This is a genomic window from Serratia sp. ME47 (assembly GCF_903970925.1).
GTDB classification, from domain to species: Bacteria; Pseudomonadota; Gammaproteobacteria; order Enterobacterales; family Enterobacteriaceae; genus Serratia; species Serratia ureilytica.
The window spans coordinates 1-57225 of record NZ_CAJCKE010000027.1; the positions used below are offsets into that span (position 1 = coordinate 1).

Annotated in this window: 54 protein-coding genes and 3 tRNA genes; 31 read left to right on the plus strand and 26 right to left on the minus strand. The window is 58.2% G+C overall.

Annotated elements, in window-relative coordinates; genetic code table 11:
- Positions 1–669: 669 nt before the first annotated feature.
- The gene (locus H7A77_RS20945) at positions 670–1050 is read right to left on the minus strand and encodes a nuclear transport factor 2 family protein (protein WP_182074599.1); all 381 of its coding nucleotides are present in this window, start codon (positions 1048–1050) and stop codon (positions 670–672) included.
- A gap of 276 nt (positions 1051–1326) precedes the next feature.
- On the opposite strand from H7A77_RS20945, the gene H7A77_RS20950 reads away from it, so the two are divergent.
- Positions 1327–1596: a hypothetical protein gene (locus H7A77_RS20950; protein WP_072627680.1), complete on the plus strand. Its 270-nt coding sequence runs from the start codon at positions 1327–1329 to the stop codon at positions 1594–1596.
- Here the strand turns inward: H7A77_RS20950 and H7A77_RS20955 are convergent.
- Positions 1593–1985, minus strand: coding sequence for a nuclear transport factor 2 family protein (locus H7A77_RS20955; protein WP_072627681.1), 393 nt, complete (start codon positions 1983–1985; stop codon positions 1593–1595). The two genes, H7A77_RS20950 and H7A77_RS20955, sit on opposite strands and share 4 nt — an antisense overlap.
- A gap of 200 nt (positions 1986–2185) precedes the next feature.
- On the opposite strand from H7A77_RS20955, the gene H7A77_RS20960 reads away from it, so the two are divergent.
- The 4 genes from H7A77_RS20960 (at position 2186) to gstA (ending at position 5185) form a co-directional block, all read left to right on the plus strand.
- Positions 2186–2881 carry an HD domain-containing protein gene (locus H7A77_RS20960; RefSeq protein WP_080376477.1) on the plus strand — a complete coding sequence of 232 codons (696 nt, stop codon included), beginning with the start codon at positions 2186–2188 and terminating at the stop codon, positions 2879–2881.
- Between the two features lie 95 nt (positions 2882–2976).
- Positions 2977–3240 (plus strand): DUF3811 domain-containing protein, encoded by a 264-nt coding sequence (locus H7A77_RS20965; protein WP_033642935.1) that lies wholly within the window; start codon positions 2977–2979, stop codon positions 3238–3240.
- 362 nt (positions 3241–3602) lie between these two features.
- The gene (gene dapA, locus H7A77_RS20970; RefSeq protein ID WP_042784387.1) at positions 3603–4487 is read left to right on the plus strand and encodes a 4-hydroxy-tetrahydrodipicolinate synthase; all 885 of its coding nucleotides are present in this window, start codon (positions 3603–3605) and stop codon (positions 4485–4487) included.
- A 92-nt stretch (positions 4488–4579) separates the two neighbouring features.
- The gene (gene gstA / locus H7A77_RS20975; protein ID WP_164106353.1) at positions 4580–5185 is read left to right on the plus strand and encodes a glutathione transferase GstA; all 606 of its coding nucleotides are present in this window, start codon (positions 4580–4582) and stop codon (positions 5183–5185) included.
- 39 nt (positions 5186–5224) lie between these two features.
- Here the strand turns inward: gstA and pdxY are convergent, their stop codons facing one another.
- Complete coding sequence (gene pdxY / locus H7A77_RS20980; RefSeq protein WP_072627682.1) at positions 5225–6085, minus strand: pyridoxal kinase PdxY; 861 nt, start codon at positions 6083–6085, stop codon at positions 5225–5227.
- 298 nt (positions 6086–6383) lie between these two features.
- Here pdxY and H7A77_RS20985 point away from each other — a divergent pair, with 298 nt between their 5' ends.
- Positions 6384–9506, plus strand: a complete 3123-nt coding sequence (locus H7A77_RS20985) for a hypothetical protein (RefSeq protein ID WP_164106357.1) — start codon at positions 6384–6386, stop codon at positions 9504–9506.
- A gap of 148 nt (positions 9507–9654) precedes the next feature.
- Positions 9655–12729 carry a DUF4214 domain-containing protein gene (locus H7A77_RS20990; protein ID WP_182074600.1) on the plus strand — a complete coding sequence of 1025 codons (3075 nt, stop codon included), beginning with the start codon at positions 9655–9657 and terminating at the stop codon, positions 12727–12729.
- A gap of 71 nt (positions 12730–12800) precedes the next feature.
- On the opposite strand, the gene tyrS is transcribed toward H7A77_RS20990, so the two are convergent.
- The 4 genes from tyrS to anmK form a co-directional block, all read right to left on the minus strand.
- Complete coding sequence (gene tyrS, locus H7A77_RS20995; protein ID WP_033642931.1) at positions 12801–14075, minus strand: tyrosine--tRNA ligase; 1275 nt, start codon at positions 14073–14075, stop codon at positions 12801–12803.
- A gap of 139 nt (positions 14076–14214) precedes the next feature.
- Positions 14215–14868 carry a pyridoxamine 5'-phosphate oxidase gene (gene pdxH / locus H7A77_RS21000; RefSeq protein ID WP_033642930.1) on the minus strand — a complete coding sequence of 218 codons (654 nt, stop codon included), beginning with the start codon at positions 14866–14868 and terminating at the stop codon, positions 14215–14217.
- An 88-nt stretch (positions 14869–14956) separates the two neighbouring features.
- Positions 14957–15259 carry an MliC family protein gene (locus H7A77_RS21005; protein ID WP_042784380.1) on the minus strand — a complete coding sequence of 101 codons (303 nt, stop codon included), beginning with the start codon at positions 15257–15259 and terminating at the stop codon, positions 14957–14959.
- 45 nt (positions 15260–15304) lie between these two features.
- Positions 15305–16426, minus strand: a complete 1122-nt coding sequence (gene anmK / locus H7A77_RS21010; protein WP_182074601.1) for an anhydro-N-acetylmuramic acid kinase — start codon at positions 16424–16426, stop codon at positions 15305–15307.
- A gap of 351 nt (positions 16427–16777) precedes the next feature.
- Between anmK and H7A77_RS21015 the strand changes: the two genes are divergently transcribed.
- Positions 16778–17242: a glycine zipper 2TM domain-containing protein gene (locus H7A77_RS21015; protein ID WP_025159710.1), complete on the plus strand. Its 465-nt coding sequence runs from the start codon at positions 16778–16780 to the stop codon at positions 17240–17242.
- A gap of 92 nt (positions 17243–17334) precedes the next feature.
- On the opposite strand, the gene slyA is transcribed toward H7A77_RS21015, so the two are convergent.
- The gene (slyA, locus tag H7A77_RS21020; protein ID WP_004931301.1) at positions 17335–17766 is read right to left on the minus strand and encodes a transcriptional regulator SlyA; all 432 of its coding nucleotides are present in this window, start codon (positions 17764–17766) and stop codon (positions 17335–17337) included.
- A 180-nt stretch (positions 17767–17946) separates the two neighbouring features.
- On the opposite strand from slyA, the gene H7A77_RS21025 reads away from it, so the two are divergent.
- The 3 genes from H7A77_RS21025 to H7A77_RS21035 are packed head-to-tail and all read left to right on the plus strand — an operon-like array spanning position 17947 to position 21084.
- A complete protein-coding gene (locus H7A77_RS21025; RefSeq protein WP_025159708.1) occupies positions 17947–18183 on the plus strand; it encodes a DUF1656 domain-containing protein in 237 nt (78 codons plus the stop codon).
- Positions 18184–18186: 3 nt separating this feature from the next.
- Positions 18187–19050 carry an HlyD family secretion protein gene (locus H7A77_RS21030; RefSeq protein ID WP_015377735.1) on the plus strand — a complete coding sequence of 288 codons (864 nt, stop codon included), beginning with the start codon at positions 18187–18189 and terminating at the stop codon, positions 19048–19050.
- A gap of 3 nt (positions 19051–19053) precedes the next feature.
- The gene (locus H7A77_RS21035; protein WP_033642928.1) at positions 19054–21084 is read left to right on the plus strand and encodes an FUSC family protein; all 2031 of its coding nucleotides are present in this window, start codon (positions 19054–19056) and stop codon (positions 21082–21084) included.
- Here the strand turns inward: H7A77_RS21035 and sodC are convergent, their stop codons facing one another.
- Entirely contained in the window at positions 21085–21606 is a 522-nt protein-coding gene (gene sodC / locus H7A77_RS21040; protein WP_033642927.1) for a superoxide dismutase family protein, read from the minus strand.
- 241 nt (positions 21607–21847) lie between these two features.
- Here sodC and H7A77_RS21045 point away from each other — a divergent pair, with 241 nt between their 5' ends.
- Positions 21848–23692, plus strand: coding sequence for a polyurethanase (locus H7A77_RS21045; RefSeq protein ID WP_033652595.1), 1845 nt, complete (start codon positions 21848–21850; stop codon positions 23690–23692).
- A gap of 60 nt (positions 23693–23752) precedes the next feature.
- Here H7A77_RS21045 and H7A77_RS21050 read toward each other — a convergent pair whose 3' ends face one another.
- The 3 genes from H7A77_RS21050 to H7A77_RS21060 form a co-directional block, all read right to left on the minus strand.
- Complete coding sequence (locus tag H7A77_RS21050) at positions 23753–24649, minus strand: aldo/keto reductase family oxidoreductase (RefSeq protein ID WP_033652596.1); 897 nt, start codon at positions 24647–24649, stop codon at positions 23753–23755.
- A gap of 100 nt (positions 24650–24749) precedes the next feature.
- A complete protein-coding gene (locus tag H7A77_RS21055) occupies positions 24750–24989 on the minus strand; it encodes a DUF1289 domain-containing protein (RefSeq protein ID WP_019455980.1) in 240 nt (79 codons plus the stop codon).
- A gap of 21 nt (positions 24990–25010) precedes the next feature.
- Entirely contained in the window at positions 25011–25940 is a 930-nt protein-coding gene (locus H7A77_RS21060; protein ID WP_220457354.1) for a LysR substrate-binding domain-containing protein, read from the minus strand.
- A 138-nt stretch (positions 25941–26078) separates the two neighbouring features.
- On the opposite strand from H7A77_RS21060, the gene H7A77_RS21065 reads away from it, so the two are divergent.
- The 6 genes from H7A77_RS21065 (at position 26079) to rnt (ending at position 31910) form a co-directional block, all read left to right on the plus strand.
- A complete protein-coding gene (locus tag H7A77_RS21065) occupies positions 26079–26720 on the plus strand; it encodes an NAD(P)-dependent oxidoreductase (protein WP_046686966.1) in 642 nt (213 codons plus the stop codon).
- A gap of 136 nt (positions 26721–26856) precedes the next feature.
- On the plus strand, positions 26857–28494 hold the full coding sequence (gene eptA, locus H7A77_RS21070; RefSeq protein WP_182074602.1) for a phosphoethanolamine transferase EptA: 1638 nt from the start codon (positions 26857–26859) through the stop codon (positions 28492–28494).
- A 102-nt stretch (positions 28495–28596) separates the two neighbouring features.
- Complete coding sequence (locus H7A77_RS21075; RefSeq protein WP_033642921.1) at positions 28597–29217, plus strand: TetR/AcrR family transcriptional regulator; 621 nt, start codon at positions 28597–28599, stop codon at positions 29215–29217.
- 87 nt (positions 29218–29304) lie between these two features.
- Positions 29305–30408, plus strand: a complete 1104-nt coding sequence (locus H7A77_RS21080) for an alkene reductase (protein ID WP_182074603.1) — start codon at positions 29305–29307, stop codon at positions 30406–30408.
- Positions 30409–30741: 333 nt separating this feature from the next.
- Entirely contained in the window at positions 30742–31149 is a 408-nt protein-coding gene (gene gloA, locus H7A77_RS21085; protein WP_072627687.1) for a lactoylglutathione lyase, read from the plus strand.
- Between the two features lie 77 nt (positions 31150–31226).
- Positions 31227–31910: a ribonuclease T gene (rnt, locus tag H7A77_RS21090; RefSeq protein WP_016927925.1), complete on the plus strand. Its 684-nt coding sequence runs from the start codon at positions 31227–31229 to the stop codon at positions 31908–31910.
- Between the two features lie 68 nt (positions 31911–31978).
- On the opposite strand, the gene H7A77_RS21095 is transcribed toward rnt, so the two are convergent.
- Positions 31979–32326, minus strand: a complete 348-nt coding sequence (locus H7A77_RS21095) for a Grx4 family monothiol glutaredoxin (protein ID WP_004931329.1) — start codon at positions 32324–32326, stop codon at positions 31979–31981.
- Between the two features lie 416 nt (positions 32327–32742).
- On the opposite strand from H7A77_RS21095, the gene H7A77_RS21100 reads away from it, so the two are divergent.
- Positions 32743–33561: a C40 family peptidase gene (locus tag H7A77_RS21100; RefSeq protein WP_042784370.1), complete on the plus strand. Its 819-nt coding sequence runs from the start codon at positions 32743–32745 to the stop codon at positions 33559–33561.
- Between the two features lie 200 nt (positions 33562–33761).
- Entirely contained in the window at positions 33762–34340 is a 579-nt protein-coding gene (gene sodB / locus H7A77_RS21105) for a superoxide dismutase [Fe] (protein WP_004931333.1), read from the plus strand.
- Between the two features lie 64 nt (positions 34341–34404).
- Here sodB and H7A77_RS21110 read toward each other — a convergent pair whose 3' ends face one another.
- The gene (locus H7A77_RS21110) at positions 34405–34494 is read right to left on the minus strand and encodes a YnhF family membrane protein (RefSeq protein WP_094143265.1); all 90 of its coding nucleotides are present in this window, start codon (positions 34492–34494) and stop codon (positions 34405–34407) included.
- A gap of 322 nt (positions 34495–34816) precedes the next feature.
- On the opposite strand from H7A77_RS21110, the gene purR reads away from it, so the two are divergent.
- On the plus strand, positions 34817–35842 hold the full coding sequence (gene purR / locus H7A77_RS21115) for an HTH-type transcriptional repressor PurR (RefSeq protein ID WP_004931336.1): 1026 nt from the start codon (positions 34817–34819) through the stop codon (positions 35840–35842).
- Here the strand turns inward: purR and punR are convergent.
- Positions 35830–36786: a DNA-binding transcriptional activator PunR gene (gene punR / locus H7A77_RS21120; RefSeq protein WP_033642916.1), complete on the minus strand. Its 957-nt coding sequence runs from the start codon at positions 36784–36786 to the stop codon at positions 35830–35832. The genes purR and punR overlap by 13 nt on opposite strands.
- 123 nt (positions 36787–36909) lie before the next feature.
- Here punR and punC point away from each other — a divergent pair, with 123 nt between their 5' ends.
- Positions 36910–38121: a purine nucleoside transporter PunC gene (gene punC, locus H7A77_RS21125; RefSeq protein ID WP_182074604.1), complete on the plus strand. Its 1212-nt coding sequence runs from the start codon at positions 36910–36912 to the stop codon at positions 38119–38121.
- A 344-nt stretch (positions 38122–38465) separates the two neighbouring features.
- Positions 38466–39617, plus strand: a complete 1152-nt coding sequence (gene cfa / locus H7A77_RS21130) for a cyclopropane fatty acyl phospholipid synthase (RefSeq protein WP_033642914.1) — start codon at positions 38466–38468, stop codon at positions 39615–39617.
- A gap of 72 nt (positions 39618–39689) precedes the next feature.
- Here cfa and H7A77_RS21135 read toward each other — a convergent pair whose 3' ends face one another.
- Positions 39690–39983, minus strand: a complete 294-nt coding sequence (locus tag H7A77_RS21135) for an I78 family peptidase inhibitor (RefSeq protein WP_033642913.1) — start codon at positions 39981–39983, stop codon at positions 39690–39692.
- A 54-nt stretch (positions 39984–40037) separates the two neighbouring features.
- Complete coding sequence (locus H7A77_RS21140) at positions 40038–40688, minus strand: riboflavin synthase (protein ID WP_033642912.1); 651 nt, start codon at positions 40686–40688, stop codon at positions 40038–40040.
- Between the two features lie 239 nt (positions 40689–40927).
- On the opposite strand from H7A77_RS21140, the gene H7A77_RS21145 reads away from it, so the two are divergent.
- The 7 genes from H7A77_RS21145 (at position 40928) to H7A77_RS21175 (ending at position 45534) form a co-directional block, all read left to right on the plus strand.
- Positions 40928–42304: an MATE family efflux transporter gene (locus H7A77_RS21145; RefSeq protein ID WP_033652604.1), complete on the plus strand. Its 1377-nt coding sequence runs from the start codon at positions 40928–40930 to the stop codon at positions 42302–42304.
- A gap of 181 nt (positions 42305–42485) precedes the next feature.
- Positions 42486–42562 (plus strand) — tRNA-Val (locus tag H7A77_RS21150).
- 20 nt (positions 42563–42582) lie between these two features.
- Positions 42583–42659 (plus strand) — tRNA-Val (locus tag H7A77_RS21155).
- A gap of 20 nt (positions 42660–42679) precedes the next feature.
- A tRNA-Val gene (locus tag H7A77_RS21160) sits at positions 42680–42756 on the plus strand.
- 121 nt (positions 42757–42877) lie between these two features.
- Positions 42878–43183, plus strand: a complete 306-nt coding sequence (locus tag H7A77_RS21165; RefSeq protein WP_033652725.1) for a cupin — start codon at positions 42878–42880, stop codon at positions 43181–43183.
- 393 nt (positions 43184–43576) lie between these two features.
- Positions 43577–44989: a pyruvate kinase PykF gene (gene pykF, locus H7A77_RS21170; protein ID WP_033642909.1), complete on the plus strand. Its 1413-nt coding sequence runs from the start codon at positions 43577–43579 to the stop codon at positions 44987–44989.
- A 308-nt stretch (positions 44990–45297) separates the two neighbouring features.
- The gene (locus tag H7A77_RS21175) at positions 45298–45534 is read left to right on the plus strand and encodes a major outer membrane lipoprotein (protein ID WP_004931354.1); all 237 of its coding nucleotides are present in this window, start codon (positions 45298–45300) and stop codon (positions 45532–45534) included.
- Positions 45535–45674: 140 nt separating this feature from the next.
- Here H7A77_RS21175 and H7A77_RS21180 read toward each other — a convergent pair whose 3' ends face one another.
- The 7 genes from H7A77_RS21180 to sufA all read right to left on the minus strand — a co-directional run bounded on the left by H7A77_RS21180 (position 45675) and on the right by sufA (position 52595).
- Entirely contained in the window at positions 45675–46688 is a 1014-nt protein-coding gene (locus tag H7A77_RS21180) for a L,D-transpeptidase family protein (protein ID WP_033652724.1), read from the minus strand.
- Between the two features lie 298 nt (positions 46689–46986).
- Positions 46987–47403, minus strand: coding sequence for a cysteine desulfuration protein SufE (gene sufE, locus H7A77_RS21185; RefSeq protein WP_047026200.1), 417 nt, complete (start codon positions 47401–47403; stop codon positions 46987–46989).
- 35 nt (positions 47404–47438) lie between these two features.
- Entirely contained in the window at positions 47439–48665 is a 1227-nt protein-coding gene (sufS, locus tag H7A77_RS21190; protein WP_182074605.1) for a cysteine desulfurase SufS, read from the minus strand.
- Complete coding sequence (gene sufD, locus H7A77_RS21195) at positions 48662–49948, minus strand: Fe-S cluster assembly protein SufD (RefSeq protein ID WP_149543273.1); 1287 nt, start codon at positions 49946–49948, stop codon at positions 48662–48664. The genes sufS and sufD overlap by 4 nt, the downstream gene beginning before the upstream one ends.
- The gene (gene sufC, locus H7A77_RS21200) at positions 49923–50669 is read right to left on the minus strand and encodes a Fe-S cluster assembly ATPase SufC (protein WP_016927936.1); all 747 of its coding nucleotides are present in this window, start codon (positions 50667–50669) and stop codon (positions 49923–49925) included. Before sufC ends, sufD begins: the two co-directional genes overlap by 26 nt.
- 43 nt (positions 50670–50712) lie before the next feature.
- On the minus strand, positions 50713–52209 hold the full coding sequence (sufB, locus tag H7A77_RS21205; protein WP_182074606.1) for a Fe-S cluster assembly protein SufB: 1497 nt from the start codon (positions 52207–52209) through the stop codon (positions 50713–50715).
- A gap of 14 nt (positions 52210–52223) precedes the next feature.
- Positions 52224–52595, minus strand: coding sequence for a Fe-S cluster assembly scaffold SufA (gene sufA, locus H7A77_RS21210; RefSeq protein WP_004931368.1), 372 nt, complete (start codon positions 52593–52595; stop codon positions 52224–52226).
- A gap of 525 nt (positions 52596–53120) precedes the next feature.
- Between sufA and H7A77_RS21215 the strand changes: the two genes are divergently transcribed.
- The gene (locus H7A77_RS21215) at positions 53121–53525 is read left to right on the plus strand and encodes a hypothetical protein (protein WP_004931369.1); all 405 of its coding nucleotides are present in this window, start codon (positions 53121–53123) and stop codon (positions 53523–53525) included.
- A 45-nt stretch (positions 53526–53570) separates the two neighbouring features.
- On the opposite strand, the gene H7A77_RS21220 is transcribed toward H7A77_RS21215, so the two are convergent.
- Entirely contained in the window at positions 53571–53987 is a 417-nt protein-coding gene (locus H7A77_RS21220) for a hotdog fold thioesterase (RefSeq protein WP_182074607.1), read from the minus strand.
- Positions 53984–57040 (minus strand): FAD-binding and (Fe-S)-binding domain-containing protein, encoded by a 3057-nt coding sequence (locus tag H7A77_RS21225; RefSeq protein ID WP_182074608.1) that lies wholly within the window; start codon positions 57038–57040, stop codon positions 53984–53986. The genes H7A77_RS21220 and H7A77_RS21225 overlap by 4 nt, the downstream gene beginning before the upstream one ends.
- Between the last annotated feature and the right edge of the window lie 185 nt (positions 57041–57225).

Here is a 57225-nt window from a genome sequence, read left to right on the forward strand (position 1 = left end):
AAGGCGCGGCCCCTGGCAACCCGCGCCTTTGCCCTATCAGACGGTTGGCTTTGCCAACGTTACTCAGCCCATCCCTGGGCCTCGCCCCTTCGGGGCCGCTGCAAGCAGCGTTCAAATCTGCTCCAGGCAGATTTGTCCTCCCTCCGCCATACCGCATTGAGGCCGGTTGCGACAGGCGTCCCTGCCTGTCTCACCTGAAACCGCCGTCCATGGCGGTTTCGCCTAATGCGCTATGCCTGCGTTCGGCGTCTTCAAGGGCGTCCAATACCGTGCTCATCTCCGATTTCTCTTCTCTGTCATAACCTCATAAGGGACAGGTTGCCCGGTAGCTGCCAGCTCGGGTGTTGACCTTAGGCGCGCATCACCGGCTGCCGAGCAAGACGGCATTGTCAGGGGCAACCGGCCAGGGAAGGCCGGTTGAGGCGAGACTAACAGGGACGTTTGTCGCAGCCGACCCGCCCGACAATGCAGACGCGGCGAGGGCATCCGCAAAGCGGACAGACGGTGTTAAGCAAGGGCGCGGGTGGAGGGGCCGCGCCTTCGGCCCCTCCAATTGCCGTTCATGTTGGCCACAAAGAAATGCGGAACATTGGCGGCAATTCCCCTGCACAGAACGCCCGGAGGCTGGATAGAAAAATGCCACTCAGGCTTAAGTGAGTGGCATTGCGGCTAGAGCGCGCCTTCGTCCGGCACGCAGGGGCCGATCTTGAACCAGGCTTTGGCGATCCGCCCCTGTTCCACTTCGTAAATGGCGATGACATCCATTTTGCCGCGCCCCTGCGGGAAGTTGCGCGTCACCACCTCCTGATCGACCACCATATTCCCCACCGCCATGCGTTTTATTCGTTCGCCGTACAGGCTCGGCTCGCGAAAGCGCGCCAGATGCCGTTCGCGGATCGCCGCCTTGCCGCTGGCCAGCAGCGTGTCGGGGTGTTCGTAATACTGCGCGTCATCCGCCCAACAGGCCATAAAGGCCTCGATATCGCGGGCGTTATAGGCGTCAAGCTGTTGTTGAACCACATCCTGCGGGCGTGCCGCCTTATCGTTCATCATGTTCTCCTGCCGAAGTTAACCGCCGCATGCGTCGAACCCATCACGTTAACCGCCCAGTGCTACGGCTTGATGACACAGCGACGATTGAATAAAAACCCATAAATAGCGAATAAATAACCTATCACACCCGATAAACAATACCAGCGTCTGCGCATAAATTTTCAGCGTACTCCGGGGAACGCTGAAAACCGCCTGACGGCGTGCGTTAATCTTTGCGGCAATTGGGAGGATTCTGCTAATTTAGCGTGAACAGCCTGATGATAACGAAACGCTATGCAGCAAAAACCGGTGTTGGACGAAGCCAGACAGTTAAAACGACTCAACGCCGCCACGCGGCGCCAATCCCATATGTACAAATGGATCGCGCTGATTGCTGCGCTGGATGCGCTGTTGGTGTTTTGGTATGACCGGGATATGCGCAACGTCACCTTCTCGGGAGCGGTTGCGCTGGTGTGCGGCTATTTGTGGATCCGCGATCGCAACAAGGCTCGGGGTTACCGGCGCGAGTTTGATCGCAAATTCGGCAAGCACAGCGGCAATTAAGGCTGCATCGCTTCCAGCACTTTAGCGCTGTCGACAATCTGCACGAACTTCACGATCTTGCCGGCGCGCACCGTATAAATATGCGCAAAAGAGGCGCTGAAGGATTTGCCGGTGGCCCGGTAAGTGCCGTGATAAAAACCCTGAGCAATCACGTTGTCGCCGGCGTCGTAAAAGTGATCGACATCGGCGCGGTAACCTTGCCATTCGCTGCCCAAACGCTGATGCACGTTCTTGATGATATTCTCCGGGCCGATATAAGTACCGGCGTAAGGGAAACCGGCGGCTTCGGTCCACTCGGCATCGGGGGCCAGCGCCGCCAGCAGATTACGGCCGTTTTCTTCGGAACTGCCTTCGTAAGTCGCGCGCACTATCTCAAGAGGGGTTGGCATGTCTCTTCTCCCATGGCTGATAAGGATATTCCGACCATCTCCGCGGACACAGGCTCTCACCAGGCGGAGACGGCGGAATGCGGCTATTCTAGGTTGCTTGTTTCGCTGCAAAAACCGCAGTTGTGACAATAGTAGGTTGCACTTTAGTAAACAATAGTCGTCTTCTGTCATTCTCTCGACCTCCGACGCGGCTATGCTGATTGCCCGATTTCCCCCAACAGGAGCTGAACGTGTCTTTACCCTCGCTGACGCAAGAGCTGTTACAGCCTTTTTCCCCCTACCAGACGCTGGCGCAAACGCTGCTGCCGCTCACCCTAGAATCGGACGATGGCTCGCACGATGTGGCGCACCTGCACCGAGTCTGGAAGAACTGCCGGCGCATCAGCAAGCTGGAAGGCGGCGACCGGCGCATTCTCTGCGCGGCGGTGCTGCTACATGACGCCGTGGCGGTGGAAAAGAATTCGCCGCAGCGTCACCTGGCTTCGCGCATGGCGGCGCAGCAAGCCACGCTGACGCTGACCCGGCTCGAATGGTCGCCGGCGGACATCGCGGCGGTGGCCCACGCTATCGAAGCACACAGTTTTTCCGCCGGCATCCCTCCGCAAACGCTGGAAGCGAAGATCCTGCAGGACGCCGATCGTCTCGACGCCATTGGCCTGATTGGCGTAGCCCGCTGCTTCTATATCGGCGGCCGCATGCGCAGCGCGCTGTATGACGCTGCGGATCCGCGGGCCGAACATCGTCAATACGATGACAAGCGTTTCAGCCTGGATCACTTCGAAACCAAGCTCTTCAAGCTGCAAGACGGCTTCCAGACCGCCGCCGGGCGACAGATGGCCGAGCAGCGCACCGAACGCATGCGGCGCTTTGTCGACGATCTGCTGGAAGAGGTGTAACCTGGGCTTACGGGGCATTTTCGTTATGCCCATAACATTTTCGGTCACATAACGCCGTTAAACTGAAAGCCAACTTCACCGAACGGGCGGCAAAGATGAAAAAGTTGACGTTGAAAGAGATGACGGAAAGCGAGCAACGGGAAGTCAAAACCGAGCTGGACAAAGCGCGTAAAAGCCACGGCCGGCCGCTGACCAACGCCGAACAGCACAAGGTCAAAGATGAAGTGGTGGCGCGCATCATGGCCGCCAGAGCGAAGCTGGCCAAGGCAGAGCGCGCGGAACGCAAGGCCAACCGCTACCGACCAAGCGGCGACACCTTCAGCTGGTCCGCCACCATCGGTACCCGCCCGCCGCGCTGAATCAGCCAAACAATCCCCGCCGCCGCGGGGATTGTCGTTTATTAGCCAAACTCATCTGCCCTCACCCATCATGAATAACAATGTTATCAATCTGTTGTAAATTGACAGCCTGATGAAGAATATTCATTATCACCTCCACATCCTCTTTTCACGAGACTGCCATGGCCTATCCGCGCAACGTTAATACACCGATTCTCCCGGCGTTGCCCGTTGGCGGTTTGGCGGCGGTTACATCGAAGAAACAGACGCTCATTTGACCGGGGCGAGCTGTCCCGTCAGATGAGCTGACTGGATGGCCTGCAACGCCCCGCCTTCAATTTTCTCATCTGGCTTCTCTGTCGGTCACACAGAAGGAATATTTTATGGCCTCATTTTCGGGTATTTGGGTGGCGATGGTTACCCCTTTCAATCAAGATGCCGTCGATCTGCCGGCGGTTAAACGCCTGGCGCGGCACCTGCTCGACGCCGGCATCGACGGCCTGGTGGTCTGCGGCTCTACCGGTGAAGCCGCCGCGCTAAGCAAGGAAGAACAGCTGGCGGTGCTCGACGCCGTGCTGGAGGTGGCGCCCGCCCATCAGGTGGTGATGGGCCTTTCCGGCAATAACATGGCCGCCACGTTGCAGATGCAGCAGGCCATTCAGCTGCGCGACATCGCCGGCGTGCTGATCCCGGCGCCTTACTACATCCGCCCTTCGCAATGCGGCCTGATAGACTATTTCACCCAGTTGGCCGACGCCTCCACCGTGCCGGTGATCCTGTACAACATTCCGCAGCGCACCGGCATCGCCATGGAGCTGGCCACGCTGCGCCGGCTCGCACGTCACCCGCGCATCACCGCCATCAAGGATTGCGGCGGCAACCCTGACGCCACCATGGCGCTGATCGCCGACGGCGAAATCGATGTGATGACCGGGGAAGACAATCTGATCCTCACCACGCTGTGCCTCGGCGGCACCGGCGCCATCTCCGCCGCCGCGCATGTTCACCCGGAACGTTTCGTCCAGCTGGTGCAGCAAGTCGCCGCCGGCGATCTGGCCGCGGCGCGCAGCAACTTCTATGAGCTGTTGCCGATGATCCACCAGATGTTCAGCTTCCCGAATCCGGCGCCGGTCAAGACCGTGCTGGCCCAACAGGGGCTGATCGCCAACGAACTGCGCTCGCCGATGCAGGTGGCGCCGCAGGCGCTGCAGCAGCAGATCGCCGCGACGCTGGCGCAGCTGCAGCCCGCCGAGGCGATCGTCGGTTAAATTTGTTAGCTAAGCCGCTGTAATTTTGGCGCTATGGGACTACGATGAGAGGTTAAGCATGCCCGTCATTCGTCATCAACAAGGAGCTTCCGATGAAACTGTTCTATAAAGCCGGCGCCTGTTCGCTGTCCCCGCATATCGTGCTGCGTGAGGCAGGGCTGGATTTTACGGCGGAGAAGGTCGATCTGGCGCAGAAGAAAACCGAGAGCGGCGCCGATTACCTCGCCATCAACCCCAAGGGACAGGTACCGGCGCTGCTGCTGGATGACGGCAGCCTGCTGACTGAAGGCGTGGCGATCGTGCAATACCTGGCGGACCGCGTGCCGGACCGCAACCTGATCCCGGCGGCGGGCACCCTGTCGCGCTACCACGCGATCGAATGGCTGAACTACATCGCCACCGAGCTGCACAAAGGGTTCAGCCCGCTGTTCAACCCGAAGACGCCCGAGGAATATAAAACCATCGCGCGCGCCAGGCTGGAGCAGCAGTTCAGCTATCTGGATTCGGTACTGGCGAAGCAGCACTTCCTGTTGGGAAGCCGTTTCAGCGTGGCCGACGCCTACCTGTTCACCGTGCTGCGCTGGGCATTCTCCCTGCAGTTCGATGTGCGCAAGCACGCCCATCTGGCGGCCTGGTTCGATCGCGTTGCGGCGCGCCCGGCGGTAGATGCGGCGCTGAACGCCGAAGGATTGAAGTAAGGTTCAGCCCCGGCGGCTCTCGCCGGGGCCCGATGCCGCTTACAGTTTTACCGCACTGAACTCGCTGCGCGGCTGCACGATCCGATCCTGTGCCGCCACCACCTGCAATTCATACTCGCCCATCGCCTGCGTGGTCAGCATCACCTCATACACGGCGGCGGTCACGTGCTCCAGCGCTTTATCCAGCGCCTCGCCCTTCAGCAGATCCACCAGCAGCAGACCACTGGTCAAATCGCCGACGCCGACCGGCTGACGCGCCCCGAAGTCCACCAGCGGCCGGCTGATGTGCCAGGCTTCGTCCGCCGTCACCAGCAGCATTTCGAAACAGTCGGTGTGATAGCCGGCACGGGCCAGGTGCTTGACCAGCACCAATCGCGGCCCCTTGGCGATCAGCGATCGAGCGGCCTGCACCGCGTCGTCCACGTTGGCGACGGCCATCTGGCTCAGCATTTCCAGCTCCAGCAGGTTCGGCGCCACCATGTCGCTGCACGGCAACGCCTGACGGCAGTGAAACTCGGCCACCCCCGGCGCCACGATGCAGCCCTTTTCCGGATGTCCCATCACCGGATCGCAGAAATACCAGGCATTCGGATTCGCCTGCTTAACCTGACGCACGATCGCCAGAATATGGTCGCCCTGCTCCGGCGAACCGATATAACCGCTCAGCACCGCATCACAGCGCTTCAGTTGATCGATATTGGCGATGCCCTGCGCGATATCGCTCAGGTGGCTGGCCGGCATGACGCAGCCGGTCCACTGACCGTATTGCGTATGGTTGGAGAACTGCACCGTGTTCAGCGGCCAGACGTTGACGCCCATGCGGCGCATCGGAAACTCCGCCGCACTGTTGCCGGCGTGACCAAACACCACGTGCGACTGGATAGAAAGAATGTTTTTCATCGGAACAACTGACCTCGCCATGCCGTGTGCATCAGCCCGCGGCGAAATGAAAATGGGTGCATAACGCGAAAACGTCATGCCGGCGCTGTTAAAAACAAGAAATGAGAGGAATTTTTATGCTTTCGACGGCGGCGTATTGTAGCGAAAAGTCCGATTCAAAAAAAGCCGAGAACCGCCATGCAAGGCCTCTGCGACCTGAAAATCCGGGATCTTCCCACGGCCGCTGAATTGCATTTCGACGACGATAGACTTTACTTACTTGCCAATGTTGTTTTTTCACGACGCCATGGAGAATGCCATGAGTTTATTAAAACTACAGCAAGACGTTGCCATTCTATTCTACGCCACGCTGGGCAAAAAAGCCGACGATAACGCCCTGATCTATTTCGCTAAACAACTTGAAAAAGGGACTTATAATCAAAGCGAACTGGCGGATCTCTTCATTCGTTCTGCGGATGGCCGACATCTCTATGATAACCTGAACACCGCCGACAAGGTGAAGTCTCTCTATCACAACGCCAGCGGCATTTCCCCCGGCCCAGACACTGTGGCGCAGTGGGTAAAACAGGTCGATGACGGCAAATCGCTCGGCCAGTTGACGCAAGAACTCATCACCCAGCTCAGCGGTTATTCCGGGCCGGATAAAACAACCCTGGCACAACAGCAACACATTGAGAACACCATAGCGACCACTCTCTATCCCGCCTTTGTGCTGGCAGCAGAACATGCCCCGGCGGCGGCGGACATTCAGGGCATCTATTATGTACTCGGCAGCATGATTGATGCCACAGCGGTAAATTACTGGGGCAGCGTCCTCGCCGGCGGCCACCAAACTGCCGCACAGATAGCGACCTATTTCACCACCATCAAACCCTATATCACGTCGCTTAGCCATGAAGACTTCGTGAAGAGAATATTTTTTAAAGCGTTCGGCAACCAGGCCAGCGCCGACGAGGTGCAAAAATATGTCGCGGGCTTGAACGTCGGCAGCGAAACCCGTGGCGAAGTCATCATGCGTGTGATAACGGATATTCGAGCAGACACTCAGCATGAAACGGCCAAAAGTCATTTTCTGGCTGCCACCCATGTCTATGCACCTGGCGAGCGCCCCGATTTGCTCTATGGCGAAACCGTGATGTCCTTTTACCTGACGGTGGCCGGCGTTTCCGCCGACGCGACCGCACTTGACACCTTTAGCCGTTTGCTCGCCAGCGGGACGTCTTCCGTCGAGCTGTTGAAAATGCTGGCCAACGCCCGCCAATTCCAGGAAGCGGAAAGCTACGAGAAAATCTACGCTTCGCTGTATCACGAAAATTTGAGCCCGGCGCTCTCACAGGCCTTGTTGCTGAAGGCCGGCAATGATAAATATCAAGCCAGCGTGTTGGTCATCGAGTCATTCCGCCAGGGGATTTCCCCACTCGACGGCGCGCGTGAACCTCATCCGGCAGATGTCGCCGCCTATCAATTTAGCATCGCCAACTCGCTGAATTACAAACCCTTCGCCGAATTATCGCTCTCCACCGACGGCGTATTGAGCGGTTCGGTGAACACCGGCAGTCAACATCCGTTAAGCCCGGCGGAGTTGGCCGTTCTGACGCACGTCTTTCTGAATGTGAATGCCTCGGTTGACGTTGATTTCAGCCATTCAATCAAATTGCAGGAAGTGACCTTGCAGGGGAATATGCCCACTGACGCCATTGCACTCAACTCATTAAAAAATAAGGGATTCTCTTTGCGGCTCAATCTGGACGAGAACCCTTACTTCAAGATGACAGAAAAGATTGCATTTGGTACCGAACGTGATGCGGTAATGATTTCCGATAAATTCGATCTCGCCAATGCCAAAATGGATCTTCTTTTTGGCGCAGGGGGCGCCAGCCTGCTCTGGAATGGCAATGGCGTTAACCACGGTGCCAACAGGGTCAGCACGACGTTCACCGCACAGAACGCTTTTGATGCGGATGGCGTCATTTCCGCCAACCTGATCTTGAAGGATATTTATCTGACCTCGACGGCAAGTGGCGACACCGAAGGCGTAATCAAAACGAACATTAACCAGTTTCAATTCTTTCCTCAGATCGATCTTGCGGGTTATCGCGGCACAGGAAATATTTATCTTGATGGGAAATGGATCGCGACAGAAGGCGCAAACATTTTCGATTATGGCGTAATCAATCAAACAGCCAGTATTTATAACGACAGCATCCCAACTGTAGCCTATTTACAACAGGCTCCCCATGCCCAGAAAAGCGGTGACGGGTATTACTGGACGGGCAACCAGGGATTAACACTTTCAGGTTTCGCCGATAATGTGCATGTTATCAACCTGCCGGTCTTCAACACGCTGCCCTTTCTCGCCATAAACGGCAACGCCGGAGCGCAAAGCAAACTTCATCTGGAGTTGGCGCCGGTCGCCGCACCAACAGAAGACCCCTTCGGGCCCTGGGGCGTCAGTATCGGCAACCGTGCCATCGAGCACCTGGAAGCCGGGACATTGAGCTTCACCAGCCATTTCCTTGGTCGGCAACCAGCGGAAGAACTTCGATTATATGCCAACGGTTCAAAATTCGCTGCAGTCACTCTGGCAGGCGCAAACGCGATTGAAACAATACGCATAGGCGGCATAAGCAAATTGCAGGTGACGGTAAAAGCAGACTTTGGCAATAGCCTCAAAAGTATTGTTATTGAACCGACATTCAATCCCGGCCATGAAATCATCCCACGTGTCGAAGCGGACCTGAGGATGGAAAAAGGCGGTAGTGGCGGCGGTGAGTTCTATAAGCTACTCACCTCGTTGACGCATCACAGCGCCTTCGACAGCGTCATTGAGGCATTAGCCGGTGAACAACTCACTATCGACTATACCAACAGCCAGACATTAACGCTAAAAGGCAACACCACGTTGAACCCATTGACCATGGCCAATGAGTATGCACACGACAGCAAAATCAACTTTGAGCACAGCACAATCGATGACATGGTCACCATCAATACCCTCACCCCTACGGATACCCTCACCGTCGGCGACCCGCATCGTTCTTGGGTCTTCAACGCCAAGTCATCAGGCGAGATCGTCATTTACGGTGAACTGAGCCAAACGGAACAGGTCAACGCGTTGTTTGACTCACTGGCTGTCAGCCCCATCGATTCCGCGCAGGACATATTTAACCAGGCCCTGACGAAAATAACGCATGGCAACGGTGAAGCCCTATTGCAAAGCGTCGGTGTGGTTAAGCTAGGTAATAATGCTTATATTATTATTGACAATAATAACAACCAAAAACTTGATTCTCAGGATATTATTTTCTCGCTAGGCAATAAAGACATCCACGATATCACGACCCATCTTCATTATCAGGCGCCAGTCATCACGCTTGCCGGCAACACCGCCGCACCCGCAACGGAATTAGCCATGGCCTGATGGTCATTAGCGGCCGCCTCGCGTCGTGGGTGGCCGCACTTTCAACAAATACAGAATTTCCTTAGGTTCACTCGCATTGCAATCAGGCTGTTTTGGGCTGTACTTGTCGATGCCTCGCACTTATTTTAACAACACACAGGGAAATATCATGAGCCTACTGACCTTGCAACAAGGTGTAGCCAAGCTGTTCTATGCCACATTGGGCAAAAAAGCCGATGATGACGCGTTGAATTATTTCGCCAAAAAACTGGAGAAAGGCGATTACACGCAAAGTGAATTAGCCAATATGTTTATTCGTTCGCAAGACGGGCAACATCGCTACGATGGCCTGACCACCAGCCAAAAAATACAATACATCTATCAGAATACCACCGGCGCACAGCCGGATGCCTTGACGCTGAACGCGCTCACCACGCAGGTCAACGCGGGAAAATCTCTCGGCAACCTGACGACTGAGTTGATCGCCAACGTCATAAACTACACGGGCAACGATGCCGGACTGCAAGCTCAACAACAGCATTTGCAGACGATCGTCAACACCACGCTGTATCCTTCAGAGCTGGTGCAACCGTCACAGCTCTCTGCAGCAGCAGATGTACAAGGTCTCTATTATCTGCTCGGTAGCATGACCCATTCCGCCGCCGTCCAATACTGGAGCGACCTGCTGGTTAGCGGCAAGAAAAACACCGTCGACATCGCCAATGCATTCATCGCCACGAAAAGCTATATCCATTCACTCAGCAACGACGATTTTGTCAGGAAAATATTTTCGACGGGGTTTGGTAAAAGCGCCAGTGAGAGTGACCTGCAAAAATACGTGACGGGATTGAACGATCACAGTGAAACACGCGGTGATGTCATAGTGCGCATGATGGATGACATCAGAAATGACGCCGCCGCCACCACCGCCAAGCAAAACTTCACGGCGGCAACTCATGTCTATGGACCAGGTGAATTACCGCCGCCCGTTTATACCGAAGCGGTGATGGCGCTGTACCTGACGGTTGCCGGAACCGCCGCTGACGCCACTGCGCTCGATACCTTTAGCCGTTTGTTGGCCAGCGGCACCTCTCACAGCGATCTGCTTAAAATGTTGTCAAGCGCCTACCAATTCCGCAACGCCGGAGATTATCAAAAGATTTACCTCAAACTCTATGGCCAGCCACTCGACAGCGCTTCAGCGCAGGCTATCCTGCTGAAGGCCGGCAACGACAATATCAAGGCTTCCTCGCTGATTATCGATGCCTTCCGCGAAGGCAAATTCCCACTGGATAATCACCCCTACCCGCCCCAGGCCAGTCTGCTGAAAAACTTCGATATAAAATTGGGCGATGCATTGGGCTATCAACGGGACTTCAACGGAACGTTCAGCCTGTCAGATAGCGGTAAACTGGTGGCCAGCATTAATGGCAGAGGGGATCATGAGGTCACCAATGCCGAGATAGTCACGTTGAGTCAGATCAACCTCAACGTCAATACGCCCACGAACCTTGATGTGACAGCCTTGAAGAATGTTAATTCCATCGTGCTGTCCGGTCTCTATGCTACGAACACCATGGTGCTCTCTTCGCTGGGCAATAAATTCGTTTCTCTGCGCCTCAACGATGCCAATATCGCCAATGCGGATGCCGCTTTACCCATCAGCTTTTTAAACGTCGTGGTTGAAGGAAGCAGCAGCCTGAACAATGCCCATACCAGCCTGATGGCGAAAAACTTGCTCTGGGCCGGCAATGGCGTCAACGGCGGCGCCAACCATATCGGCAGCCATTTTTTGGCAGAGGCTAAATCCGCGAGTTCGTCCACTATCACAATGCTGTCAGCTAACTTCATTACCAAATCAGTTTATCTGACCACAAATCAGCTCGGTAATCTCGACGGCAGTATCGTCAGCAACGTCAACCAATTCAGATATTTTGACTATATCGATCTGACTCACTACAAAGGAACCGGCGACATTTATCTCGACGGAAAATGGGTTGCCAGCGAAGGCAGCAAGGTCTTCGACTTTGGTCTTTTCAGCCAAAATGCCGGCATCCACAACGCGGCTTACGCCAACGTATCCTCCCTCACCCAAGCCGAATTGCCCCTGAGCAACGGCAACGGTTATACCGGCCACGCCGGTGGGATTATTTCGGCTTATTCCGGCGACCTGACACTGCTTAACGTCAGCAATGACTCGTTCAAACTGGCCGGCGGTCTGACAAGCAACAGCCATATTCATATTCATGATACCCGGCAAAGCGATACCCGCTTTACGTTGGAATTCACCAAAGACAGCGGCAAGTTCTTCGATTTGGATATGGGCACGTTCAGCTTTACCTCTGACCATAAACAAACGCTGGAAGTCTATATGGGCAGCAACGCAGAAATGGTGCAAAACCGCACCATGACGCTCAGCGGCGGGGATAACTCAATTTCCGACCTGCTACTGACCGGTGCGATGTATGCCGGCGATCAAGCACTGGTGCTCAACCTCACCGTCGCGGCGGATTTCAGCGATAATCTGCAAACCATTCGCGGAAACGACTACATCGATCGCCGCTTTTATTCGGATATGAAGCTGCAGTTAGTGGCGGAGAAAGGCGGCACCGGTGGCGGCAGCTTCTACAACACATTGAACTCCTTGGCCAACAAAGACGATTTCAGCACTGTCATCAACGAATTGAACGGGCATCAACTGACCATTGACGATACCGGCCTGACGGTGTTGAAAGCACAGGTAAAAGGTAATACCACGGTGGACTCGGCACGGACACTCTCCTTCAGCGACAGTAAAATAGATGACATGGTCACCTTGAACGTCGGCTATCAGAATAGCGTGATCAATGTCGGTGATGCCGCCAGCCAATGGGTCTTCTCCAAGGCCGGCGATAAAACCGCCACGCTGTATGGCAGCGCGACCAGCGCCACCGAACTGCAGGCGGCGTTTAGCGGTCTGACGGGCGCCAACAACGCCCAGGCGCTGTTCTCGCAGGTTCTGGCGAAAATGACCAACGGCGCCAGCACCCACCAGTTGGCGGAAGTCGGTTTGCTGAAACTGGATAACTCGGTCTATGTCATCGTGGATAAAAATCATAACCAGACGTTTGACGCCGATGATGTGGTGTTCTCGATCGGCAATCAGGATCCCTATCTGGCCGCCGTCTCTCTGCACTACCATGCGCCGGCCGTCACCGTGAACGGTCTTGCGGCCGAAAATTCGCCGTCGGAGGCGTTTGCCTAATCTTCATCCGCGCCATGCGAAAAAAAAGCCCGGGGAGAACCCCGGGCTTTTCATGTCATGTAGCCTGACGCTTACTGCCAGTCCACCAGGCAGTAGTGTTTCTTGCCGCGGCGCAGCAGCGTGTAACGGCCAAACAGACGGTCCGCATCGCTGAAGCGGTATTCGGCATCCGACTGTTTCTCGCCGTTGATGGTCACCGCGTTGGAACCGATCATGGTGCGCGCCTGGCCACGTGACGGCACCAGTTCGGCATTCACCAGCGCCTGCTGCAGATCGGCGTCGCGCTCAAGTTTGATGGTCGGCATGCCGTCCTGCGCCAGCTGGGCGAAGTCCGCTTCGGTCATGTCATGCAGCGCGCCGGAGAACAGGCTCTGGGTGATGCGCTTGGCGGCCGCCAGGCCTTCCGCACCGTGCACCATGCCGGTCACTTCTTCCGCCAGCACGTATTGGGCGCGCGGCGCCTTGCCGCTGTTCTTGTCTTCTTCTTCCAGCGCGTTGATCTCTTCCAGGCTCATGAAGGTGAAGAACTTCAGGAAGCGGTAAACGTCGGCATCGGCGGTGTTGATCCAGAACTGGTAGAACTTGTACGGGCTGGTTTTTTCCGGCGCCAGCCAGACCGCGCCGCCTTCGGTTTTACCGAACTTGGTGCCGTCTGCCTTGGTGATCAATGGCACGGTCAGGCCGAACACCTGCTTCTGATGCTGACGACGCGTCAGATCGATACCCGAGGTGATGTTGCCCCACTGATCGGAACCGCCGATCTGCAGCTCCACCTGGTGGCGGTTGTACAGCTCGGAGAAATCGAAGCCCTGCAGCAGGTTGTAGGAGAACTCGGTGAAGGAGATGCCGGAGTCGTCGCGATTCAGGCGCTGCTTGACCGCTTCCTTGTTGATCATCTGGTTGACGGAGAAGTGCTTGCCGATATCACGCAGGAAGGTCAGCACGTTCATGCCGCCGAACCAGTCGTAGTTGTTGGCCGCGATAGCGCTGTTGCTGCCGCAGTCGAAATCGAGGAACGGGGAAACCTGTTTGCGGATCTTCTCCACCCACTCGTTCACCGTATCGGTGGTGTTCAGCTTGCGCTCCGCCGCTTTGAAGCTCGGATCGCCGATCAGGCCGGTGGCGCCGCCCACCAGCGCTACCGGTTTGTGGCCGGCCAGCTGGAAGCGCTTCAGGCACAACAGAGGAACCAGATGGCCCAAATGCAAGCTGTCAGCGGTCGGATCGAAACCGCAATACAGTGCAATTGGCCCTTGCGCCAGTCGCTCCGCTAACGCTTCCTCATCCGTAACCTGGGCAACGAGGCCCCGCTCTTGCAGTTGTTTAATCAAGTTGCTGCTTGCCATCAATGACTCCATGTATAAACGAATGCACCTTTGCCGGTACACGGCCTTTCGCCCAGTGGCGAAATAAAAATTCAGGGTAACGCATAGAATAAAGCGCCGGCGGCGTCAGCACCAGCGCTTAGAGGGGGATTTTACGTCTTCAAGGTGCCAGTCGGTCAATTTTCCAGTCATTCCCGTCCCGCTGATACAGGAAACGGTCATGCAGGCGGTGGGCGCCGCCCTGCCAGAACTCGACGGAGTCGAATTTCACGCGGAATCCGCCCCAGAAACTCGGCAACGGCACCTCGCCCTGCTGGAACTTTTGCTTCAACTCGAGGAATTTGCTTTCCAGCACGCCGCGCGCGGAAATGCGTGACGACTGCTGCGACACCCAGGCGCCAATTTGGCTGTCCTTCGGCCGGCTATGGAAATACTTCAGCACTTCGAGGGTCGACAGGCGCTCAGCCTGACCAAGGAAAATCACCTGACGATCGAGCATGTGCCAGGGGAACAGCAGGCTGATATGCGGGTTTTGCGCCAGCTGCTGCGCCTTGCGGCTGCCGAGGTTGGTGTAGAACACCAACCCCTGCTCATCGAAATGCTTGAGCAGCACGATGCGCTGATACGGCTGGCCGCGTTCGTCGACGGTGGCGACGCACATGGCGGTCGGATCGGCCAGGCGCGCGTCGCAGGCCTGTTTCAGCCAACGCTCGAACAGCTCGAGCGGATTGGCGGTCAGATCGTTGCGGCGCAGGCCGCCTCGGGTATATTCACGGCGCAGGTCCGCAACATCAAACTCATTCTTTTCAATCATCTGGGTTATCGACCAACTGAAAAATCCGTCGTTACATTCTGCGCCTGCGGCGCCAGGAACTCAATCGCTCCGACGCCGCCGCTGACCGTCACTCCGTCAACACGCAGTCGCTCATGACTACCTTGCCGTTGCGCTCAAGATAGGCATTGCGGTCTTTCGACCAAAAAGTGTATTTGCCGTCGCTGTATTTGGCGCCGGTCAACGCCAACACCTGCTTGAGATGCAGCTGTTCGCCATCCATCAGCAGGCTGACTTCGCTCGCCTTGCCGTCGAGCGCCACCGTCAACGGCGTGGTGCCGCACTGGTAGTGCATCGTCTGGCTGCTCTGCGGCAGGATATAGCTGCAGCCGGACAGCGCCAGCGCGCCGGCGATGAAAATGACTTTTTTCATGCTGTTGCTCCTTAGAAAAATCCTTCACAGGCTATCCTAACAGAGCTAGCGCCCCCCGAATGGCAAAACCGGATAAATCCCACCCAGCACCGTTTCACGGCTGGCGCCGGTCACCGAAGGCACGTTGCCGGCCTGGCCGGACAGCGTGCGAAACGCCAGCCAGGCGAAGGCCAGCGCCTCCATGTCGTCACCGCTGACGCCGCAATCGTCGGTCAGGCCGACCTCGGTGCCCGACAGCAGCGCCGACAGGCGCGCCATCAGCAGCGTGTTGCGCGCCCCGCCGCCGCAGACCAGCAGGCGCTCACACCCGCCGGCCAGCTGCACCTGTTCGCTGATGCTGACGGCGGTCAGCTCCGTCAGCGTGGCCTGCACGTCGACCGGCGCAAACGCCGGTAATCCGGCCAGCTGACGCTCCAGCCAGGCGATGTTGAAATACTCGCGGCCGGTGCTTTTCGGCGCAGGCAGCGCGAAGTAAGGGTCCGCCAGCATCTGCTGCAACAGCGGCAAACAGACGCGCCCCTGCATGGCCCAGCCGCCGTCCTGATCGTAAGGTTGTGCGCAGTGGCGCCAGATCCAGGCGTCCATCAGCATGTTGCCCGGCCCGGTGTCGAAACCGCGCACCGGCGCACCGGGCAACAGCAGAGAGAGGTTGGCGATGCCGCCGATGTTCAGCACCATACGTCGCTCGACGGGATGCCCCAGCAGCGCCTGATGAAACGCCGGCACCAGCGGCGCGCCCTGCCCGCCGTAAGCCATGTCGCGCCGGCGGAAATCGCCGACGGTGGTGATATTGGTCAGTGCGGCGATGCGGTTATTGTCGCCGAGCTGCATGGAGAAACGCGCGTCGCCTTCCGGTTCGTGCCATACCGTCTGGCCGTGGCAGCCGATGGCGGTGATATGATCCGCGTCGATGCCGGTTTGCTTCAGCAGGCCGAGCACCGCCTCGCCAAACAGCGTGCCCAGCTGAGCGTCCAACCGGCCGACGGCGGCCAGCGTGGTTTGCTGCCCCTGGCACATCCCCAGGATCTCTTTTTTCAGCGCGATCGGCATCGGATGGCTATAGCTGGCCTGCTGCGCCACCATGCGATCGTCAATCGCGGCCAATACCACATCGATTCCGTCCAGACTGGTGCCGGACATGACGCCTATATAGCGGCCTGACTTCATAGCAACATCCTCTAACCCGCACGGTAAGCAAATTTTATCCTGACAAATAAACCAGAATTGACGAATTAACGCCATGAATTATGATGCTTTTTTTACGCGCCGTGAGCCAGGTGCGCCGCTGTGGCACATTTTATGTGTTAAACCGTGCGTTAACCGGCAACGGAATGTCGGTGAGGCTGTCATAAAGGTAAACCGCGGTTTATTATTGGTTGAACAGAGAAAAGTTAAGCTGCGTGCAGCGATGAGGCATGGCGCTGTATCAACTTTCAGCCATACTTTGTCTATCATTTTCACTGAATCTTGCCTGGTGAGCATTGCCAGGTTATGGACTACTACCATCAGGAGTTTTATATGATCAAGCGTCTTCTCGTCGTTGCCGTCGCCGCCGTTACGTTGGCTGGGTGTGCCAATGAATCCATGTCCGGCGATGTCTACTCGTCCTCGCAGGCCAAACAGGTGCAGAACGTCACTTACGGGACGCTGGTTTCCGTGCGTCCGGTTAAAATTCAGGGCGGCGAAGGCTCCAACGCCTTGGGGATGATCGGCGGCGCGGTAATTGGTGGGCTGTTGGGCAACACCGTTGGCGGCGGCACCGGCCGTACGCTGGCTACCGCGGCGGGCGCTATCGCCGGCGGCGCGGCGGGCAACAGCATCGGTGAAGTGGCCGGTCGTACCTCAGGCTACGAGCTGGAAATCAAAACCGACCAGAAAGAGAACATCGTCGTGGTGCAGAAAGCAGGCGACACCAAGTTCAGCCCGGGTCAGCGCGTGCGCATGGCGCGCATGGGCGACACCATCACCGTCTCTCCGCTGTAAGTCAGCAGGCGGCACACGGCAAACCGGAGGCAATCGCCTCCGGTTTTATTTCTGATGCTGTGAAACTGTAATCGTAGAAAATAAGAATATTATTATTTGTTCTGCAGTTCGGTGATATTTTGTTCTAACTTGCCAATCAGCCCTACCAACAGATGCACTTCGTCGGCGGTAATGCCGCTTAAAATCTCACTGCGCGTAGATGTGATCACACTGTCGACTTCCCTGATGATCGGATCGGCCGCTTCGGTCAGCTTGATGCGCTTCGCGCGGCGATCGTTGGCACAGGTGTGACGCGTGATAAGCCCCTTCTCCTCCAGTTGGTCCAGCGTGCGAACCAGTGACGGTTGCTCGATACCGATCGCCTTGGCCAGCTGGATTTGCGACTGCTCCGGCGGCAAGCGATTGATATTGTGCAACGTAACCCAATGCGTTTGGGTCAGCTCCAACGGCTTGAGCCGATGATCGATGAGCGCTCGCCAAACACGAACCAATCGTGCTAAATCTGAACCTAATGTTGACTCCACTTACCCCTCCTTATAATTAGCATGCTAACATTACCTCCCAGAGCTTAGACTATTTTGGGTAACTCACATTAAAAACACAAATGTATATAATGTATATTGTGGAAATAACCACTATTTTTAGCCGCTATTGTTTAATCGTTATGCAAATATTCAACATATTCACCCGTAGGGATTGTTAATGTGAATACATCATGGTTACACGCCTCATCGCCCTTACCCGATTTGGTCCTGGGGGCATCGCTTTATTTTCCACCCATATTTAAAGCTTTTTTGCTAGGGCTGGTCTTATGGTTGCTGATTCATCAGCTGCTCAGGGACTGGATGTATTCCGGTGAAATCTGGCACCCCATGTTGATGGACCTGTCCATTTTCGTCCTGACCGTCAGCGGTTCCTTATGGATTTTAGCGAGTTGGTAACCCATGCAGCATAAAACATTAAAATACTTTTCTACGGTGATCGTCTGCGCCATTGCCGTCTGCGCCGGTTGGTGGCTCTGGAATTATTATATGCAATCCCCATGGACCCGTGACGGAAAAGTGCGCGCAGAACTCGTCAATATCACCCCTGAGGTTTCTGGAAGATTAGAGAAAATAAGTGCGAATGACAATCAATTCGTACCTGCGGGAAGTCTGATTTTTACCCTCGACCCGGTGCCTTATCAGATCGCGCTGGACAATGCCGAGGCCGCGGTGGCAAAAGCGCAATCGGATCTGGCCAAGGCGGACCATGAAGCCGCCCGACGCCGCGGGTTGCCGCGCAACGTTATTTCCGCTGAAGATTTGGATGAGTCCAATTTAGCCGCTCAGGCAATGAAGGCCGCCTATAAAGCCGCCCTGGCCAACCTGGAACAGGCCAAATGGAATTTGAGCAAAACTAAAATTTACGCGCCGACCGACGGTTATATCACCAATCTGCAGGCGCGGGTCGGGAACTACGCCAACGCCGGCACGCCTTTGGTCGCACTGGTGGATGTCCATTCGTTTTATGTACTCGGTTATTTCGAAGAAACCAAGCTGAAACATATAAAAGAAGGCAATAAAGCCGATATTGTCTTATATAACGGCAACACCCCGCTGCAGGGGGAAGTAGAGAGTATCGGCCGCGCCATTTACGATCAGAGCGTTGACAGCAACAACGATCTATTAATGGATGTTAAGCCCAATGTTCCCTGGGTGCGTTTGGCTCAGCGCGTGCCGGTGCGGATAAAATTGCTCAACGTGCCCGCCGATTTGACGCTGGTTGCCGGCACCACCTGCACCATTTCGATTCATCAGCGGAACTAAAGTGTGAACCTGCCCTTTCTGGAGTGGAGCCGTACCCCCTGGGGTAAAGCGACCGGCGGCCAATGGCGCTATGCGCTGCGCAACTCGCTGGCGATGTGTCTGGCGCTGTGGGTGGCGTTCGTGCTCGAGCTCGACGAACCTTATTGGGCGCTCACCTCCGCCGCGGTGGTCAGCTTCCCCACCATCGGCGGCGTGATCAGCAAAAGCATCGGCCGCATCTTCGGCAGCCTGGTGGGCGCCGCCGCCTCGGTGGCGATCGCCGGCCACTGCCTGAACGATCCCTGGCTGTTCACGCTGTTCATCGCCGCCTGGATCGGGCTATGCACCTATATCTCCAACCATTATCAAAACAACGTTTCCTACGCGTTCGCGCTGGCGGGCTATACCGCCGCCATCATCGCCTTCGGTACGGTCAACGTCACCGATACCCAGCAGATCTTCGATATCGCCCAGGCGCGGGTTTGCGAAGTGATCACCGGCATTCTGTGCGGCGGGCTGATGATGATGATCCTGCCCAGCACCTCCGACGGCGAAGCCTTGCTGACTTCGCTGCGGCGCATGCAGCAGCGGCTGCTGGAGCACGCCGCCATGCTATGGCAGCCGGAGGTCACCGCGCAGATGCGCACCTCGCACGAAGGGGTTATCGGCCAGATCCTGACCATGAACCTGCTGCGCATTCAGGCGTTTTGGAGCCACTACCGCCTGCGGCGGCAAAATAACCTGCTCAACTATCTGCTGCACCAGCAGCTGCGCATTACCAGCGTCATTTCCAGCCTGCGCCGCATGCTGCTGAACTGGCCGGATCGCCCCGCCAATCTGATGCCGGTGCTGACGCAACTGCTGGATGAATTGCGCGATCCCGCCACCGATAAATATCGCTTGGCGCGCCTGCTCCAGCAGATCGCCCCGCAAGATGCAGCGGACTACCGCCATCGCGCCTTCTGGCTGCGTTTGCGTGATTTCTGCTGGCTTTATCTGCGCTGCAACCGCTGGCTGCAGCGATTGGAAAGCGCCACGGCGGTCAGCGATCTCCAGCCGCCGCGCGTCACCTCGCTGGCGCGCCATACCGACAGCTACGAAGCCGCCTATAACGGCCTGCGCACCTTTTTATGCATCGTGATCGGCTGCGCCTACTGGATCAACACGCAGTGGGACGCCGGCAGCGCGGCGCTGACGCTCACCGCCATCAGCTGCGTGCTCTACTCCTCCACGCCTTCGCCGATCAACAGCGTCAGCACCTTGCTCAAGGCGGTGCTGCTGCTCTCGGTCGCCTGCTTCGTGGTGAAATTCGGTTTGATGATCCAGATTGACGATTTCTGGGTGTTCTGCGCCTTCCTGTTCCCGATCCTGGTGACCATGCAGATGCTCAAGCTGCAGAATCCGCCTTATGCCGCGCTTTGGGGGCAGTTGATCGTCTTTATGGGCTCATTTCTGACCGTCAGCAATCCGCCGAGCTATGACTACCAGTCCTTTATCAATGACAACATCGGTAAAATTGTCGGTGTGCTGCTGGCCGGGCTGGCGTTTCAGATCCTGCGCCCCAGCTCGGACAAGCGAAAGAGCCGCCGTATTATCCGCGCGCTGCGCCGCGACTTTATCGATCAGTTGAGCAAAAAGCCGCAGCAGAGCGAAAGCCAGTTTGAATCGCTGATCTACCATCGCATCAGCCAGCTCAATCAAAGTCAGGATCAGGAGGCGCGCACCTGGTTGCTGCGCTGGGGCGTGGTGCTGCTCAACTGCAGCCATATCGTCTGGCAGCTGCGCGACTGGCAAACCCGCTCAGATCCGCTGTCGGCGGTGCGCAACGTCTGTATCCACTGCCTGCGCGGCATCATGACGGAGAAAGGCGTACAGCACAGTTCGCTGGACGCCACGCTGCAAGAACTGCTGCGCATGAGCAACGCCCTGGCGCACCACCCGGAACAGGCGGCGCGCGATCTGGCCGGCCTGATTTGGCGGCTCTACTGCTCGCTGCAGCAACTGCAACAGGCCATTGGCCAGCCCGCCGCCACTGCGGCCGTCAGCGGCGGATGATCACTTGATCACGCCGCAGGCGAAGCGCTCACCGCCGCCGCCGAGCGGCAGCGGATGATCCGAGTGATTATCGCCGCCGGCGTGCACCATCAGCGCCTTGCCCTCAATTTCACTGATTTTTTTCAGCCGCGGCGCCAACACCGGGTCGTTCGCCATGCCGTCGGCGGTCACATAGATGGCCGGCAAATCGCCCAGATGCCCGTCGGCATACGGCCCGAGGTGTTTCCCGGTTTTTTGCGGATCAAAATGCCCGCCGGCCGCCAGCGCCGCCACCGCCTTACCGTCCTTCATGCCCGGCTCGCAGCTGCCTTTCTCATGCACATGGAAACCGTGCACCCCGGCCGGCAAGGCTTTCAGGCTCGGCGTGAACAGTAAGCCGTAAGGCGTTTCGCTGATGGCCACTTTGCCGATATCCTGACCGATGCCCTGCCCGGTCACCAGGTTCATCTCAACGTCGACCGTCGCCGCCTGAGCGGCCCCGCAGGCCATCAGGCCAAGCGCCGCATACCAATAACGTTTCATCAATCAGTCTCCTTAATGACTCTATCGAGTTATCAGTATAGGAGAGCCAGCGCCAGCACTGTTAACCAACGCACAATCTCGCCAATTTGATTCGCGGGCCTAATATTTAGCACCAATAATAATTCTACCGATGTTGGTCCTCTGACCAGCTGTCGTTCGGCTAACGTTGTTTCCCTGTTTCCACCGCCGACGCGCGAGAGTTCACTTCCCGGCCAGGCGGCATACTTCATAAGGAACTGATATGGGCATCTTTAGCTATAAGGACCTGGACGAAAACGCGTCAAAGGCGCTGTTTTCCGACGCCTTGGCCATCTCTACCTACGCTTACCACAATATCGATAACGGCTTCGATGAAGGCTATCACCAGACCGGTTTCGGCCTCGGTCTGCCGCTGACGCTGATCACGGCGCTCATCGGCAGCACCCAGTCGCAGGGCGGCCTGCCCGGTCTTCCCTGGAACCCCGACTCCGAACAGGCCGCGCAGGACGCGGTGAACAATGCCGGCTGGTCAGTGATCGACGCCGCGCAGTTGGGTTACGCCGGCAAAACCGATGCGCGCGGCACCTACTACGGTGAAACCGCCGGTTACACCACCGCTCAGGCCGAGGTGCTGGGCAAATATGACAGCGAAGGCAATCTCACCGCCATTGGCATCTCATTTCGCGGTACCAGCGGCCCGCGCGAGTCGCTGATCGGCGATACCATCGGCGATGTGATTAACGATCTGTTGGCCGGGTTCGGGCCGAAAGGCTATGCCGACGGCTATACGCTGAAGGCCTTCGGCAATTTGCTGGGGGACGTGGCGAAATTCGCGCAGGCCCACGGGCTGAGCGGCGAAGACGTGGTGATCAGCGGCCACAGCCTCGGCGGGCTGGCGGTCAACAGCATGGCGGCGCAGAGCGACGCCAACTGGGGCGGCTTCTACGCGCAGTCCAACTATGTCGCCTTCGCCTCGCCGACCCAGTACGAAGCCGGCGGCAAGGTGATCAACATCGGCTATGAGAACGATCCGGTGTTTCGCGCGCTCGACGGCACCTCGCTGACCCTGCCGTCATTGGGCGTTCACGATGCGCCGCATACCTCCGCCACCAACAATATCGTCAACTTCAACGACCACTACGCGTCGGACGCCTGGAATCTGTTGCCGTTCTCCATTCTCAACATTCCGACATGGCTATCCCACCTGCCGTTCTTCTATCAGGATGGCCTGATGCGGGTGCTGAACTCCGAGTTTTATTCGCTGACCGACAAAGACTCGACCATTATCGTCTCCAACTTGTCGAACGTCACGCGCGGCAGTACCTGGGTGGAAGATCTGAACCGCAACGCGGAAACGCACAGCGGGCCGACGTTTATCATCGGCAGCGACGGCAATGATTTGATCAAGGGCGGCAAAGGCAACGACTATCTCGAGGGCCGCGACGGTGACGATATCTTCCGCGACGCCGGCGGCTATAACCTGATCGCCGGCGGCAAAGGCCACAATATCTTCGATACCCAGCAGGCGTTGAAAAACACCGAGGTCGCCTACGACGGCAATACGCTTTACCTGCGCGACGCCAAAGGCGGCATTACGCTGGCGGACGACATCAGCACCCTGCGCAGCAAAGAAACCTCCTGGCTGATTTTCAGCAAAGAGGTGGATCATCAGGTGACCGCCGCCGGATTGAAATCGGATTCGGGCCTCAAAGCCTATGCGGCCGCCACTACCGGCGGCGACGGCGATGACGTCCTGCAGGCTCGCAGCCACGACGCCTGGCTGTTCGGCAATGCCGGCAACGATACGCTGATCGGCCATGCCGGCGGCAACCTGACCTTCGTCGGCGGCAGCGGCGATGACATCCTGAAGGGGGTCGGCAACGGCAATACCTTCCTGTTCAGCGGCGATTTCGGCCGCGACCAGCTGTATGGCTTCAACGCCACCGACAAACTGGTATTTATCGGCACCGAGGGCGCCAGCGGGAATATCCGCGACTATGCCACGCAGCAAAACGACGATCTGGTGCTGGCCTTCGGCCACAGCCAGGTCACGCTGATCGGCGTCTCGCTCGATCATTTCAACCCCGATCAGGTGGTGTTGGCCTAAAGACCGACGTAAAAAAAGCCGGGCGCTTTCGCCGCCCGGCTTTCCTCTTTCTACCCCGTCTCAGGGCACGTCATACCCCAACGCCGCCTTGCGAATGCGGAACCACTGCTGGCGGTTCAGCGCCAGTTTCTGCGCCTTCAATGCCGAACGCACCCGCTCGATCTTGCCGGAGCCGATAATCGGCAGCGGCGAAGACGGCAGGCGCATCACCCAGGCGTAAACCACCTGTTCAATGGTCTCGGCGCCGATCTCTTGCGCCACCCGCTGCAGCTCGTCGCGCAGCGGCTGGAACTCGGCGTCGTTGAACAAGCGGCCGCCACCCAGGCAGGACCAGGCCATCGGTTTGATGCGCAGCTGCTGGCACTGGTCGAGCGTGCCGTCCAGGATCGCCGGTTGGTGAATCGGCGAGATTTCCACCTGATTGGTGACCAGCGAGAACGGCAGACGCGACTGCAGCAGTTGGAACTGCGCGGGCGTAAAGTTAGAGACGCCGAAATGGCGCACCTTGCCGCTTTTGTGCAGCGCAACAAAGGCTTCGGCCACGTCGTCAGCGTCCATCAACGGATCCGGGCGGTGGATCAGCAACAGGTCGAGATAGTCGGTATGCAGATGGCGCAGCGAGTGTTCCGCGCTCTGTACGATATGATCGCGGTCGGTGATGTAGTGGCCGATCGGGTTGCCGGGCTTGGCGGTGGTGGCGATGCCGCACTTGCTCACCAGCTCCAGCGACTGCCGCAGCGCGGGCTTCAGGCGCAGCGCGTCGCCGAATGCCTGCTCGCAGGCATAACCACCATAGATATCTGCGTGATCGACGGTGGTGACGCCCAGTTCGACATGCTGTTCGATAAACGTCAGCAGCTGCTGCGGCGACATGCCCCACTCCATCAACCGCCAGTAACCGCAAATCATGCGGGAAAATTCAGGCCCCTGCGGCGCGAGACGAATGCGTTCTACCATTGCGAAAACCTCATGACATTAGTTGTCAGCCAGCATACACAAGCCGGTGAGGCGCAGGGAAGCGCAAAGGCGCATGAACGTGCGGCAGATCAGGAAAGGGTCAAAACAGCGAAGGTTGTTCCGGCAGCGGCTCGTCGGGGGCTTTGTTGGCGCGCTGCAGGCGCAGGAAACGTTGGCGACACAGACGCAGCACTTCGCGCTTTTGCGCGTCGCTCATGCTCATCCAGCCGAACCGCTCCTCGCGGCTGCGCAGGCAGCCACGGCAGAAACCGCGATCGTCGGCCTGGCAAATGCCGCGACACGGGCTGGGGATGTCGAAAAATTCAAGCTGCTGTGCCACGGGCCCTCCTGCATTCTCCTGCTAATTGAAGACGTCATCGCCGCCGCTGGCAAGTCCCTTTTCGCCATTGCGGAGAAAATAGTCGCGCAAATAGCGCAGCGCCTGGCGGCTTTTCTCCGGCATAGTGCGTTCCAGCGTCAGCGCGTGCAGCCGGAGCGGCGCCGGCCGCCACTCCGGTAACAGCAGCAACAGCTCGCCGCGCTGCAGTTCGTCGCCAATCTCATACAGCGGCTGAACGGAAATGCCCAGACCGGCGCGGGTAAAGGCGCGCATCACGTTCATGCTCTCGCTGACGATCTGCCCCTCCGCCAGCCGCAGCTTGACCTGCTGGCCGGATTGATGCAGCAAATCCAGATGGGCCCCACTGTAGCCGCTGGAAATCCAGCGGTGCTGCACCAAATCCTGCGGCTTTTCCGGCACCCCATGCTGGCTGAGGTAACGCGGCGCCGCGCACAGCACCATCGGCCACGCCGTCAGCGGGTGAGCAATCATATTGGCGTCCGCCAGTTGACGATTAGCGCGCAGCGCAATGTCGACCCGCTGTTCTATCATGTCGACGATGCGATCGTCCGCCAGCACCCGCAGCGTCAGCTTGGGATGCGCCTGCAACAGCGGCGCCAGCGCCTCCGCCAACGAGCGGCCGCCGATGCCGACCGGAGTGGCGATGCGCAGCTCGCCCACCAGCGTGTCCCGCAGTTCCGCCAGCCGCTGCTCCGCCTGCTGCGCCTGTTGCAACATCGCCTCGCAGCCGGGATAAAACGCCGCCCCCGCCTCGGTCAACGCCAGACGGCGGGTGGAGCGGTGCAACAGCGGCACCCCGAGCGCCTTCTCCAGCGAGCGCATATGCTGACTGACCGCCGACGGCGTCATGCCCAGCCGCCGCGCCGCACCGGCCAACGATCCCTCCGCCACCACGGTGGCGAACACCGCCATTCGATTGAGTTTATCCACGATTATGAAGTTTTACTTAATCAAGAAAGCATGAATATGGCACTAATCACGGCTATTGTTAAGGACTAGAGTAGATCCCACGCAGCAGGCACATCGGCCTGCCTTACGATACTGACCCATCCCTGAAGGAGCATACAGATGAAAGTAGCCATTATTGGAGCAACCGGTTTTGTTGGCCGCCGTGTGGTGGATGAAGCGCTGGCTCGCGGCATTCAGGTAACGGCGATCGCCCGTCAGAAAAAAGATTTGCCGGACCACGCCAATCTGACCGTCGCGCTGGGCGACGTCGCCGATACCGCCTGGCTGGCGGGGCAATTGCACGGTCAGGATGCGGTGATCAGCGCCTACAACCCCGGCTGGGGCGAAGACAACCTGTATGAGAAGACTACGCGCGGCGCCCAGCAGATCCTTACCGCGGTCGAGCAGGCAGGCGTCAAGCGCCTGTTGGTGGTGGGCGGCGCAGGCAGCCTGGAAGTGGCGCCGGGCGTTGAACTGGTGGATACACCGCAATTCCCGGAAAATATCCGCCCCGGCGCGCAGGCGGTGCGCGATCTGCGCAATAAACTGCGCAACGAATCAGCGCTCGACTGGACCTATCTCTCTCCGGCCGCCCTGCTGGAACCGGGCAAACGCACCGGCCAGTTCCGCCTCGGCACCACGCAGCTGCTGATGAACGGCGACGCGCCGGCCAGCATTTCGGTGGAAGATCTGGCGGTGGCTATCGTCGATGAGATTGAAAAACCTCAGTTTATTCGCGCCCAATTCACCGCCGCCTACTAATTCCCCTCACCGCCAGGCCACCGGCCTGGCGTTTTCCCGCGTTCGCCGCCGCCAGTATTCTGAATTTCTAAGGTTTTCTTAAGTTTCATCAGGTAGATTTCAAGGCATTATCTACTCTCAGGATCCAGATTTGGCAATGTGGTTACGTCAACGCTTACAGTGCAACAGCCTCGGTTTTATCCTCGCCACCGCCCTGTTCTTCACTCTGTTCCAAAACGCGTTATTCCTGCATCGCGCCTGGTCGTATATCACCTTCGATAGCGTCCACAGCGTGATATTCGCCGCCAGCATGCCGGTGGTGATCTTCTGTGCGCTGAATATTATCTTCAGCGTGTTGACCGTGCCCTACCTGCGCAAACCGCTGATCGTCTTTTTCTTGCTCGGCAGCGCCGCAGCCAACTATTTCATGTACAGCTATGGCGTGGTGATCGACGGCAACATGATGCAAAACGCCTTTGAAACCAACACCCACGAAGCGACAGCGTTGCTGACGCCGCGCATGGGGCTGTGGCTGGCGCTGCTCGGCGTCCTGCCGGCGGCGGCGGTTTGCTTCACCCATATTCGCCAGACCCGCCCCTGGTGGTACATGGTTGGGCTGCGCGCCGCCAACGTCATGCTGTCATTGGTGGTGATCCTGATCATCGCCGCGCTGTTCTACAAAGACTACGCTTCGCTGATCCGCAACAATAAAAGCGTGGTGAAGATGTTAACGCCTTCCAACTTCGTCGCCGGCACCATCAAGTTTACCGAGCAGCGCTACTTCACGCGCAATCTGCCGCTGGTGAAGATCGGTGAAGACGCGCGCAAAGGGCCGCTGATCGCCGGACAGGCCAAGAAAACGCTGGTGATCCTGGTGGTGGGCGAAACCGCCCGCGCCGAAAACTTCTCTCTCGGGGGCTACGATCGCGAGACCAACCCGCGCCTCAAGCAGGACAACGTGGTCTATTTCAAGAACGCCAGCTCTTGCGGCACCGAAACGGCGATCTCCGTCCCCTGCATGTTCTCCAACATGCCGCGCAAAGCGTACGACGCAACTCAGGCGACGCACCAGGAAGGCATGCTCGACGTGCTGGCGCATGCCGGCGTCAACGTGCTGTGGCGTGATAACGACGGCGGCTGCAAAGGCGCCTGCGATCGGGTGCCGCACATCGACATGACCAAACTGAAACTGCCGCAGGACTGTGACGGCGAAGTTTGCATGGACAATGTGCTGTTGTACAAACTGAACGACTACATCAATAGCCTGAAAGACGACGGCGTGATCGTGTTGCACCAGATGGGCAGCCACGGCCCGGCTTATTACCGCCGCAGCACGCCGCAGTTCCAGACGTTTTCGCCGACCTGCAACAGCAATCAGATCCAGGATTGCAGCCATGAACAGCTGGTGAACACCTACGACAACTCGATCCTGTATACCGACGCGATGCTCGATGCCACCATCAAGCTGCTGCAGCAGTATGACGACCGGTTCAATACCGCGCTGGTCTACCTGTCCGATCACGGCGAATCGCTGGGAGAAAACGGCATGTATCTGCACGGCACGCCTTATGTCTTCGCGCCGAGCCAGCAAACTCACGTGCCATTCCTGATGTGGATGTCGGCCGACTATCAGCGCAATTTCGGCATCGATCGCCAGTGCCTGAGCGCGCTGGCGGAAAAGGACGACGTGTCGCAGGACAATCTGTTCCACACCCTGCTGGGCATGCTGAATGTGCAGACGCGTGAATATCAATCCCAGTGGGATATTCTGCAACGCTGCCGCAACGCGGCGTAAGCGCTTAACTTACGCGTGCCGCTGAGGCACAATGCCTGAGACCAACCGGCGTTTTGTGCGCCGGTTTTTTTATTCCCATTGACCTAGACCAATCGGTCTATTATGCTCGGCGCCATGATGACCAAATCAACGCATTGCAACGTGGATACACGTGAACATCTGCTCGCCACCGGCGAAACCCTCAGCCTGCGCCTGGGCTTTACCGGCATGGGGCTGAGCGAACTGCTGGCCACGGCGGGCGTGCCGAAAGGATCGTTCTACCACTATTTCCGCTCGAAGGAAGCCTTCGGCGAAGCGATGCTGCAACGCTATTTCGCGCACTATGATGCGCAAATGCAAAAGCTGTTTGCCGACGAGCACACCGATGCCCGCCACCAGCTCTTGGGGTATTACGCCCAGGCCATCAGTTACCACTGCCGCAGCGAATGTCATAACGCCTGTCTGGCGGTGAAACTCTCCGCCGAGGTGAGCGACCTGTCGGAGCCGATGCGCCATGCGCTGGAAACTGGGACCGCCCGGGTGATCGGCCACCTGCAGGCGGCCATTGAGCGCGGCATCGCCGAGGGATCGCTGTCGGTAGCCATGAGCCCGGCGGCAACCGCAGAGACGCTGTATGCCCTGTGGCTCGGCGCCTCGCTGCGCGCCAAGATCCGGCGATCGTTGGCCCCGTTGACCAGCGCGCTGGAAAGCATCGAGTTGCTGCTGCGCCCGCCGCAGCCGTAACACCACCGTCTTTTTTCGTGAAAATGCAGTTCGTTTTTTTTTATCGCCCATAACTAGACGACCGGTCTATTAAATACAGGATGCACTATGAAGACTGAAAAATTGCTCTCTCCGCTGAAAGTTGGCGCAGTCACCCTGCCCAACCGCGTGTTTATGGCTCCGCTGACGCGTCTGCGCAGCATCGAACCGGGCGACATTCCCACGCCGCTGATGGCGGAGTATTATGCGCAGCGCGCCGGCGCCGGTCTGATCGTAACCGAAGCGACGCAGATTTCCTTCCAGGCGAAAGGCTACGCCGGTGCGCCGGGCCTGCATACCCCGGAGCAGATCGCCGCGTGGAAACACATCACGCAGGCGGTACACGACAAAAACGGCCACATCGCCGTACAGCTGTGGCACGTAGGCCGCATCTCCCACACCAGCCTCCAGCCGGGCGGACAAGCGCCGGTCGCCCCTTCGGCGATCAACGCGGACACCCGCACCACCGTGCGTGACGAAACCGGTGCCTGGGTGCGCGTACCGACCTCTACGCCGCGCGCGCTGGAAACCAGCGAGATCCCGGGCATCGTCAACGATTTCCGCCAGGCGACCGCCAACGCGCGTGAAGCCGGCTTCGACTTTATCGAGCTGCATGCGGCTCACGGCTATCTGCTGCACCAGTTCATGTCTCCGGCGTCTAACCAACGTACCGATCAATACGGCGGCAGCATCGAGAATCGCACCCGCCTGACGCTGGAAGTGGTCGACGCCGCCATCGCAGAATGGAGCTCCGAGCACATCGGCATCCGCATCTCGCCGCTGGGGCCGTTCAACGGCCTGGACAACGGTGAAGATCAGGAAGAAGCGGCGCTGTACCTGGTGGAAGAGCTGAACAAACGCAACATCGCCTATCTGCACATCTCCGAACCGGACTGGGCCGGCGGCAAACCGTATTCCGACGCCTTCCGTGACTCGGTGCGCGCCCACTTTAAAGGGGTGATCGTCGGCGCCGGCGCCTACACCGCTGAAAAAGCCGAAGCGTTGATCGAAAAAGGCTTCATCGACGCGGTGGCCTTTGGCCGTAGCTACATCGCCAATCCGGATTTGGTCGAGCGTTTCCGTCAACACGCCCCGCTCAACGAACCTAAGCCGGAAACCTTCTACGGCGGTGGCGCCGAAGGTTATACCGACTATCCGTTTCTGACGAAGTAACCCGTCCTGACCCTAAACGGCCACGCAACCGCCTGGCCGTTTTTTTATGCACGCAAAAAGGCCCGCACAAGGCGGGCCGACGTTCCCTGGTGTTGTTATCTGCTACAGGTCAATTTCTACACGGTTACGCGCGGAATTGATAATTGATTGTGCAGATCAATTACTTCGTATCGATCGGTACACTCGATCAATATTTAAACACCCATGGCGAGGGGGCAAAAAGTGACATCGTCACCAACTCGTCACGTTGAATTCCCTTGCGGGACAAGGCTATACTCGCTTGTGCTTCAATCCACCCGCCGTCTGCCACGGCACAGTCAATTCAGAGGAATTATGCGCTTACTCCATACCATGATCCGCGTCGGTGATCTGCAACGCTCCATCGACTTCTACACCAAGGTATTAGGCATGCGCCTGCTGCGCACCAGCGAAAACCCGGAGTACAAATACTCGCTGGCTTTTGTCGGCTATACGGAAGAGAGCGAAGGCGCGGTTATCGAACTGACCTATAACTGGGGCACCGACAGCTACGACATGGGCACCGCCTTCGGCCACCTGGCGCTGGGCGTGGACGACGTCGCCGCCACCTGCAACAACATCCGTCGCGCCGGCGGCAACGTCACCCGTGAGGCCGGCCCGGTGAAAGGCGGCACCACGGTGATCGCGTTCGTCGAAGATCCGGACGGTTATAAAATCGAGCTGATCGAAAACAAACACGCCGGCCAAGGCCTCGGCCACTAAGCCTCTCTCGGGGTGCGCCTGCGCCCCGCTGATTCTCCGCGCGATAGCGCCTGCAACCGGGCGCAAAATTTGCCATAATGCGCGCTGCATTCGATGAAGATAAGAAACTGATGGCCGAAAAAAGTGATCTTAACGCCCTGAGTGGTCGTTTTCGTGGGTTTTATCCCGTAGTAATAGATGTTGAAACCGCCGGCTTCAACGCCAATACCGATGCGCTGCTGGAAATCGCCGCCGTGACGCTGAAAATGGATGAAGACGGCTGGCTGCAGCGCGACGAAACCCTGCACTTCCACGTGGAGCCTTTCGAGGGTGCCAACCTGCAACCGGAAGCGCTGGCGTTTAACGGCATCGATCCGCACAACCCGCTGCGCGGTGCGGTCAGCGAATACGACGCGCTGCACGCCATTTTCAAAGCGGTGCGCAAAGGGCTCAAGGATCGCGGTTGCAACCGGGCCATTATCGTCGCGCACAACGCCAACTTCGATCACAGCTTCCTGATGGCCGCGGCCGAACGCGCCGGTTTGAAGCGTAATCCGTTCCATCCGTTCGCCACCTTCGACACCGCTGCGCTGAGCGGCCTGGTGCTGGGGCAAACGGTGCTGGCCAAAGCCTGCATCGCCGCCGGCATGCCGTTCGACAGCAGCCAGGCGCACTCCGCGCTGTACGACACCGAACAAACCGCCCTGCTGTTTTGTGAGCTGGTTAACCGCTGGAAGCGTCTCGGCGGCTGGCCGCTGCCCGCCGGCGATCTCGCCGAATAAGCCCAATAAAAAAGGCGGCCCAGTTTGCACTGGCGCCGCCCGTTACGCGATAACCGCAAGTCTGTCGATTAAGACTGCTGGTCTTCCTGCGCTTTATACTTTTCTGCCGTTTCTTTGATCAGCTGCTGCAATTCGCCGCGCTGATACATTTCGATGATGATATCGCAACCGCCGACCAGTTCACCGTCTACCCACAGCTGCGGGAAAGTCGGCCAGTTGGCGTATTTTGGCAACTCGGCGCGGATGTCCGGGTTTTGCAGAATATCCACATAGGCGAAACGCTCGCCGCAGGCGGACAGCGCTTGCACAGCCTGCGCAGAGAAGCCGCAGCTCGGCAGCTTTGGCGAACCCTTCATGTACAGCAGAATCGGGTTTTCAGCGATCTGGTGCTGAATTTTTTCAAGTGTCGTCGTCATTTATTGCTTCCTCAAGCCACATTTCATGGCTACAACATGTATCACGCGGGCTATTGTAGCGGCTGGAACAGTCGCAAGAAAACGCCATCTTTTGCAAGGATATTCGCCCGCCGCCGATCGCGTTTCACCGGCCACGTCATTCCGGTCAAAACATACGTTGAGAATAACATTTTTAATCCGACCATTTCACTAATATATTGCGCCGCGATGACGGCGCGGCTTAATTATATCCATCGCCGCCGCCTGGCGCTTTTTTATACACCAACAGGCTGATTTTAAACCAAAAAAAATGTCATTAACGTTTTCTCACAATATGGATTATTATTTATGAGTTCTTCGCTGTTTTATATGGCGAAATTCGGGAATACTGTAACTCTTTCGATATCCGTTTCGGGGCCAAGGTTGGTGACGTCGACATGCGTTTAATTCTTACGCTCTTTGCGCTGCTGTTTACGCAGCTCTTCTTCAATTTGGCGCACGCTGCGCCACAGGCGCGTGTTGCCGCCGAGCAGCGTAAAAGCCATGCCAATGAAGCGCGGCCCGATGACCGCAGAAAAAAGAAAGCGGATAAAGCCGCCAAAAAAGCCAAAGTGACGGCCCCCGAGAAAAAAACCAAGACCGCCAAGGTCAAAAGCGAGAAAAGCGCGAAAAAGATCGTCAGCGCCAAACCCAAGGCCAAAGCGCAGAAAACCGCCAAAATTAAAGTCACCCCGCCGAAAAAGGGCTACAAAAAAGGCTATGGCCGCCACCGCGAAGCCGGTATGGCCACCGCCAAGCTGGCGCGTGATGAAAAACCGTTGAAACTCAGCCCGGCGCACAAAAAGCGTTACCAGCACGCCAAGCAGACCGCGATGGCCAAGCTGATGGATCAGATGGGCAAGCCTTACCGCTGGGGCGGCAGCTCGCCGCGCACCGGCTTCGACTGCAGCGGCCTCATCTATTACGCCTATAAAGACGTGGTGAAAATCAAGATGCCGCGCACCGCCAACGAAATGTATCACCTGCGCGACGCGGCGCCGATCAAGAAAAGCGAACTGGAAAGCGGCGATCTGGTGTTCTTCCGCATTAACAACCGCGGCGTGGCGGATCATGTCGGCGTCTACCTCGGCAACGGCAAATTCATCCAGTCGCCGCGCACTGGCGAAGAGATCCGCATCAGCCAGCTTGATAACGACTATTGGCAGAACCACTACATCGGCGCTCGCCGCGTAGTAACGCCGAAAACCATCCGTTAATTCCCTGCTCTTCGCGGTTGCGGCCTCGGCCGCAACCGCCTGCTCAAGCTATCGCCCATCGCACTCCCCCACGCGCATTTCTCGCTTTTCCTCCTGTTTTTTATGATGAAAATTGTTAAGATTGAATGACCACAATAAAAAACGGCCCATCCGGCGTTCGCCCCGGCGAGAAGCTGAATGGCGCTGTAAAGGAGGAAGCAATGTCGTTTGAATTACCTGCATTACCGTATGAGAAAAACGCGCTCGAGCCGCACATCTCCGCCGAGACTCTGGAATACCACTACGGCAAACACCACAACACCTACGTGGTTAACCTGAACAACCTGGTGAAAGGCAGCGAGTTCGAAGGCAAATCGCTCGAAGAGATCATCAAGACCTCTAACGGCGGCGTGTTCAACAACGCCGCGCAGGTGTGGAACCACACCTTCTACTGGCACTGCCTGTCGCCACAGGGCGGCGGTGAACCGCAGGGCGAACTGGCGGCGGCGATCGTCAAATCCTTCGGCTCTTTCGCTGCGTTCAAAGAGCAGTTCACCGATGCCGCCGTGAAAAACTTCGGTGCCGGCTGGACCTGGCTGGTAAAAAAACCGGACGGCGCGCTGGCGATCGTCAACACTTCCAACGCGGCAACCCCGCTGACCGGCGAAGACAAACCGCTGCTGACCGTTGACGTGTGGGAACACGCGTATTACATCGATTACCGCAATGCGCGTCCAAAATACCTGGAAAACTTCTGGGCGTTGGTCAACTGGACCTTCGCGGCGGAAAACCTGGCGTAAGCGCAGGCCTTGCCTAAGTGATGAGGCGCAGCTTGGCTGCGCCTTTTTTAAAACTGGCGGGAAATCAGTTCAACGCGGCGACAAAGCTGAAAGCGATGATCATCGCCAATGCGCAAACGGTGGTGAACAGCGACATCTTCAGATCGGTATCCATGACAACTCCTTTAAAATGGGCTTTCCTAAGGATAAAAGGCGCACAATTAGTACGTCAAATCATTTTCCCACAGTTCGCCGATAAAATCTTGTTATCATTTCCCGGTTTATAATCTCGATTACCTCTTCCACTTTTGTTCAATATGCGACAAAATTCGCAGTTCACAACTGCGTACCGGCATTCATGCCCCTCCTGATTAAGCGCTGACGACTTCAACACTAAAAACTCAGTTTTCGCTTCTCTGGAGAAGGATCTACGTAGGCAAACGATTAACATCACACTTACATGCTGTAAACATGTGAGTTCAGGAGTCATTCCTTACATGGCAACGATTAAAGATGTGGCCAAACGCGCGGGCGTTTCCACCACCACCGTTTCGCACGTCATCAATAAGACTCGTTTCGTCGCCGAAGAGACCAAAGCGGCCGTGTGGGCCGCCATCAAAGAGCTGCACTACTCGCCGAGCGCCGTGGCGCGCAGCCTGAAAGTCAATCACACCAAGTCTATCGGTCTGCTGGCCACCTCGAGCGAAGCGCCCTACTTTGCCGAAGTGATCGAGGCGGTGGAAAACAGCTGCTACAGCAAAGGCTATACCCTGATCCTGTGCAACTCGCACAACAATCTGGACAAACAGCGCGCCTACCTGGCGATGCTGGCGCAAAAGCGCGTCGACGGCCTGCTGGTCATGTGTTCCGAATACCCGGATCAGCTGCTGGGCATGCTGGAAGACTACCGCAACATCCCGATGGTGGTAATGGACTGGGGCGCCGCGCGCGGCGACTTCACCGACACCATCATCGATAACGCGTTCGAAGGCGGCTATCTGGCCGGCCGTTACCTGATCGAGCGCGGCCACCGCGATATCGGCGCTATCCCGGGCCAGCTGTCGCGCAACACCGGCGGCGGCCGTCATCAGGGCTTTATGAAGGCGCTGCAGGAAGCGCATATCGATATTCGCGAAGAGTGGATAGTCCAGGGTGACTTCGAGCCGGAGTCCGGTTACAAGGCGATGCATCAAATTCTGTCGCAGAAACAGCGACCGACCGCGGTATTCTGCGGCGGCGACATCATGGCGATGGGCGCCATCTGCGCCGCCGACGAACTGGGGCTGCGGGTGCCGCAGGATATTTCCGTGATCGGCTACGACAACGTGCGCAACGCCCGCTACTTCACCCCGGCGCTGACCACCATTCATCAGCCGAAAGAACGTCTGGGCGAAATGGCCTTCACCATGCTGCTGGATCGCATCATCAGCAAGCGCGAAGAATCGCAGGTGATCGAAGTGCATCCGAAACTGGTCGAACGCCGTTCGGTCGCCGACGGTCCGTTCATCGACTACCGCCGCTGATCGTCCTCCCTACCGGAAGCCGGCGCGGCTTCCGGTGCCGCCTCACTCAGCCACTCCTGATTCAGCGTCTCGCCATCGCCCAAATACGCCAGCAGCCAGCTCATCGCCGGTGACGGTTTATCCTGTTGCCAGGTCAGGCAGCAGGGGCTGGCGGGAAACGGCTGCTGCAACTGCAACGCCTTCAGCTCACCGCGCTGCACCCGCGGCAGCGCCAGATGCGCCGGCATCATGCCGACGCACAATCCGGCGCACAAACAGTCGAGCGCCGAGGTCCAGTCCGGCACCACCAGCCGCCGCTGGTTATCCAGCGTCCAGGTGACGCGCTTGGGCAGATTGCGCGAGGTGTCTTCCAGACAAAGCGCAGGGTACGGCCTCAACCGATCGTCATTCAACGGCCCTGCCAGCTGCGCCAACGGGTGCTGTGGGCTGACTACGCACAGCCAGTTCATATCCCCCATGTCGCGGAAAGCGAAGCCGCCGCCGACCGGCACCGCGCGGGTGGCGCCAATCGCCATGTCCGCCCTGCCGTCCACCAACGCATCCCACACGCCGTTAAACACCTCGGGTTGCAGCATCAACTCGACGTCGGGGAAATGGCGGTAGAAATCCAGCACCAGCTGGCGGCTGCGCTGCGGTTTGACGATGATGTCCACCGCGATATTCAGCTGACCGCGCCAACCGTTGGCCACCTGTTGACAGTGGCGGCGGGTGTCGAGCATTTTTTTGATAACAGCTCGCGCATCCTTGATAAACAGCGCGCCGGCCGGCGTCAGTTCCACATCTCGGTGACGCCGCTCAAACAGCGGCACCGCCAGCCATTGCTCCAGCTGCCGCACGGTATAACTTACCGCCGACGGCACCCGGTGCAGCTCCTGCGCCGCCGCGCTGAAACTGCCGGTGCGCGCCACCGCATCAACGACCTCGAGAGAATATTCAGACCACATCGCTTTGCCTTCAATTTTTTTAACAGCACTTTGCAAATATTACCGTTTCACAAGCAGAGATCCAGCCGGATACACTGGCCGGCGCTAAAAACCTGCGACACTAAAATATTAACGAGAAATACCATGCGAAATTCCTTTGGTTTTATGTTCTACCTCGCCGGCCTGAGCATGCTGGGTTATCTGGCGACCGATATGTACCTGCCCGCCTTCGGCGCCATGCGGGAGGAACTGCAAATTTCCGCCGGCGCGGTCAGCGCCAGCCTGAGCATCTTTTTGGCCGGCTTCGCCTTCGCGCAGCTGCTGTGGGGGCCGCTCTCCGACCGTCTGGGACGCAAACCGGTATTGTTGATTGGCCTGACGCTGTTCGCGCTCGGCTGCCTGGGCATGCTGTGGGTGGAAAATGCCGCGCAGCTCTGGATACTGCGCTTTATTCAGGCCATAGGCGTCTGTTCCGCCGCCGCCATCTGGCAAGCGCTGGTGGTTGACCGCTATCGTGAAGGCCAGGCCAACCGCGTATTCGCCACCATCATGCCGCTGGTGGCACTATCGCCGGCGCTGGCGCCGCTGCTGGGCGCCTGGCTGCTGAACCACGCCAGCTGGCGCGCGATCTTCGCCGTGCTGCTGGCCATCACCGCCTTGTTGCTGCTGCCGACGCTGCTGCTCAAAGAGAACGCCAGGCCAAAACCCGCCGTCGACGCGCCAAAAAGCAGCGTCAGTTTTTGGCAATTATTGAAATCCCCGGTATTCAGCGGCAATGTCGCCATGTACGCCGCCTGTTCGGCCGGTTTCTTCGCCTGGCTGACCGGCTCGCCGTTTATCCTCGGTGATATGGGCTACGGCCCGAGCGACATCGGCCTGAGCTATGTGCCGCAGACGCTGGCCTTCCTGCTGGGCGGTTACGGGTGCCGCGCCGCGCTCAAGCGCATCAATGGCAAAACCCTGCTGCCGTGGCTGCTGGTAGCTTATGCTGTCAGCATGGTGGCCCTGTATCTGGTGGCGACCCTGACCAATCCGACGCTCACCACGCTCCTGATCCCGTTCTGCGTGATGGCGCTGGTCAACGGCGCCGGCTATCCGATCATGGTGGCCAACGCGCTGATGCCGTTCCCGGACAGCAGCGGCAAAGCCGCCGCGCTGCAAAATACGCTGCAGCTGGGGCTGTGTTTCGTGGCGAGCATGCTGGTATCGACGTTTATTGCGCAGCCGCTGTTGGCGACGGTGACGGTGATGGTGTCCACGGTGATACTGGCCGCGCTGGGGTATTTCCTGCAGCGGGGAAAAGCGGCCAAGGCGCCGCAAGAAACGCCGCGCGAACATGCTAACTCAGCGTCATAATTGCCAAGCTAAATAATCACTTAAAGAATATGCGTGCCGAGTGCGATTTACAGTTGAGTCAATGCCTCGGCGCGCCTATACTCAAAAACAACCTTGTAAAGTAACACCTTATAATCTCTATATCTCAATTAGCTGTTGTGTACGCGTCTTGCGTCACACTCTTTTTTTGAAGAGGCGTTTATCCTGCGCCGTTTGCGTCGGGTCGCTTCTTTAAATTTCCTCTGTTCATAGTCGGATATCAGACGCCGCGGGCTTATTTCCCGTCGGTATACGTATGCACCCGCAGAAATTGTCTAAGCTGTTTCCTAACGGGTCATCAGTCAGAAGAAGGTGATGGAGAAGCTATGAGTTCATCGTGTATAGAAGATCTGAGCATCCAGGATAACCAGTGGTACCGTATCGCGCACGAAATGCTCGGTCTGGCCGGTATCGAAATTAACGGATCGCGCCCTTTCGATATTCAGGTTAAAAACCCCGAATTCTTTAAACGCGTTTTGCAGCAAGGCTCCCTGGGTCTCGGCGAGAGCTATATGGATGGTTGGTGGGAATGCGAGCGGCTGGATATATTCTTCCAGCGCGTGGTCAGCGCCGGGCTGGAGAAGAAGCTCCCCCACCACCTGAAAGATACCCTGCGTATCGCCGCGGCGCGCCTGACCAATCTGCAATCGAAAAAGCGCGCCTGGATCGTCGGCAAAGAGCATTACGATCTTGGCAACGATCTGTTTACGCTGATGCTCGATCCTTACATGCAGTACTCCTGCGGTTACTGGAAAGACGCCGCCACGCTGGAGGAAGCGCAAGAAGCGAAACTGCGGATGATCTGCGAAAAACTGCAGCTGCAGCCGGGCATGCGCTTGCTGGACATCGGCTGCGGCTGGGGCGGCCTCTCCGCCTATGCGGCGAAAAATTACGGCGTGTCGGTGGTCGGCGTGACCATTTCCGCCGAGCAGCAGAAGCTGGCTCAGGCACGCTGCGCCGGGCTGGACGTGCAGATCCTGCTGCAGGACTATCGTGATCTGCATCAGCAGTTCGATCGCATCGTCTCGGTCGGCATGTTCGAGCACGTCGGGCCGAAAAACTATCGCACCTATTTCAACGTGGTAGAGCGCAATCTGGCGCCGCACGGCCTGTTCCTGCTGCACACCATCGGTTCCAACAAGACCGACATGAACGTCGATCCGTGGATCAACAAATATATCTTCCCGAACGGCTGCCTGCCCTCGGTGAGGCATATCGCCGAGGCCAGCGAAGGCCATTTCGTGATGGAAGACTGGCACAACATCGGCGCCGACTACGATCGCACGCTGATGGCCTGGTTCGAGCGCTTCAAGCAGGCGTGGCCGCAGCTTGCTCCACGTTATTCCGAGCGCTTCGAGCGGATGTTCAGCTATTACCTGAACGCCTGCGCCGGCGCGTTTCGGGCGCGCGATCTGCAGCTGTGGCAGGTGGTGTTCAGCCCGAAAGGCGTTGAAGGCGGCATCCGCGTCGCACGCTGAACGCTCCCCTAATAAAAAAAGCCCCGGCAACCTCATCGCCGGGGCTTTTTTTGCTCTTTCGAACCAGGCGGCTTAGCCGCAGTAAACGCGGATGATTTTATCGTTGCTATCGCCGAGGAAGTTCAGACGGCGCAGGTTGAAATCCATGGTGACGGCAGAGTTGTACGGAATGGCGCGCACCTTGGATTCGATCCGCACGCCTTCCAGCGACGTCATCGGCTTGCCGACGTAGTTTTGATACTGCGAAGCGCCGCAGGTATCGTCCGCATCGGCCACTTGCGCGCCGCCGCCCTGCTCAGGTGAACTGCTGCAGGCGCTCAGCGCCAGCAACGCGGTTAACAACAACGTTTTCCCATAAAACTTCACGCGTTTCTCCTCTCTGCTTATGATTCGACTCCGGCGGCAACGCCCGAATCGCTGTCAGTCTTTGTGCGCCGGCGCCACCGCCGCCGCCAGCGTCGCTTCCCGATTGGCCAGCACGCGTTCGACGGTGTCCACTACCGCCTGCGTCTGCGGATCGATCTCGATGTTCACCTTATCGCCCAGGCGTTTTTTACCCAGCGTAGTGCGCTCCAGGGTTTCCGGGATCAGATGCACGCAGAAACGGTTATTCACCACTTCGCCGATGGTCAGGCTAATGCCGTCGATGCCGATGAAACCTTTGTGCAGCACATATTTCATCAATTCCGCATTCGGCATGCGCAACCATACCTGACGGTTATTTTCCGAGGTATAAATTTTGGCCACTTCCGCCGTGCAGATAATATGGCCGGACATCAAATGACCGCCAATTTCATCATTGAATTTCGCCGCGCGCTCGATATTGACGATGTCGCCCAACGCCAGATCGCCGAGGTTGGTCAGGCGCAACGTTTCCTTGATCAAATCGAAGCTGACGCGGTTGCCTTCCACCGCGGTGACGGTCAGGCAGCAGCCGTTATGGGCCACCGACGCGCCCAGCTCCAGCCCCGGCAGCAGTTCTGCAGGCATCTCGATCACATGGGTGCGGAAATTGGGTTTCTCATCAATGGCGACCAGCGGCGCGGTGCCTTGTACGATACCGGTGAACATATGTGCCTCTTCTTACTCAATAGATTAAAACGCTTCCGGCAGTTTGCCCCAGTTGGCGCTGAAAACCAAATCCGCGACGGCAAAAAACGCGTCCCTGCGCATTTAATAACTATTTATCTGCGGCGTTTGCTTAACGACGCCGAGCAGGTACAATATTTTTGACAAAATTCCGCTATTTTAATTGTTGTCCTCTCGCGGCAGCCCTCCCTCCCACATATATAAAATAGAAAGGTGTATGCGTGCAGAAGTACTTAATTGAAGCGCGTAGTTTATTGGCTCTCGCTATCCCGGTGATCATCGCGCAAATCTCGCAAACCGCCATGGGCGTGGTGGATACCATCATGGCCGGCGCTTACAGCGCCACCGATATGGCGGCGGTTGCGGTCGGCACCTCTATCTGGCTACCGGCCATCCTGTTCGGCCACGGCCTGCTGCTGGCGCTGACCCCGGTGATCGCCCAGTTAAACGGCGCCGGCCGTCGCGATCGTATCGCCCATCAGGTGCGTCAGGGCTTCTGGCTGGCCTCCGGCGTTTCCGTGCTGTTGATCGTCGTGCTGTATAACTGCAAATTCGTCATCGACATGATGCACAACATCGATCCGCAGCTGGCGGATAAAGCCGTCGGTTATCTGCACGCCATCATGTGGGGCGCGCCGGGCTATCTGTTCTTCCAGGTGATGCGCAACCAATGCGAAGGGCTGTCCAAAACCAAGCCCGGCATGGTGATCGGCTTCCTCGGCCTGCTGGTGAATATCCCGATCAACTACATCTTCATCTACGGCAAGTTCGGCATGCCGGAGCTAGGCGGCGTGGGCTGCGGCGTCGCGACCGGCAGCGTCTACTGGATCATGTTCCTGATGATGCGCTGGTACGTGAAGCGCGCGCCGTCGCAGCGCGACATCAAGCGCCAGGCAGGCGATCTCGGCGGCCCGGACTGGGCGGCGCTGAAGCGCCTGATCGGCATCGGCATGCCGGTGGCGCTGGCGCTGTTCTTCGAAGTCACCCTGTTCGCCGTGGTGGCGCTGCTGGTGTCGCCGCTCGGGATCGTCGCGGTCGCCGGCCACCAGATCGCGCTTAACTTCAGCGCGCTGATGTTCGTGTTGCCGCTGTCGCTGGGCGTCGGCGCCACCATTCGCGTCGGTTATCGTCTGGGAGAAGGGTCGGTAGAAGGCGCGCGCGTCGCCGCATACTCCGCCATCGGCGTCGGCATCACCATGGCCGTCTGCACTGCGCTGTTTACCGCCACCTTCCGCGAACCGATCGCCCTGCTGTACAACGACAGCCCGGCGGTGGTGGCGATGGCCTCGCAGCTGATGCTGCTGGCGGCGCTGTATCAAATCTCGGATTCAATCCAGGTGATCGGCAGCGGCGTGCTGCGCGGTTATAAAGATACTCGCGCGATCTTCTTCATCACCTTCATCGCTTACTGGGTGTTGGGCCTGCCGAGCGGCTATCTGCTGGCGCTGACCGATGCGGTGGTGCCGGCGATGGGGCCGAGCGGTTTCTGGATCGGCTTTATCATCGGCCTGACCTTCGCCGCCATCATGATGGCGCTGCGCATGCGCTGGCTGCAGAAACAGCCGACCACCGTCATCCTGCAGCGTTCTACCCGCTGAGTCCGTTCCCGGCCGGTTTTCTCCCCGGCCGGGCAGCGGGTTGCGGAAAAAAACGCCTGTCTGCGCACAACCTCAGCAATCGCGTGAAATACCGAATAAAATTGCGTTTTTCCCCTTGCCAGCACGCGGGTAGCTCGTTAATATTCGTCCCCGCTGTCAGCCATGACAGACAGGAAAAGATGCGTCCGTAGCTCAGTTGGTTAGAGCACCACCTTGACATGGTGGGGGTCGGTGGTTCGAGTCCACTCGGACGCACCAAATTCCAGAAGCAGTACAGTGCGTCCGTAGCTCAGTTGGTTAGAGCACCACCTTGACATGGTGGGGGTCGGTGGTTCGAGTCCACTCGGACGCACCAAATTTCAGAAGCAGTGCAGTGCGTCCGTAGCTCAGTTGGTTAGAGCACCACCTTGACATGGTGGGGGTCGGTGGTTCGAGTCCACTCGGACGCACCATATTGCTGATTCACCTCTCCCCCTATCGCGTTATAATTCTCGCTGTTTCGTCTCTGCCCGACCGCTCGATTTTTCATGTCGATTGCGCCGAACTACCGCCATCAGCCATCAGGAACGCCACATGACCACTTTCACCGCCAACACCGCCTTTTTACCGCTCGACAATGGCCTTGCCCGTCGTGAAGGCGTGATGAGCGACGGTTCGCCGGCAGCGGAAGTGCGTTTCGAGACCGGGGCCTTCGGCCAGCTGCAAAAACCCGCGCACGCGCTGCAAACCCGGGTGATATCGGGTGAATTCGAGTTCACCCTCGGCGGCGACACGCGGACAGTGCGGGCCGGCGAGAGCCTGACCCTGCCGGCCAACGTCGCCAGCGGCTGCTTCTGCCTGAGCGCCGGTGTGCTGCTGGAAATCCCGCAAACGCGCTAAGCCGCATTTACAGCAAGGTTATTTGCGCAACAAGCTGTACGCAACGCGTTGCATTTGCGCCACATTTGCCCTCGTTCTGACATATCCGCCGCACCGCCGCGGTTTTTTATTTTGTTTCCCGCCGCTTAGCCTTTATAATGCGCAACGTCTATCAGTTGAATGGTTTCAGCCCTTGATCTGCGAAAACGCAATAACAACACGATTTAATCTCACCCCGTTGCGCAGCATCCCCGCGCCCCCGCGCGGGCTGAATTTTTCCGCCCCACATCAACTGTCGTCACCTATCCTTAACTATGTTTTTCACCACCAGGCACGGCTCAAATTCCCTATCGGCGTAAACAACGCCGGTCAAATTCGTTTTTTTATCCATCACAACTTGTAGAAAACTCCGCCATGAAAAAGACCAAAATTGTTTGTACCATCGGTCCAAAAACCGAATCGGAAGAAATGCTGACCAACCTGCTCAATGCGGGCATGAACGTGATGCGTCTCAACTTCTCTCACGGCGACTATGAAGAGCACGGCAACCGCATTAAGAACATGCGCGCCGTGATGGCGAAAACCGGTATCAACGCCGGCATCCTGCTGGATACCAAAGGCCCGGAAATTCGCACCATGAAACTGGAAGGCGGCAAAGACGCCTCTCTGGTCGCCGGCCAAACCTTCACCTTCACCACCGACCAGAGCGTGATCGGCAACAGCGAACGCGTGGCGGTGACTTACGCCGGCTTCGCCGCCGACCTGAAGATCGGCAACACCGTGCTGGTTGACGACGGCCTGATCGGCATGGAAGTCACCAACGTGACCGAGAACGAAGTCGTTTGCAAGGTGCTGAACAACGGCGACCTGGGCGAGAACAAAGGCGTCAACCTGCCGGGCGTGTCCATCCAGCTGCCTGCGCTGGCCGAGAAAGACAAACGCGACCTGATCTTCGGCTGCGAGCAAGGCGTCGACTTCGTGGCGGCGTCCTTTATCCGTAAACGCTCCGACGTGCTGGAGATCCGCGAGCACCTGAAAGCGCACGGCGGCGAGCAGATCCAGATCATCTCCAAGATCGAGAACCAGGAAGGCCTGAACAACTTCGACGAAATTCTCGAAGCGTCCGACGGCATCATGGTTGCCCGCGGCGATCTGGGCGTTGAAATCCCGGTAGAAGAAGTGATCTTCGCCCAGAAGATGATGATCGAAAAATGCAACCGTGCGCGTAAAGTGGTGATCACCGCCACCCAGATGCTCGATTCCATGATCAAGAACCCGCGCCCTACCCGTGCGGAAGCCGGTGACGTCGCCAACGCCATTCTGGACGGCACCGACGCCGTCATGCTGTCCGGCGAAAGCGCCAAGGGCAAATACCCGCTGGAAGCGGTCAACATCATGGCGACCATCTGCGAACGCACCGATCGCGTGATGCCAAGCCGCATCGATACCCTGAACGATCGCCGCAAGCTGCGCATCACCGAAGCGGTATGCCGCGGCGCGGTTGAAACCGCCGAAAAACTGGACGCGCCGCTGATCGTCGTCGCCACCAGCGGCGGCAAGTCAGCGAAATCCGTGCGTAAATACTTCCCGAACGCCGTGATCCTGGCGCTGACCACCAACCAGACCACCGCGCATCAACTGGTGCTGAGCAAGGGCGTTATCCCGCAGATGGTCAAAGAAATCGCCTCCACCGACGACTTCTACCGCATCGGTAAAGAAGCCGCGCTGGCCAGCGGCCTGGCGCAAAAAGGCGACGTCGTGGTGATGGTTTCCGGCGCGCTGGTGCCGAGCGGCACCACCAACACCGCCTCGGTACACGTGCTGTAATATAAAACGTGACATAATTATCTTGATCAAAACGCCGCTTTGCGGCGTTTTTTTTATCGGCAGTAAACTATTTTTCTCAAAACGCAACCGCGATCTGCTCATTATTTAGCTAATAACAAATCGGAGTAGTCCCATGGAAGCCGGCTGTTTTCCCTCGTTTTTTTAACTAATTTGTAAAACCAGATGCAAGTTTGAGCGAACGATCAAAATAAAGCACCTCAACACTAAAAAATTATTCTCTTTCGAAAAAAGTTTGTGTAATACTTGTAACGCTACATGGAGATTAACTCAATCTAGAGGGTGTTATAATGAATCGTACTAAACTGGTACTGGGCGCGGTAATCCTGGGTTCCACTCTGCTGGCTGGCTGCTCTAGCAACGCTAAAATCGATCAACTGTCTTCTGACGTTCAGACTCTGAACGCTAAAGTTGATCAGCTGAGCAACGACGTGAACGCAATGCGTTCTGACGTTCAAGCGGCTAAAGACGACGCAGCACGCGCTAACCAGCGTCTGGACAACCAAGCTCACGCTTACAAAAAGTAAGATAGCTTTGGTTATTGAAAACGGCGCACATTGTGCGCCGTTTTTTTTTGCCTGTTTGTCGCCTGGGCTTTCCAGCTCTGCAGGCAAAAAAAAGAGGTTCAGCACGCTGAACCCCTCTTCGACCGCTCAATCCGGCAACCTTAGTTCACCGAGCTGATTGGCGCTGCCTTGAATGGGCTCTTATTCGCCGCAGGAGCCGCTGCAGGCGTTAAACTCACCTCAGACGGGCTCTCCCCTACGTTGACCAGCACCGGCATGCCAGAGCGGCGTACAACCGCGCTATCGAACACGGCGCGATCGGTTTGCCCATCGGCAGCAAAGGCTTTCTCCGCTTTAGACAACGCGATCGGCATGGTCTGCGGATCGTCGCTTTCCACACGCGACAGCGGCTGGTGCACTTCCACATAGCGTTTGCCGTCCGGCTCGACCGAAATCTTCACCGGATCGTTGATCACTTGCACCCGCGTACCGCGCGGCACCATGTTGAACAGCGCCTCGATATCCGTCGGACGCAGGCGAATACAGCCGGAGCTGACGCGCATGCCGATACCGAAGTTGGCGTTGGTGCCGTGGATCAGGTATTCACCGCGCCCCATCGCCAGACGCAGGGCGAACAGCCCCATCGGGTTCTCAGGGCCGGCCGGCACCACCGCAGGCAGCGTCACACCCTGGGATTGATAGCGCTTGCGGATGTTGGCGGTGGGCGTCCAGGTCGGGTTAGGGATCTTCTGGCTGATGGAAGTTACCTCCAGCGGCGTGTGCATCCCGGTCTGGCCGATACCGATCGGATAGACGATCACTTTATTCTCGCCTTTCGGATAGTAGTAAAGGCGCAGCTCGGCCAGGTTGACGATGATCCCTTCACGCTTGGTGTCAGGCAGCAGCATTTGGGTCGGAATGGTCAGCACCGTACCCGGCTTAGGCAGGAACGGATCGGTGCCAGGGTTGGCTTCCAGCATGCCCAGCAGGCCAATCTTGTAGTCGGCGGCGATCGCCTCCAGCGGACGGCCGTCGTTTGGCACGGTATAAGTGGTGTTTTCACCGATCAGACGGCTGTCCGGCGGCGGCAGCGGGTATTCGGTCGCACTGGCGGCCTGCGTGCCGGCCAGTACGGTGGCGAAGACCATGCCCATTAAACTCAACGCACGTTTCATTATCATCCCTATATTTTTTATGACGGTTCGCCCCCAAGGCTAACGAGCGCCTGGCGGTGGGTAAATCAGACAATACCTGATTAATACTAGCAACGCTGGCATCAAAGGCAATAAGTTCTCTAAAAATCAACACGTTATAACGTAATCGCCGTCGCTGATTGTCAACGAAACGTCAATGGGTAAGCTGCTGAAATATCACTGAATTGGGGGATGAATCCTGGGGAAAACGGCGGATTGTAAAGACTCATTGACAAAGCGAATATATCAATGAGCCTTTAAAGAGCAGTGGCGTTAAGGATCAGGCCAGCTGAGCGGCTTTACTGCGAATGGCGCGGATCATCGCCTCCAGCCCCTGCGAGCGCGAAGGCGTCAGATGTTGGCTGAGCGCCAGCTCGGTGAAAAACGGCCGCACGTCGAGCTCGACGATTTGCTGTGGCGTCAATTGACGATAAAGAATAAACACCACCGCCAGCAGCCCTTTGACGATCGCCGCGTCGCTATCGCCATGGAATTCGACCTGCCCTTGCTCATCGCGGCGCATCACGATCCACACCTGGCTCTGGCAGCCGGAAATCAGGTTCTCGGCCTGGCGCTCGGCCTCGTCCAGCGGCGGCAATTTGGCACCGAGTTCAATCACGTACAGGTATTTCTCCTCCCAGTTCAAACAGCGGGAGAAATTACGCACCAATTTGTCTTTGTCCGGCAAATTCGCCATGGGGATCCTTTTGTACCGCCGAGGGCGCGCCCCGGCTAGCCTAACAGCTGATGAATGCGTTGCAGCCCGGCCACCAGCCGGTCCACCTCTTCGCGGGTATTATATAACGCCAGCGACGCGCGGCACATGCTCGGCACCTGATAAAACGCCATCAGCGGCATGGCGCAATGGTGGCCGGTGCGAATGGCGATGCCGTACTGATCGAGGAAGCTGCCGACGTCATAGGCATGGTGTTCCCCCAAATTGAAGGCGATCACCCCGGCCCGATGCGCCGGACCATAGATTTTCAGCGTCGGCACCTGCTTGAGCGCCTCAAGCGCGTAATGCATCAGCGACTGTTCATAATCGCGGATCGCATTCAGCCCCAGGGCTTCGACGTAATCGAACGCCGCGCCCAGCCCCATGATGCCGGCGGTGTTCGGCGAACCGGCCTCGAAGCGCCAGGGCGGATCGGCGAAGGTGGTGCCCGCCGTCAGGCTGACCTGACGGATCATCGAACCGCCCCCTTCCCACGGCGGCATCTGCTGCAGGAGCGCCTGGCGCCCATACAGCATGCCGATGCCGGAAGGGCCATACAGCTTATGCCCGGAAAACACGTAAAAATCGCAGTCCAGCGCTTGAACATCGACGCGCTGGTGCATCACCGCCTGCGCGCCGTCCACCAGCACGGTCAGATCCGGCGCCAGGGCTCTGGCGCGGGCGATGATGTCGCGCACCGGGTTGACGGTGCCCAGCACGTTGGAGACCTCGGTCAGCGCCAGCAGTTTACAGGACGCGTCGACCAGTTCCGGCAACCGCGCCAGATCCAGCGTGCCGTCGGTCTGCAGCGGCCAAACCCGCAGCTGCAGACCGCGCTCCTGCGCCAGCATCTGCCAGGGCACGATGTTGGCGTGGTGCTCCATCTCGGTGATGAGAATCGCGTCGCCCGGCTGCAGCCGGTGGCGGCCAAAGCTGTTGGCCACCAGGTTAATGCCTTCGGTGGTGCCCTTGACGAACACCATCTCTTCCGCCGAGGCGGCGTTGATAAAGCGCGCCGCCTGTTCCCGCACCGCTTCCATCTGCTGAGTCGCCTCGGCGCTCAGGGTGTGGATGCCGCGATGCACCGCGGCATAGCCGTGGCGATAGAAATCCAGTTCGCGGTCGATCACCGTCTGCGGTTTCTGCGCGCTGGCGGCGCTGTCGAGGTAGGCCAGCGGTTGGCCGTTCACCTCGCGCGCCAGCAGCGGGAAGTCACCACGCACGCGTTCAATCGGATAACTCATGCAGCCTCCCCCGGCAGGCGCTGGGCGATGCGCGCCAGCACCCGTTCCCGGATGGTGTCGTTGGCGATGCCTTCGGTCAGCTCGGCGGCGAAGGCGAAGATAATCATCTGCTGCGCCGCGCGTTTGTCGATGCCGCGCGACTGCAGATAAAACAGCTGTTCTTCATCGATACGCCCCACGGTGGCGCCGTGGCTGCACTTGACGTCGTCAGCGTAGATCTCCAGCTGCGGCTTGGTATCCACTTCCGCCACTTTCCCCAACAACAGATTGTGGTTGGTCATCTGCCCGTCGGTTTTGATGGCGTGTTTGGCCACTTTGATCATGCCGTTGAACACCGCTTTGCCGCGATCGCTGACCACGGTTTTATGCAGCTGGCGGCTTTCGCAGTAGCCCTTGTTGTGTTCCAGATAGGTGCGGGTATCGCAGATCTCCTTGCCCACCGGCAGCACCAGGCTGTTGATCACCAGATTGGCACCTTCGCCGTTCAGCTGCGCGCTGGTGTTGTGGCGCGTCAGGCCTGCGCCCAACAGGAAGCTGTCGCTTTTCACCCGCGCGTCGCGGCCGATGACCAGATCGTTATGGGCAAAGTGGTAGCTCGGCCGGCTTTCAAACGCCAGCTTGCAGTGCAACAGCCCGGCGTTGTCCGCCACGTTGGCGGTCAGGCGCGCGCCGGTAAAGTGCGCGGCCTCGCCCAAGCTGACATAGTGTTCAATCACTTCCGCCTCGGCCCCGCGCCCGATCTCCAGATGATGACGATGATGCACGGTATTCACTTCCCCCGTCACGCCGCGGCCGCTGCTGATATGCAGCAGGTACAGCGGCCGTGTGGGGGCTTTACCGGCCGGCAGACGGATCAGGCTGGTTTCCTGCGCCAGGCTTTCGGTCAGATGCAGGAAGACTTCGGGCTGAATGGGCTCCGGCAGCGCCTGCGGCGTGCCGTAGGCGGTCAGCTCGAACTGGTAGTCGCCCAGATCGCCATCGCTGAGCGCGGCACTGTAGCGACCGTCGATAAACACCAGCCGGCAGGCGTCGATACCGAGCGCCAGCGCCTCGAGCTGCGCGGCGTTCACGGATGCGGGCTGCGGCTCAAGGAAGTGCTGCTCCAGCAGCCCCTCGAGCGGCGTGTATTTCCAGTTCTCATGTTTGCGCGTCGGCCAGCCGAGTCTCAGCGCCTGCTGCCAGTGCGCCAGCGCATGGGGCGAACGCTCGCCGCCGCGGCCTTCGAACAGACGATACAGCTGCTGCAACGCGTTGGCGTTACTGTTGGTCGGTAAGCCAGCCATAGCCTTGCTCCTCCAACTGTTTCACCAGCGAGAAATCGCCGGATTTGACGATGCGCCCCTGGGACAGCACGTGTACGTAATCCGGCTGGATGTAGTCCAAAATGCGCTGGTAGTGCGTGACGATGATAAAGGCGCGCTTGCCGTCCCGCAGCGAGTTGACGCCGTTGGCGACGATTTTGAGCGCATCGATGTCCAGACCGGAGTCGGTTTCATCGAGAATGCACAGATCCGGCTCCAGCGCTGCCATCTGCAGAATGTCGTTGCGCTTTTTCTCGCCGCCGGAAAAGCCGACGTTGACCGAACGCGTCAGCAGATCGGCCGGCATATCCAGCAGCGCGATTTTCTCTTCGATGAAATCGGCGAAGTCAAAACGATCCAGCGGCTCCTGCTCGCGGTATTTGCGCACCGCGTTGACCGAGGTCTGCAGGAAGAAGTGGTTGCTGACGCCGGGGATCTCCACCGGGTACTGGAAGGCCAGAAACACGCCTTCGCCCGCGCGATCTTCCGGATCCAACTCCAGCAGGTCCTTGCCCTTGAAGGTGACTTCCCCTTCGGTCACTTCGTACTCTTCACGCCCGGCCAGCGTGGCGGAGAGCGTGCTCTTGCCCGAGCCGTTCGGCCCCATGATGGCGTGCACTTCGCCCGGTTTGATCTCCAGATCCAATCCCTTGAGGATCTCGTTGCCTTCCACGCTGACTTTCAAATTCTTGATGCTTAACATGCTGTGTCCTCAGATAGCGCCGACGGCGCTAAAAATGCGGCGATTAGCCTACGCTGTGTTCCAGGCTGATGGCCAAAAGTTTCTGCGCCTCGACGGCGAACTCCAGCGGCAGCTCGGAGAAAACGTCCTTGCAGAAACCGTTGACGATCATCGAAATGGCGTCATCCTCGCTGATGCCCCGCTGCAGGCAGTAGAACAGCTGGTCGTCGCCAATCTTCGAGGTGGTGGCTTCGTGTTCCAGCTGCGCGCTGTTGTTGCGCGCTTCAACGTAAGGGAACGTGTGGGCGCCGCTGTCCGGCCCGATCAACATCGAGTCGCACTGGGTAAAGTTACGGGCGTTTTCCGCCCCCGGCAGGATTTTCACCAGGCCGCGATAGGTGTTCTCGCTGTGCCCGGCGGAAATGCCTTTGGCGATGATGGTCGACCTGGTGTTTTTGCCGATGTGAATCATCTTGGTGCCGGTGTCCGCCTGCTGATGGCCGCTGGTCAGCGCCACCGAGAAGAATTCGCCGATCGAATTGTCGCCCTGCAGGATCACGCTCGGGTATTTCCAGGTGATGGCCGAGCCGGTTTCCGACTGGGTCCAGGACATTTTCGACCCGGCGCCTTCGCACAGCGCGCGCTTGGTGACGAAGTTGAGGATGCCGCCCTTGCTGTCGCCGCCGGAGAACCAGTTCTGCACCGTCGAGTATTTCACTTCGGCGTCTTTATGCAGGATCACTTCCACCACCGCCGCGTGCAGCTGATAGCTGTCGCGAACCGGGGCGGAACAGCCTTCGATGTAGCTGACGTAGCTGCCTTCGTCGGCGATCAGGATGGTGCGCTCGAACTGGCCGGTTTTGGCGGCGTTGATACGGAAATAGGTCGACAGCTCCATCGGACAGCGCACGCCCTTCGGCACGTAGACGAAGGTGCCGTCGGAGGCCACCGCGGCGTTCAGCGCGGCGAAGAAGTTATCGTTGGACGGCACCACGCGCCCCAGATACTGGCGCACCAGATCCGGGTATTCCTGGATCGCTTCGCCGAACGAGCAGAAGATCACCCCGCTCTCCGCCAGTTTTTCACGGTAAGTGGTGGCGACCGAGACCGAGTCGAAGATAGCGTCCACCGCCACCTCGCTGCCCTCGCGCACCGGCACGCCGAGCTGGTTAAACGCCAGCTCCACTTCGCTGGTCAGGTAATCTTTTTCCGTCGCCGCGCCCGGTTGCTGCTCGGCGCCGGGCTGCGAACCGCAGGCGTCGTCGCAGCTGCCGCAGGACGGCGCCGAATAGTAACTGTAGTCCTGGTAGTTAAGGCGTTCGTAATTGGCCTTCAGCCAGTGCGGCTCTTCCATCTGCAGCCAGGCGCGGTAGGCCTCGAGGCGGAATTCCAGCATCCACTCGGGTTCGTTGCGCTTGGCCGAAATGGCGCGCACCACCTCTTCGTTGATGCCCTTGGCCAACTCATCGGTTGCCAGCTGGGTGAAGAAACCTTCTTTGTAGCGAACTTCGCTGACCCAAGCCTGCACTTCATTAGGCATTTCTACATTGCTTCGTGTCATGTTGATTGCATCGCTCAAACGCCAAAACTCTCGCCGCACCCGCAGGCATGCTGAGCTTTAGGGTTATTGAATTTGAATATCTGATTCAGCCCTTCGCGGACATAATCTACCGTGGTGCCGTCAATAAACGGCATCGCCTTCAGCGGCACATAGAGTTTGGCGCCGTCGCGCTCAAACAGCAGATCGTCATCGGCGGGTTCGCGGGTCAGATCCAGCACATAGGCAAAGCCGGCGCAGCCGGATTGTTTTACCCCTAGCTGCAGCCCTTTCACCTGCGGATCCTGCTGCATCAGTTTCGTTATTTGTCGTACGGCGCTGTCGCTTAGCGAAATGCCTTGCCAGACATTCTCGTCCAAAGAAAAAGTGCCGACATTTTCCGTTTGCATAGGGTCTACCTCACACTCGTGTTTGGCCACAGCCAATCTGGGTTACTTATATGTTAGTGATAACGATTATCACTTCAACCGTTTGTTTTGCGGGGGTATCCGCCGCGAGCGCGGTTTTTCGCTGCGGCGTGCGGCAAGCCAGCGGGACATCCGTGGCGGCTTGCGGCGTGTGGCGGCAAGGCGTGCATGCTATCCCTATGAATTTGTTCTTTATCCTGCATCACCGTACCGCACTCCCCGGTGGCCCGTCAGCGTTACAGCGCCGCCGTGCGTTGCCGATCTAAACATTCATAGAAAATACCTATTTCTGCATTCTGTCTGTCGTAAATGTGCGTTTATCGGCATTTTGCGCCGCGGCGCAAGGCGCGGCCTTTAAGTTAAAGTTTAGTCGCTCTGGGTTAAGTTGGGCCGTCGATGGCCTTTTACCCCCATGGAATGAAAAAACGCTGCCACGGGGATTGATCGGCAACGCGGCAGTTTATATGATAATGATTATCATTCAATTTGAATTTGAGCGCGAAGCCAATGACTCTTTCGATCAACGCATGGTTGCTGGGCAAGATTGATGACTACAAATTCAGCGTGCGCGACGCCACGGTGGACTTTTATATGGCCGAAGCGGCGCTGCGCCGCCCGGAATGCAATATTGATCATCTGAAGCGGTACAACAGCGTCAGCCTCACCATGGCCAATCTGTGCCTGGAGAACGGCGATGATGACAGCTATCTGCACGCGCTCAGCAAGCTGCACAACCGGCTGATCGTCGAGATCAACAATCCGCAGCGCTGCCAGCTGTTTCGGGTGCAAAGCTACCACTTCGCCCGCCACACGCTGACGCTGATCTGCCAAAAATATGCGATGGAAGGCACCTGGGAGAAGGCGAACGCGTTTCAGAAGGACTTCGTCAAACGCGTGCCGTTTCAGCTGTAAAACGAAGCGCTCCGCAGGCCGATCGCCTGCGGAAACCGGCGGGGATCAGTCGATGACCGCCGTGGTCAGACGCGAGGTGCAGCACAGCCGATCGCACGCGTCGAAGATCTCTATCTGCCACACCTGATGACGGCGGCCAACGTGCAGCGCGCGGCACACCCCGCGCACCTGGCCATCGAACACCGCCCGCAGGTGGTTGGCGTTGATCTCCAGCCCCACCACCTTCTGTTCGCCTTCGCTGCACAGGTAGCCGGCCATCGATCCCATCGATTCCGCCAGCACCACCGACGCCCCGCCGTGCAGCAGCCCGAACGGCTGCCGGGTGCGGCCGTCCACCGGCATGGTGGCTTCCAGGAAATCCTCGCCCAGCTGAGTAAACTCGATGCCCACATGGCTGACCATGCAGCCGTCGCCGGCGCGGTTCAGCTGCTCCAGCGATGTTTCACGTTTCCACAATTTCACTCAATCATCTCCAGAAGTGCCTGTAATGGGTGGCGCACGCCATTGCCCTCGATGCGTTTCACCTGGCTGCGGCAGGAATAACCGGTCGCCAGGCAGCGCTGACGCGGCAAACGCTGCAGCGTCGGATGCCATGATAGCTCATAAATGCCGAGCGAGTTTTGCAGGTTCTTGGCTTCATGGCCGTAAGTGCCGGCCATGCCGCAGCAGCCGACGCTGACGTTCTCCAGTTTGGCGCCGAAGCGGGCGAAGATCGCCGCCCACTGTTGGCCGCTGGCCGGCAGCGCGGTGGTTTCGGTGCAGTGACCGAACAGATACCAGGGTTCGCCGGTCGCCGGCTGTTCGGCGCGATCCGCGATCCGCTGTTGCAACCATTCATGCACCAGCTGCACCTGGAAATCGCCGCGCTCGGCGCCGAGGATCTCGCGGTATTCGTCGCGATAGCACAGCACCAGCGCCGGATCGACGCCCACCAGCGGCATGCCGAGCTGCGCCACGCGGTTGAGGAAATCGGCGGTTTTGCGCGCGGTGCGGGCAAAGCGCGTCAGGAAGCCCTTCACATGCTGCGCCTTGCCGTTCGGCGAGAACGGCAGCAGCACCGGTTTATAGCCGAGCTTTTCCACCAGCCGGACGAAATCCGCCACCACTTTGGCGTCGTAATAGCTGGTGAACGGATCCTGAACAATCAGCACGTGTTCTTCGCGTTGCTCGGCGTTCAACCCTTCCAACTGTTCCAGCGTCAGCGTGGTCGCCCGGTGGCCTGACAGCTGCTGACGCAGCGTCGGGCTGGACAACAGCGGCAGATCGACCATGCCGACGGCGTTGCGGCTCATCTCCCGCAGCCACGGCTGGCGGAAGAAGAAGTTGAACACCTTCGGCGCGCGGGCCATCAACGGGGTATAGCTCTCTACGCCGGCGACCATGTAGTCGCTCACCGGGCGCAGGTAGCGGGTATGGTAAAGCTGCAGGAAGCGCGAACGGAACCCCGGCACGTCAATTTTGATCGGGCACTGGGTGGAACAGGCCTTGCAGGCCAGACAGCCGGACATCGCCTCTTTCACTTCGTGCGAAAAGTCGTACTCGCCCTTGCCGGCATGCCAGCTGTTGCGGGTTTTCTCGATTAGACCGCGCAAGCTGAGGCGCTGCTGCGGCAGCTGTTTCTCCAGCGCCAACGGATCGACGCCCTGCTCGGCCAACAGACGCAGCCACTCGCGCACCAGCGTCGCCCGCCCTTTCGGCGAATGAATGCGGTTGCCGCTGATCTTCATCGACGGGCACATCGGGCTGCGCACGTCAAAGTTGAAGCACAGGCCGTTGCCGTTACACTCCAGCGCGCCGCGGAACGAGGTGCGCACCTCAACCGGGATCTGGCGATCGAAGGTGCCGCGTTTGACCGCATCCACCTGCATCATCGGCGCATCCACCGCCAGCGGCGCACAGATCTTGCCCGGGTTAAGACGGTTATCCGGATCGAACGCCGTCTTGATGCGGCGCAGCTCCTCGTACAGCGTTTCCCCGAAGAATTCAGGGCTGTACTCGGCGCGGAACCCCTTGCCGTGCTCGCCCCACAGCAGGCCGCCGTATTTGGCGGTGAGCGCCACCACCCGATCGGAGATCTGCTTCATCAGCACTTCCTGCTGGGGGTCGCACATGTCGAGCGCCGGACGCACGTGCAGCACCCCGGCATCGACGTGGCCGAACATGCCATAGCTCAGCTTGTGGTCGTCGAGCAGTTGGCGGAACTCGACGATATAGTCCGCCAGGTGCTGCGGCGGCACGCAAGTATCCTCGGCGAACGGGATCGGCTTGGCGCGCCCTTTGGCGTTGCCCAGCAGCCCGACCGCCTTCTTGCGCATGTTGTAAATGCGCTCGATGCCCGCCAGGTCGCCGCAGATCTGGTACCCGATCACGCCGGCCTGCCGCTGGGCGATCAGTTCATCCAGCCGTTGGCACAGGGTCTCCATCTGGCCGTCTATCAGCGCGCGATCGTCGCCGGCGAATTCGACGATGTTCAGCCCAAGCATCTCTTTATCCGGCACGTCGGCGATCAGTTCGCTTACCGAATGCCAAACGATATCTTCACGCGCCAGATTCAGCACCTTGGAGTCGATGGTTTCCACCGACAGCGCCTTGGCCTCGACCATAAAGGGCGCATTGCGCAGCGCCGAGTCGAAGGAGTCGTATTTCACGTTAACCAGACGACGCACCTTCGGCAGCGGCGTGATGTCCAGCCGCGCTTCGGTGATAAAGGCCAGCGTGCCTTCCGCACCGGTGAGGATGCGCGTCAGATCGAAGGTTTGCAGATCGTCGCTCAGCACGTGGCGCAGATCGTAACCGGTGAGGAAGCGGTTGAGTTTGGGGAATTTTTCCAGGATCAGCGCGCGCTGCTCGCGGCAGCGATTCAGCACCGTGCGGTAGATGCGCCCTTCGGCTGTCTCTTCCAGGGCAATCGTTTCCGCCAGCGCCGTCGGCATGGCGCGGGTGTCGATCATCTCGCCGCCCAGCAGCACCGCCCGCAGGCCCAACACGTGATCGGAGGTTTTACCGTATACCAGCGAGCCCTGGCCGGAGGCGTCGGTATTGATCATGCCGCCCAAGGTGGCGCGGTTGCTGGTGGACAGTTCCGGCGAGAAGAAGTAGCCGAACGGCCGCAAATATTGATTCAGCTGATCCTTGATGACCCCGGCTTCGACTTTCACCCAGCCCTGTTCGACGTTGATCTCCAGAATGCGGTTCATATGACGCGACATATCGACCACGATGCCGGTATTAAGCGACTGACCGTTGGTGCCGGTGCCGCCGCCGCGCGGGCTGAAAGTCAGCGTATTGAAACGCTCTTCCCCCGCCAGGCGGGCGATCAGCGCCACGTCGGCGGTGGAACGGGGAAACACCACCGCATCGGGCAACAGCTGGTAAATGCTGTTGTCGGTGGCCATCGTCAGCCGGTCGGCGTAGCTGGTGGCGGTATCGCCGTTGAATCCGTTTTGCTTCAGTGCTTCCAAAAAGTCGAGCACCCGTTGAACGAGGCCGGGCGCCTGAGAAATCTGTGGGATCATTCGCTTTTTTGACCCTGTCCGTCTATTTTTTATGCGCTGATGTACGCTGAATCGGGCCTTTAATTCAGACCCACCCTATTTTTTAGTGACACTAAAAACTAACATACTCGTTTAGTGAAGGCATTCACATTATTACCGCCCTGCGAGCGCCGCCACAGGCGGCCGCCCGGCGGTGATAAACCGAC

What these genes read in the sequence shown, in the direction of transcription:
- H7A77_RS20945 (WP_182074599.1), bottom strand. Translation starts at nt 1,050, where the DNA reads ATGAACGATAAGGCGGCACGCCCGCAGGATGTGGTTCAACAACAGCTT.
- H7A77_RS20950 (WP_072627680.1), top strand. Translation starts at nt 1,327, where the DNA reads ATGCAGCAAAAACCGGTGTTGGACGAAGCCAGACAGTTAAAACGACTC.
- H7A77_RS20955 (WP_072627681.1), bottom strand. Translation starts at nt 1,985, where the DNA reads ATGCCAACCCCTCTTGAGATAGTGCGCGCGACTTACGAAGGCAGTTCC.
- H7A77_RS20965 (WP_033642935.1), top strand. Translation starts at nt 2,977, where the DNA reads ATGAAAAAGTTGACGTTGAAAGAGATGACGGAAAGCGAGCAACGGGAA.
- dapA (WP_042784387.1), top strand. Translation starts at nt 3,603, where the DNA reads ATGGCCTCATTTTCGGGTATTTGGGTGGCGATGGTTACCCCTTTCAAT.
- gstA (WP_164106353.1), top strand. Translation starts at nt 4,580, where the DNA reads ATGAAACTGTTCTATAAAGCCGGCGCCTGTTCGCTGTCCCCGCATATC.
- pdxY (WP_072627682.1), bottom strand. Translation starts at nt 6,085, where the DNA reads ATGAAAAACATTCTTTCTATCCAGTCGCACGTGGTGTTTGGTCACGCC.
- H7A77_RS20985 (WP_164106357.1), top strand. Translation starts at nt 6,384, where the DNA reads ATGAGTTTATTAAAACTACAGCAAGACGTTGCCATTCTATTCTACGCC.
- H7A77_RS20990 (WP_182074600.1), top strand. Translation starts at nt 9,655, where the DNA reads ATGAGCCTACTGACCTTGCAACAAGGTGTAGCCAAGCTGTTCTATGCC.
- tyrS (WP_033642931.1), bottom strand. Translation starts at nt 14,075, where the DNA reads ATGGCAAGCAGCAACTTGATTAAACAACTGCAAGAGCGGGGCCTCGTT.
- pdxH (WP_033642930.1), bottom strand. Translation starts at nt 14,868, where the DNA reads ATGATTGAAAAGAATGAGTTTGATGTTGCGGACCTGCGCCGTGAATAT.
- H7A77_RS21005 (WP_042784380.1), bottom strand. Translation starts at nt 15,259, where the DNA reads ATGAAAAAAGTCATTTTCATCGCCGGCGCGCTGGCGCTGTCCGGCTGC.
- anmK (WP_182074601.1), bottom strand. Translation starts at nt 16,426, where the DNA reads ATGAAGTCAGGCCGCTATATAGGCGTCATGTCCGGCACCAGTCTGGAC.
- H7A77_RS21015 (WP_025159710.1), top strand. Translation starts at nt 16,778, where the DNA reads ATGATCAAGCGTCTTCTCGTCGTTGCCGTCGCCGCCGTTACGTTGGCT.
- H7A77_RS21030 (WP_015377735.1), top strand. Translation starts at nt 18,187, where the DNA reads ATGCAGCATAAAACATTAAAATACTTTTCTACGGTGATCGTCTGCGCC.
- sodC (WP_033642927.1), bottom strand. Translation starts at nt 21,606, where the DNA reads ATGAAACGTTATTGGTATGCGGCGCTTGGCCTGATGGCCTGCGGGGCC.
- H7A77_RS21045 (WP_033652595.1), top strand. Translation starts at nt 21,848, where the DNA reads ATGGGCATCTTTAGCTATAAGGACCTGGACGAAAACGCGTCAAAGGCG.
- H7A77_RS21050 (WP_033652596.1), bottom strand. Translation starts at nt 24,649, where the DNA reads ATGGTAGAACGCATTCGTCTCGCGCCGCAGGGGCCTGAATTTTCCCGC.
- H7A77_RS21065 (WP_046686966.1), top strand. Translation starts at nt 26,079, where the DNA reads ATGAAAGTAGCCATTATTGGAGCAACCGGTTTTGTTGGCCGCCGTGTG.
- eptA (WP_182074602.1), top strand. Translation starts at nt 26,857, where the DNA reads ATGTGGTTACGTCAACGCTTACAGTGCAACAGCCTCGGTTTTATCCTC.
- H7A77_RS21075 (WP_033642921.1), top strand. Translation starts at nt 28,597, where the DNA reads ATGCTCGGCGCCATGATGACCAAATCAACGCATTGCAACGTGGATACA.
- H7A77_RS21080 (WP_182074603.1), top strand. Translation starts at nt 29,305, where the DNA reads ATGAAGACTGAAAAATTGCTCTCTCCGCTGAAAGTTGGCGCAGTCACC.
- gloA (WP_072627687.1), top strand. Translation starts at nt 30,742, where the DNA reads ATGCGCTTACTCCATACCATGATCCGCGTCGGTGATCTGCAACGCTCC.
- rnt (WP_016927925.1), top strand. Translation starts at nt 31,227, where the DNA reads ATGCGCGCTGCATTCGATGAAGATAAGAAACTGATGGCCGAAAAAAGT.
- H7A77_RS21095 (WP_004931329.1), bottom strand. Translation starts at nt 32,326, where the DNA reads ATGACGACGACACTTGAAAAAATTCAGCACCAGATCGCTGAAAACCCG.
- H7A77_RS21100 (WP_042784370.1), top strand. Translation starts at nt 32,743, where the DNA reads ATGCGTTTAATTCTTACGCTCTTTGCGCTGCTGTTTACGCAGCTCTTC.
- sodB (WP_004931333.1), top strand. Translation starts at nt 33,762, where the DNA reads ATGTCGTTTGAATTACCTGCATTACCGTATGAGAAAAACGCGCTCGAG.
- H7A77_RS21110 (WP_094143265.1), bottom strand. Translation starts at nt 34,494, where the DNA reads ATGGATACCGATCTGAAGATGTCGCTGTTCACCACCGTTTGCGCATTG.
- purR (WP_004931336.1), top strand. Translation starts at nt 34,817, where the DNA reads ATGGCAACGATTAAAGATGTGGCCAAACGCGCGGGCGTTTCCACCACC.
- punR (WP_033642916.1), bottom strand. Translation starts at nt 36,786, where the DNA reads ATGTGGTCTGAATATTCTCTCGAGGTCGTTGATGCGGTGGCGCGCACC.
- punC (WP_182074604.1), top strand. Translation starts at nt 36,910, where the DNA reads ATGCGAAATTCCTTTGGTTTTATGTTCTACCTCGCCGGCCTGAGCATG.
- cfa (WP_033642914.1), top strand. Translation starts at nt 38,466, where the DNA reads ATGAGTTCATCGTGTATAGAAGATCTGAGCATCCAGGATAACCAGTGG.
- H7A77_RS21140 (WP_033642912.1), bottom strand. Translation starts at nt 40,688, where the DNA reads ATGTTCACCGGTATCGTACAAGGCACCGCGCCGCTGGTCGCCATTGAT.
- H7A77_RS21165 (WP_033652725.1), top strand. Translation starts at nt 42,878, where the DNA reads ATGACCACTTTCACCGCCAACACCGCCTTTTTACCGCTCGACAATGGC.
- pykF (WP_033642909.1), top strand. Translation starts at nt 43,577, where the DNA reads ATGAAAAAGACCAAAATTGTTTGTACCATCGGTCCAAAAACCGAATCG.
- H7A77_RS21175 (WP_004931354.1), top strand. Translation starts at nt 45,298, where the DNA reads ATGAATCGTACTAAACTGGTACTGGGCGCGGTAATCCTGGGTTCCACT.
- H7A77_RS21180 (WP_033652724.1), bottom strand. Translation starts at nt 46,688, where the DNA reads ATGAAACGTGCGTTGAGTTTAATGGGCATGGTCTTCGCCACCGTACTG.
- sufE (WP_047026200.1), bottom strand. Translation starts at nt 47,403, where the DNA reads ATGGCGAATTTGCCGGACAAAGACAAATTGGTGCGTAATTTCTCCCGC.
- sufS (WP_182074605.1), bottom strand. Translation starts at nt 48,665, where the DNA reads ATGAGTTATCCGATTGAACGCGTGCGTGGTGACTTCCCGCTGCTGGCG.
- sufD (WP_149543273.1), bottom strand. Translation starts at nt 49,948, where the DNA reads ATGGCTGGCTTACCGACCAACAGTAACGCCAACGCGTTGCAGCAGCTG.
- sufC (WP_016927936.1), bottom strand. Translation starts at nt 50,669, where the DNA reads ATGTTAAGCATCAAGAATTTGAAAGTCAGCGTGGAAGGCAACGAGATC.
- sufB (WP_182074606.1), bottom strand. Translation starts at nt 52,209, where the DNA reads ATGACACGAAGCAATGTAGAAATGCCTAATGAAGTGCAGGCTTGGGTC.
- sufA (WP_004931368.1), bottom strand. Translation starts at nt 52,595, where the DNA reads ATGCAAACGGAAAATGTCGGCACTTTTTCTTTGGACGAGAATGTCTGG.
- H7A77_RS21215 (WP_004931369.1), top strand. Translation starts at nt 53,121, where the DNA reads ATGACTCTTTCGATCAACGCATGGTTGCTGGGCAAGATTGATGACTAC.
- H7A77_RS21225 (WP_182074608.1), bottom strand. Translation starts at nt 57,040, where the DNA reads ATGATCCCACAGATTTCTCAGGCGCCCGGCCTCGTTCAACGGGTGCTC.